The following is a 53,142-nucleotide window of genomic DNA, read 5'->3' as shown; positions in this document are numbered from 1 at the left end:
TTTCTTTTCAGAAATGTCCGACGCAAGTACCCACACAAATTACTTGATACCAATTTTTTAAAGAGCTTGCAGTTCTTAACGTCCTGCAAAGAAGCGAGAATTATACAGCCACTCGCCGGGCTGTCAACAACAATTATTACAGAATTATGAAACTAGAATAAAACTGAAATCTTGCAGAAAAAATGGTGGGCCGTCTGCGACTCGAACGCAGGACCATCGGATTAAAAGTCCGGTGCTCTACCAACTGAGCTAACGGCCCAAACCAAGCGCGACATAATACTATAGTTGATAAAAATGACAACCCCAGTTGCCAATATTTTTCTATTTTACTGACATAGAATAGCGGTGGAAGTCATACAGGAAACAGGTAATTGCTGATTCTTACCAAGAAACAATAACTTATTGATAACGTGTTGGGTCTGCTAGTCCGGCATCAATAAAACCTTGTCGTCTGAAGCGACAGGAATCACATTGTCCACACGCTCTGCCTTGCGCATCAGCTTGGTAGCAGGAAACTGTTTCGCTGTAATCAATCCCCAGCTCCGTACCACGCTTAACGATTTCTGACTTTGAAAGATGCATCAATGGTGCTTTTATATATATAGCGGAACCTTCAACTGCAGATTTGGTTGCCAGGTTAGCCAGCTTTTCAAATGCATCAATAAATTCAGGGCGACAATCAGGATAGCCTGAGTAATCCACAGCGTTAACCCCGACAAAAATGGCTTCGGCATTAAGTACTTCTGCCCAGCCTAATGCAATCGACAGAAAAACTGTATTTCGTGCCGGGACGTAAGTAATCGGAATACCCTGTTGTTCTGTCTCTGGCACATCAATGTCATCTGTTAATGCTGACCCACCGATGGCACGAAGATCAATCTGTATTACTTTATGGCTGGCTACACCTGATTTTTTAGCCAGATTTTCCGCTGCAAAAAGTTCGGTTTTGTGTCGCTGACCATAATCAAAGCTGATAGTGAAGCATTCATAACCTTCAGCTTTGGCAATTGCCAAGGCTGTAACGGAATCTAATCCGCCGGAAAGTAATATGACAGCACGTTTAGTCATCGGCCTTGAGCATCGTTCCAAAGATATTTATGCAATTGAATTTGCATTCTTACCGGCAGATTATCAGCAATAATCCATTCCGCTAAATCGGTAGGGTTTAAATCACCATGCACCGGGGAAAATAAAATCTCACAACGATCTATCAGCTCCAGTGAGAATAACTGCTCACGAGCCCAATCATAATCTTCACGATTACAGATAACGAATTTGATTTGATCCTGAGGGTTTAACAGATCAATATTGCTGTAACGATTTTTGGAGACTTCGCCTGATGTGGGGGTTTTTAAATCCATAACCCGTACAACCCGCGGATCGATATTACTGATATCCATCGCACCACTGGTTTCCAATGACACTTCGACATCCAACTCACACAAGGCAGTTAATAATTCCCGACAGGTATTCTGAGCCAGCGGTTCGCCGCCGGTAACAGTGACATAGCGGGGATTGTAACTTTTTACTTCAGCAACAATGTCACTGATCTCCATTTTTTGCCCGCCATGAAAGGCATAAGCGGTATCACAATAACCACAACGTAACGGGCAGCCGGTCAACCTGACAAAAACGGTGGGCAGGCCCACTGTTCGGGTTTCACCTTGTAATGAATAGAAAATCTCGGTGATACGACATTGATCCATCTACGTAATCTACAAAAAATGTTTTATTGTGCATTTTGCTGGATACGATCCAGACGCACTTTCGCCAGTCGGGATGCTGATGTATCCGGATATTGCTCAATCACCTGATTCAATGATGCTTGCGCCTTACTGGTATCGCCAGTTTCATATTCACTGAAACCGCGTTTTAACAAAGCATCTGCCACTTTATTACTGTCGGGATAGCTGGAGATGACTTTATCAAAAGCCACGATTGCTTTATCAAATTCACGCAAAACGTAATGTGCTTCGCCTTGCCAATAATAGACATTAGGCAGATATGAACTATTTGGATAATTTTGGGGGAATGCTCCCAACGCTGACAAAGCTTCCTGATAACGGCCGCCACGCAGATCCTGTAATGCTGACTGATATGCAGCTTCGCCACTTTCTACTGCGACGGGCACAGGTGCGCTCTCTCCAGCATCTGTCTGATCAGTGGGTGTATTCTGCAAACCACCATCGGCTAACTCTTCATCAATTGAATTGTTATCCATAGAAGGTGAATCGATAACTGATGGAGCTTGAGAAACTGAAGCTTGCTGCTGGATTTCTGTTATCCGTTGATCAAGATCCAAATATTGTTCACGCTGGCGTTTTTGAATCTGTTCTATTTGGTGATTAAGCTCTTCATTAGCACCATTTAAACGTTGAATCTCACGCTGCAATTGATCAACCTGAGTGAGCAAGGAGGTTAATCCCTGCCCCTGAATAATACGTTCCAACCTATCCACGCGAGCCTGTAAAGCTTCTTCTTCAGCCCAAGAAACAGCGGGCGCCAATATAGCGCCCACCATTAATACGATTGCAAGTTGTTTTTGCTTTTTAAACGGCATATCAACGACCAATGTAAATTATTTCAACTCGACGGTTTTGTGACCATGCAGATTCATCACTACCATCAACGGCAGGACGTTCTTCACCAAAGCTTGTCACACGAAATTGTTGGGCACTAGCGCCCTGCAACATCAGTAACTGACGAATAGATAAAGCACGTCGTTCACCTAATGCGAGATTATATTCACGCGAGCCCCGCTCATCAGTATGACCTTCAAGACGGACAGTCAGATTAGGATTTTTACCCAAATAAGCTGCGTGAGCCTCGACGATAGGTTGATCTTGTGGTCTTACGCTGGCGCTATCGTAATCAAAGTAGATTACCCGATTGGAGAGAGGGTTGGATGGGTCATTCAACTCACTTCCTGCATAACCATCTTCGCCAACAATAACACTTGCTTCTGCTCCCAGATCGCTTCCATCAGCTCCTTGACCAGTAACACCTGAAGTTGATGCGCCATTACGCTCCTCAACCAACACATCATCGGTTCCATCTTTTGTGGCATTACCGCTACAGGCATTGAGTAAAAACAATGCAATAAGTAGAGCCGAGAACTTATAACGATTCATAACAAACACTCCTGACATAAATTATTTTTTCAGCGGAGACCATGCTGGTTCACGCACAACAGTTCCGGATTCGCTCAAACGTTGATGGATCCGGCCATCAACAGAGACAGCAGCTAAAACACCGCTACCTTTTTGCTCAGTAGCATACAGGATCATTTGGCCATTCGGCGCGAAACTCGGCGATTCAGCTCTTCCTGAATCCGTCAAAACTTGCATTGCGCCGGTTTTCAAATCCTGTACAGCAATATAAAAACCACCATTGGCACCATGTACCATGGCCAGTTTGCTTCCATCTGGTGATAAATCAGGTGAAGCATTGTAATTTCCTTCAAAACTTATCCGTTCAGCTCTACCGCCATTTGCTGAAACTTTGTAAATTTGTGGTCGACCACCACGGTCAGAAGTAAAGTAAATCTCATTGCCATCGCGTGACCAAACTGCTTCAGTATCAATTGCCTGAGCATTATTGGTGACCCGTATTAAATCACCATTGGCTAATTCCATGACATAAATTTCCGGGTTACCATTTCTCGACAGAGTCAGGGCTAGCTTTTTGCCATCAGGCGACCAAGCCGGTGCGCTATTTATGCCTTCAAAGGAGGCAACTGACTTGCGTTGTCCGCTTTGCAACTGCTGAACAAAAACCTCTGTTTTGCCATTCTCAAATGATACATAGGCTAATTGATTGCCATCAGGTCCCCAGGACGGCGACATAATCGGTTGAGTAGATTGTAATACAGTCCGTGGATTTGCTCCATCAGCATCCGATATCTGTAAAGCGAAACGTTTTTTACCATCACCAGCCGTTATTTGTGTGACAAACGCCAGACGCGTTGAAAAAATACCTTTTTCGCCGGTTAATGTTTCATAGATAACATCTGCAATCTGATGGCCTAATGCACGCAATCCAGATGCAGGCACCTGGTAACGTTTTCCGGCCAATTGCTGACCACGGTAAACATCAAACAATTGGAATTGAACTTGGTAGTTCTCGCCATCCTGACTGCTGATTTTGCCGATAACAAGCCCTTCGGAACGTAATAAACGCCAATCTGCAAAATTGACCTGTGATTGTTCAGTGGGTCGAGAAACCAAATCCTGGTTATCTAATGGTGCGAAACGACCAGTACTCTCGAGATCATTACGAATAATGCTGGTTATATCCTCAGGCGCTTTAATTCCTTCGGCGCCAAACGGCACAATAGCGATTGGGAGTGCGCTATCTGAACCTCCGGTGATTTCGACTTTTAACACGGCAGATGCCTGAATTGGCATAAAAAACATCGCCATTAAGGCAAGCGAACGAATTAATTTCGGGGCCATATTAACTTCTCTCATTCAGGTTTAAAGTATATTTCAATGCCTTCACTGATAATCTTTTGTGCTGCATCAGGATCTGAAGGCATTGGCATTGGAGCGGCCTTATAAACAGCATTTTCTGCAGAACGATCAAATATTTCACTTCCACTGCTTTTTATCACTCTTACACTGCGGATATCACCACCCGGAATAAGTTTCACTTCCAGCGTAACAAGTAACCCAGCTTCTGCATTAGCTGGTTTAGTCCAGTAACGGGTAATTCTTTGTTGAATCTGCAATCCGTAGGTATCCAGAACCCCAGCAATCCGTTTCTGCTTGCGCTGTTCTGCCTCAGCATCTAATTGTCTTTGTAATGCTTGTTCTGCTTCTGCTCGTGATTTTTCTGCGGCCAGGCGTTCTGCCTCAGCTTTTCGCTTGGCCTCAGCTTCAGCAGCTTTTCGTTTAGCTTCAGCTTCAGCTGCCTTACGTTTAGCCTCTTCTTCTGCTTTACGCTTGGCTTCCTCTTCTGCTTTACGTTTGGCTTCCTCTTCCGCTTTACGTTTGGCCTCTTCCTCAGCCTTGCGTCTGGCTTCTTCTTCCGCTTTGCGTTTAGCCACAGCTTCTTCTCGGGCCTTTTCTGCTGCTAAGCGTTCTGCATCAGCTCGTTGTTTAGCTTCTTCAGCCGCTTTTCGCTCAGCTTCTGCCTTTTGTTTAGCTTGTTCTGCTTGTTGACGTTCCAACTCTGCCTGTTTACGTGCTTCTTCCTGTTCTATACGTTGCTGCTCAAGCTCTTTCAAGCGTTGTTGTTCAAGTTCAGCTTCCTGTTTTAGTTTTTCGGCATCAAGCTTGGCACGTTCCTGCATATCCAGAAATTCTTGCTCTTTACGAGCCAGCTCATCTTGCGTTTTTTCAAGTTGTTCATCCAGTTTTTGCTGACGCTCTTCTTCTGCTGCACGTTTTTTTTCTTCCGCTTCCTGCAAACGCGCCATTTCTTCAAGAACTAAATCTTCGTCAACTACGGTAGCTTGTACGATCTCGACTTCTGGTTGGCCAAACTGGCGAATATCAGTAGGCATATCAAAGCTGAATATCAGCAGTAAAAATAACAATATATGCAATATTGTTGAAGTGCCGCCGGCAAGAAGAGTTTGCACAATTGGATGCTTCATCTTAATTACTGTGTTTCCGTTTCCGGTCTTTGAGTAATCAAACCGACATTCGGTACGCCTGCTTTTTGTAATAAAGCCATAGCCCCTACCACTTGTCCATAACTTGCTGAACTATCGCCTTTGACCATCACTGGCGTTTGAGGGTTTCGGCGTAATACAGCCGACACTCTGGCAACCAGTTCCTGTGCACCGATACTTTGATCCTGATTATCACCTACTGATGCATAGTAAGCACCTTCAGCATCAACCGAAATCACCAAAGGTTCAAGATTTTCCGGCGCTTCAACCGGATTGGCATCGGCCTTGGGTAAATCGACTTGAACGCCCTGGGTTAGCATGGGCGCGGTAATCATGAAAATGATCAGCAATACCAGCATCACGTCGATGTACGGTACGACATTAATTTCTGCCATAGGCTTGCGACGTTGGCGTTGTTGTTTATAAAGCGCCATAGTTGGCTCCGTTATTAACCTTGTTGCCGTTGCAAAATTGAAGAGAATTCTTCAACGAAATTGTCATAACGACTAATCAATCTCTCAACTTCATGTGAATAACGGTTATATGCTACAACCGCTGGTATCGCTGCAAACAAGCCCATTGCTGTCGCGATCAAAGCCTCAGCAATACCTGGGGCAACCATAGCCAGTGTCGCCTGTTGCACTTCGCCTAAAGCTCGAAATGAATTCATGATACCCCAGACCGTTCCAAACAAACCAATGTATGGACTGGTAGAACCTGCTGTCGCCAGAAAGGGTAACGAAACTTCCAATTCATCCATTTCACGGGACAAGGAAATACGCATTACTCGCTGAGTCCCTTCCAACACATAGGTTGAGTCAGTAGAGGATTTTTTTAAACGGACAAATTCCTTGAAACCCGCCTCGAAAATTCCCTCCATACCCCGACCGGAGTGCGGTCTGGCAGTAATATCCTCATAGAGTCTGTTTAATTCATTTCCCGACCAGAATTTATCTTCAAATAAATCAGCATCTCGCCGGGCATCGGCTAACTCGCTGCGTTTTTTGAAAATAATGGTCCAGGAATAAACTGATATCAGCAGCAAAATAAGCATAACGATCTGCACCAGTAAACTGGCTTCAGATATCAGGGACATCAAGGATAGATCAGCATTCACATTGCATCTCCGTCAAAATAAAAGAAGGTATCGGGCACGGTTTAAATCGCAAAGCATCCAGGCAGGCCACTCGGACCGACGCACCGCACAACAGTTCACCGTCACGCAGTACTGATTGCTCAAACTGCATGCTTGCACCGCTCGTTTGTGTCATTTCAGATCGAATCAATAAGGCATCATTAAAACGTGCCGGGCGACGAAAATTGATTTGCATCGAATGGACTGCAAACAGACAATTATGTTCGTCTTTTAAAACATTTTGTTCAAAACCGAGCTGGCGTAGCCACTCTGTTCGCGCCCGCTCCATAAACTTCAGATAATTTGCGTGATATACCACGCCACCACTATCCGTATCTTCGTAATACACTCTCACCGGCCAATCAAAAGACTGCATTAATCACCTGTCAGATCTAAATCCGGTGTCAGACCCAAATGCAAAAAAGCCCGTTTGGTAGCGATTCTGCCACGAGGTGTCCGCATGATAAATCCTTCCTGAATCAAAAAGGGTTCAATAACATCTTCAATCGTGCCACGCTCTTCTCCAATAGCCGCGGCAATATTGTCCAATCCTACCGGGCCACCGGAAAATTTTTCAATGATGGCCAGCAATAGTTTGCGGTCCAACATATCAAAACCAAATTTATCGACATCCAGCAAATCCAGTGCCTGTCTGGCAATTTCTGCTGTGACAATACCATCAAACCGCACTTCTGCGTAGTCACGAACCCGTCGTAATAAACGGTTGGCTATTCGCGGCGTGCCTCTGGAACGGTGAGCAATTTCACCTGCACCATTAACGTCCAGCGTTAAACCTAGAATACGTGCGCTACGCTGCACAATCGTACTTAAATCAGCGACATTATAAAATTCCAATCGCTGCACAATGCCAAATCGGTCTCGCAAAGGCGAGGTCAGTGAACCAGCGCGGGTTGTTGCTCCGACCAGGGTAAATGGCTCAAGATCCAGCTTAATTGAACGAGCTGCCGGTCCCTCACCGATCATGATATCGATCTGGTAATCTTCCATCGCCGGATACAACACTTCTTCAACCACCGGGCTTAATCGATGAATTTCATCGACAAACAATACATCATTCGGCTCTAGATTGGTCAGCAACGCTGCCAAATCACCAGGACGCTCTAAAACCGGCCCCGAAGTTTGTCTTAAATTAACGCCCATTTCATTGGCGATAATATGTGCCAATGTGGTTTTACCCAGCCCCGGAGGACCAAATATCAGTGTATGGTCCAACGCTTCTTTGCGTTGCCGGGCCGCTGAGACAAATAATTCCATCTGCTCGCGCACCACCGGTTGACCAATATAGTCCTCGAGTCTAATGGGCCGGATAGCCCGATCCACCCGGTCATCATCATTCAGCGTTTGCGGAGTAATAAAACGTTCATCCATAGTTAATTACGCTGTAACGCCTGTCTGATGATTTGCTCAGTAGTCATATCCTGGGCATCAAAACTACGGATCATTCTGTCTGCTTCGGCGGCTTTATACCCTAAAGCAATCAAAGCTTCCAGTGCTTCTTTTCGTGCCCCGCTGCTACTCGGCATATTCGTCGTAATTTGTTCATCAAGCCCCATTGCAGAACCGACTTCCTTAAGTCTGTCGCGCATCTCTATAATAAGACGATCTGCTGTCTTTTTACCGACACCAGGCAAACGCGTCAAACTTGCGGCATCACCTTCCTGCACACTTCGAGCAAAGCTATCGACGTCGCTACCCGATAAAATCGTCAGTGCCAGTTTCGCTCCCACTCCATTTACCTTAAGTAAACTGCGAAATAATAATCGTTCGCGAGTAGTAGCAAAACCATACAACAACTGGGCGTCTTCGCGCACGACTAAATGGGTATATAAACTCACTTTTTCATTAAGTGACGGCAAATTTACAAAAGTAGACATGGGAGCGGAGACTTCATAGCCCACCCCATTTACATCCAGCACCAATTCCGGCGGCTGTTTTTCGATAATAATTCCGGTAAGACGACCAATCATCGGCTATAGCGTCCTCCTCGACGACGACTGATCCGCATTCCTGCGGGAAGTTTATTGCTGAGACTATCCAGTGCTGCATGATTTGCATGGGTTACCGCACAGGCCAAGGCATCTGCGGCATCTTCCATTGGCGCTTCTTTTAATTGCAACATGACCGACATCATATACTGGACCTGTTCTTTTTTGGCATGTCCATTACCAACGACAGCTTTTTTTATTTGTGTGGCGGAATATTCATGGACTTTTAAATGTTGATTGACTGCGGCACAAATGGCAGCCCCTCGAGCCTGACCAAGCTTCAAAGCTGAATCAGCATTTTTATGCAGAAACACCTGTTCGATAGACATAATTTCAGGTTCATACCGCAGAATCAGATCGGTTAATCCATCAAAAATCTGTTTCAGACGATCAGCAAACTCGCCATCCCCCACCAGCAATCTGCCATTAATGACGTGCTTAATCTGTTTACCGTCAAGCTCTATGATGCCAAAACCGGTTTTACGGGAGCCGGGATCAACACCGAGAATGCGTGACATAGGGGGATGGCCGCTAGTTCTCCAGCTGCGCCATCACCTCATCAGAGAAGTCTGCATTTGAATAGACCTGTTGCACATCATCAAGCTCTTCAAACGCTTCTATCATGGCGATGGCTTTTTGTGCGTCATCCAACTCCAGACTGACGGTATTGTCAGGGTGCATGGTGACTTCGGCTGATTGCGCCTCAAATCCAGCGGCATCCAAGGCATCTTTAACAGCAGCATACTCATCCGGCGTGGTAAACACATCGATGGAACCGTCATCATTGGTGACAATATCTTCAGCACCCGCTTCGAGCGCGACTTCCATGACCGCGTCTTCATCCAGACCTGGCGCTAGACTGATAATGCCTTTTTGATTAAACATGAAAGCCACACAGCCATCGGTGCCCATATTGCCACCGCGTTTACTGAAAACATGGCGTACCTCAGCAACCGTGCGGTTACGATTGTCCGTCATGCAATCCACCATAATAGCGATGCCGTTTGGCCCGTAGCCTTCGTAACGTACCTCTTCGTATGCAGCACCCTCGAGCTCACCTGCACCACGCTTAGACGCTCGTTCAATAACATCTTTGGTCATATTACTGCCCAAAGCTTTATCAATGGCAGCACGTAATCGAGGATTAGTGGCAGGGTCACTGCCGCCCATTCTTGCAGCTACAGTAATTTCACGAATCAGTCGGGTGAACAATTTGCCGCGTTTGGCATCTTGCGCACCTTTTCTATGCTGAATATTCGCCCACTTACTATGACCTGCCATTTGGTACTAACCTCTTTATTATTACGTTTAATACAAGTTTTCTATGCAATTAAACCAAAGTATTCCAGTCGCGATAATATTCGCTACGACCATAAACCTGATCAAAGTACATACTTTGTAACTGTTCGGTGATCGGGCCGCGTTTACCTTCACCGATTGGACGGTTATCCAATTCACGAATCGGCGTGACCTCAGCTGCGGTGCCGGTGAAAAATGCTTCATCGCAGATATACACTTCATCACGGGTAATACGTTTTTCAACTACTTTTAGCCCGATATCGTTAGCCAGGCGCATAACCGTATCGCGGGTAATGCCTTCCAGAGCCGAGGTCAGCTCGGGGGTATAAAGTACACCATCGCGCACCATAAAGAAGTTTTCACCACTACCTTCAGTAACAAAACCGTTAGCATCTAACAACAATGCTTCGTCATAACCATCGTTCACAGCTTCTTGCAAAGCCATCATTGAATTCATGTAGTTGCCATTGGCTTTGGCTTTACACATGGTGATATTCACATGGTGACGGGTAAACGATGAGGTTTTAATGCGAATACCGCGGGTCATGTTTTCTTCACCCAGATAGGAACCCCAGCTCCAGGCAGCCACCATCACATGTGTTTTTAAATTGTCAGCGCGGATACCCATGCCTTCAGAACCATAAAAACACATCGGACGAATATAGGCAGAATCCAGTTTGTTATCTCGAACCACAGCACGTTGTGCTTCGTTTAAAGTCGCTTTATCAAACGGGATGTTCATACCGAGAATCTTGGCGCTACGGAAGAGCCGGTCTGTATGCTCCTGCAGGCGAAAAATAGCAGCGCCAGCATCTGTTTGATAGGCACGGACCCCTTCAAACACCCCCATACCGTAGTGCAGTGTATGCGTCAGCACATGGACTTTAGCTTCGCGCCAAGGCACAAATTCGCCATCCAACCAGATAACGCCATCACGATCTGCCATTGTTACTGCTGCCATAATTACCTACTTTTGAGACTTAATATTGATATCAAACTGGTTTTAACGTAACCAGCGTTGCCAAATTGCGTTCACTTGTTGCTGAAAATCGGCCACTTTGGCCTCCGGCACCACTGCCGGTTGTTCCTGAAGAACACAATGATTTGCTTCACTACGATAATAGCGATAAGCATCTGCGAGCATGTTCCCTTCTTGTTCACTGAGCTTGCCTGTCGCGACTAAAGCATCCAAAATTCGGATATTATCGGTGTAAACCATCAGATCTGGCAAGCTTGCTGACCAGGCAAGTACTGCATATTGCACCATAAATTCAATATCAGTGATACCACCTACGCCCTGCTTAAGATCAAAATTTCCTGCAGACGACTTATCCAGTTGCTGACGCATTTTATGGCGCATTTCACTGACTTCTTTTGCCAGCTCGGATTCAGTACGTGATTTGGACAAAACTTGCTGGCGAATGTTACTGAATTGTTCAGCTAATTTTTTATCTCCTGCGACACACCTGGCTCTGACCAGAGCCTGATGTTCCCACGTCCAGGCTTCATTCTGTTGATAATCATCAAAGCCTGAAATTGGACTCACCAGCAACCCTGAATTACCCCTTGGCCTCAGTCGCATATCTACTTCATAAAGCACTCCACCCGCAGTCACGGTATTTAATAAGTGGATCATCCGCTGAGCCAAACGTGTATAAAACACCATCAAATCGACAGGTTTATCACCATCAGTCATTCCCTCCCGCGCATCATCAAATACAAAAACTAAATCCAGATCTGAGCCATACCCCAACTCCAGTCCACCTAATTTTCCATAGGCAATGACACTAAAGCCGCACTCCGTCATATCATCTTTATCCGCAGCGGGCGGTAATCCGTGACGCGAGATCAGATATTGCCAAGCCAATTGCAACACACGTTCCAACAAAATTTCTGCCAATTCGCTGAGTTGATCACCGATCCGCATCAACGGTAATACTTCGGTGACATCTGCTGCAGCAACATGCAAAGTGGCAATTTGCCGAAACTCCCGCAATAAATTCATTTGCTGTTCAAGATCGGTGTCTTCAGCAGCTGAGAGGAACTGGTTTAATAAGGCTTGTTGCTGTTCTCGGCCAGGCACTTCGTAAAGTGATCGCGGATCCAGCAATTCATCCAGTAATACTGGATAACGTGCTAACTGATGGCTAATTAAAGGACTCGCCGCACAGAGTTTGACCAGTTGAGATAAGGCCAAGGTGTTTTCAACCAATAGCGACATATAGGCTGAACGCCGCATAATAGATTCCAATAGCGGAATCATCCGGTTCAGACAGGTATCAGGTTCGTCAGTACCAGCAGCAGCCTGAACCAATAACGGCAATAATTTTTTGAGACGTCCAAGACCGGTATGACCAAGGTTTTTAACGACATGCAGGTTCAACAATTTTTCAATCGTCTGCTGGGATTGCTCTGGTTCGTGATATCCCCATGTTTCAAGATAAGACGTTATTTCTGCTTCGCTGGAAGTTAACAATGCAATACTGTCGGTACTCTCATCATCGGCCTGTGGTGCAGTCAGTAATTGTTGGAAATGTTCATGCACCTGCTGCCGATGTTCACTGAGAGTTTCAACAAAAGCAGTCCAGCTCTCAAATCCCATACTCCTTGCTAAACGAATTCGGGCCTCATTATTACTGGGTAATAAATGTGTTTGTTGATCTGCCCAGGCCTGAATACGATGTTCTGTTCGACGCAGAAACACATACGCATTTTTTAAGGCTGTTACAGCGTAATCTGACAATAATTTTCGCTCAGCCAATAAATCCAGAATCGTCAGAATGGGTCTTTGCTGCAAAGGTTTGTCACGCCCGCCATAAATTAACTGAAACACCTGACCAATAAACTCAATTTCGCGGATCCCTCCTGCTCCAAGCTTGATATTGTCTTCCATGCCTTTTAAATGAAGCTGTCCGGCAATCATGGATTTCATTTCACGCAGTGAATCAAACATGCCGTAATCAAGGTAACGTCGATAGACAAACGGTCGTAGTAGCTCGCTGATAGCTTTCTTATCCTGTTCACTGCCCGTAACAGGTCTTGCCTTGATCATTGCATAGCGTTCCCATTCCCGGCCCTGAGTCTGGTAGTAATCCTCCATGGCATCAAAACTGGCGACTAATGATCCACTTTCACCAAACGGGCGCAAACGCATATCTACCCGAAACACAAATCCATCAACGGTCACATTATCGAGAGCCTGAATCAGTTTGCGACCCAAGCGAGTAAAAAACTCTTCATTGGTGAGGCTTTTCCGTGCGCCTTGTGTTTCGCCATCATCAGGATAGGTAAAAATCAAATCTATGTCAGAAGACAGGTTCAATTCCCCGGCACCCATTTTGCCCATCCCCAGCACGATTAAATGCTGTGGCTGATCCAACTCATCCATCGGGGTGCCAAGCAGTTCGGTTTGCCATTGATAAAGCTTGTTTAATGCCTGCTCAACGCAACAATCCGCCAATGCCGTTAACTCACGCACCGTCTCTGCCAGATCGGCCCATCCACTTAAATCCCGCCAGATAATACGCACCATTTCTCGGTGTCGAAAGAACCGCAATTGTTGTTGCAAAGTGGCTTCATCATTTACCTGTGCCAGCCGGGTTTGCAGGCGTTGCTGATAGCCATCTTCTGCATAGACAGTTTCCAAATCACCACTTTCGACCAACTCACGCAAACGCTGTGGTTGCCTGTCGCCCTGATTCAACACATACTCACTGGCCGTTAATACTTCAGAGGCAGAATCAAGCAGATTTTGCTTATCCTGCAGAATCGATTGCCATCGTTCTGTATGTTGTGTTGTGGTCATTTTTGCCTCATTGGATATTTCAAAATGCACAGTCATTGAAAATGTGTCTAAACTAACAGAACATATGACTTATCGCGATGTAATAACCACGAAATTTTCACATCGGCAAATGTATTTTCTCAGACTAAATAACCTTCGTCTCGTCAAAGGAGACAACGATGGACAGCAATGAATATAACGCCCCGCATTTCACCCCAAAAAGCGTTTCTGATCGGGTGGCGCTGGCAATTGTAAAATTTATGCGTTTTTTTGCTGACGTCTTTTTTTCCGGACGTTACGGACATCGTGCTGTCGTACTGGAAACGGTTGCAGCCGTACCTGGCATGGTTGGCGGAGCTCTTCAGCATCTTCGTTCACTGCGCCGGATGCAGGATGATGATGGTTGGATTAGCACTTTGCTGGAAGAAGCTGATAATGAACGTATGCATCTGCTCACCTTTGTGCATATTGCCAAACCAAGCTGGTTCGAACGTGTGTTGATTATTATTGCTCAGGGTGTGTTTTATAACTTGTTCTTTATTTTATATATTTTCTCATCTCGAGTAGCGCATCGAATTGTTGGTTATCTTGAGGAAGAAGCTGTGTACAGCTATACCGAGTATTTAGCAGGTATCGATTCAGGCAAATACGAAAACGTAGCCGCACCGCAAATTGCCATTGATTACTGGAACCTGCCACAGGATGCGCTGCTGCGCGATGTAGTGTTAGTTGTAAGAGATGATGAGGCCAAGCATCGTGATGTAAATCATGATTTTGCCAATCAATTGCAAAACGCCTAATATGCCGCTGAATGAAGTAACAAATCGGGTTAGCTTCTAACCGCGCTGACAGACAAGGACGACTATGGCGACTTTATTATTTCGACTCAACAATGTACCTGAAGACGAAGCGGAAGACGTTCGGCAATTGCTGGACGATAAAGGCTTTGCCTTTTACGAAACTCAGGCTGGATTTTTTGGCCTTGGTGTGGCGGCCATCTGGTTGATAAATGATGAACAACTGCCTATTGCCAAAGCCACGCTCGATGAATATCAGGCCAAACGCGCTATAGATCAGCGTCAGCAATATGAAAATCTGCGTGCCAATGGCGAAATACCGGGATTTTTCCAATCCATTTTTCAGCATCCATTTCGCTTTGTAGGCGTGTTGCTGTTGATTGCCTTTGTATTAAGTCTGATGTTGATTCCTTTCTGGAAAACATTACACCCTTAAAAGCTCTTTTCAATTTAATTAGCCCAAAAAAAAGCCCCACCTCTTTCGAGGCAGGGCTTTTTTGTGTGCTGATAGCTATGCTGTAACGAATTACATCATGCCGCCCATGCCGCCCATATCAGGCATTGCAGGAGCTTCTTCTTTCGGAATTTCAGCAATCATGGCTTCAGTGGTCAACATCAGACCCGCAACCGAACCAGCATTTTGCAATGCCGTACGCGTTACTTTAGTTGGATCCAGAATACCCATTTCAATCATATCGCCATATTCGCCAGTTGCTGCGTTGTAACCGTAGTTACCTTTACCTGCTGCGACTTCATTTAAGACAACAGAGGCTTCATCGCCAGAGTTGGTGACGATTTGACGTAAAGGTTCCTGCATTGCACGACGTGCGATAGCAATACCAGCATCCTGATCCAGGTTGTCACCTTTCAGTTCGCCCAGGCTTACTTCGGCACGAACCAGAGCAACACCACCACCAGCAACTACGCCTTCTTCAACGGCAGCGCGAGTCGCATGTAATGCGTCTTCAACACGGGCTTTTTTCTCTTTCATTTCAATTTCAGAGCCAGCACCAACACGAATTACCGCAACACCACCAGCTAACTTAGCCACGCGTTCTTGCAGTTTTTCTTTGTCGTAGTCTGAAGATGAATCAGCGATTTGTGCACGAATCTGTTCAACACGTGCAGTGATTTCATCCGCACGGCCTGCACCATCAATAATAGTGGTGTTTTCTTTGCTGACAGAGATTTTCTTCGCTTGCCCCAGATCATCCAGAGTAACTTTTTCCAGATTCAGACCAACTTCTTCAGAAATCACGGTACCGCCAGTTAACACAGCGATATCTTCCAACATCGCTTTACGACGATCACCAAAACCTGGCGCTTTAACCGCACAGACTTTAACGATACCACGCATGTTGTTAACAACCAGAGTGGCCAACGCTTCGCCTTCAACATCTTCTGAAACGATCAGCAGTGGACGGCTTGATTTGGCAACCGCTTCCAGTGTTGGCAGCAGTTCACGGATATTAGAGATTTTTTTGTCGTACAGTAGAACGTATGGGTCATCCAGGTTGGCTGACATAGTTTGCTGTTCGTTAACAAAGTATGGAGACAGGTAACCACGGTCAAACTGCATACCTTCAACAACGTCGAGTTCATTTTCAAAACCACGACCGTCTTCAACCGTGATAACGCCTTCTTTACCCACTTTTTTCATTGCTTCAGCAATGATGTCGCCGACTGATTTGTCAGAGTTGGCAGAGATAGTACCGACTTGAGCAATGGCTTTGTCATCATCACAAGGTGAAGACATTTTTTTCAGCTCTTCAACAGCAGCAGTAACGGCTTTATCGATACCGCGTTTCAGATCCATTGGGTTCATGCCCGCTGTTACTGATTTCATGCCTTCACGTAAGATTGCCTGAGCAAGTACGGTGGCAGTTGTGGTGCCGTCACCAGCAGCGTCAGAAGTTTGCGAAGCAACTTCTTTCACCATTTGTGCGCCCATGTTTTCAAATTTGTTTTCTAGTTCGATTTCTTTAGCAACTGAAACACCATCTTTAGTGATAGTTGGTGCACCGTAGCTTTTATCCAAAATAACATTGCGACCTTTAGGTCCTAATGTCACTTTTACCGCATTGGCCAGCGTATTAACGCCTTTGACCATTAGCTGGCGCGCATCAGCGCCAAATTTGACTTCTTTAGCAGCCATTTTAATTCCTCTTTATAGCTATGTTTAACGTAACCAGATGTGAAATCGTCGGGAAGCTTACGCTTCGATCACAGCAACGATATCGTCTTCACGCATTACCAGCAGTTCTTCGCCTTCCACTTTGACTTCGGTGCCGGCATATTTACCAAACAGCACTTTGTCACCGACTTTAACAGCCAGAGGACGGACTTCACCAGAATCGGTAGGTTTGCCGTTACCCGCTGCGATAATTTCGCCACGAGATGGTTTTTCTGCTGCATTGTCAGGAATGACAATTCCACCAGCAGAGGTAGTTTCTTCTTCCATGCGACGAACAATCACACGATCATGAAGGGGACGAAGGTTCATTAGTTTTATCCTCCAAAAGTAACAAAAAATGACCAAGAAAATTCCAGGAACCCCTTTAATGGGGCTGGCTGAATAAACTTCAAGTGCCTGAGTTAAAAAATTTCTGAAAAAACTGTCAGATGCAGTAAATTGCTTGATTTATCAGCATTAACGAATATTGCGCTGATCGTCATCCTTGATGACCTCACCCTCAATAATATCCTCACTTTGCGAATAACGTTTCTGCGCAGACCACTGCTGACGAAATATCACATTGCTGTTACGAATTAATTTCAGCAATAGAGCTCGTCGCAAGGCCGGAACCAATAATAAAAAGCCCACCGCATCGGTTACAAAACCAGGAATCAGTAACAGAAAACCGCTTATAAATAAGGTCATTCCCTCCAGCATCTCCAGAGCCGGAGTGTCACCACGACGAATTGATTCCTGAGCTCGCTGCATGGTGGAAAGCCCTTGCAACTTAACCAACCAGGCACCTAAAACTGCAGTCGCAATCACAAACAGAATGGTCCAGCCAGCGCCAATCACCTCACCAACTTCAATTAATACGTAAATTTCTGCGATTGGAACCAGCAGAAATAATAAAAATAGCCACTTGAACATATTTATTCCTTAACGGATAGCACTCACTAGGAAGGTTGGGGCTTATCCGGGCTTTTCAAGCAAATCTGTCGATTATTGATGTGGTTTTTTAACAACATTTCTGGCGATTTGTTGCGTTGTCACACAACTGTCACAGTTTTTTCATCACGCTGAAATATTTGGGTTTTAAGGTGTGCAGGTCTCGGAGATACAGACCGAACGTGTTTTATCAACTAAGAGGATAGTCCCTTGAAATTAAAAACGTCTGCAATATTAATCGCCGGCGCACTGTTCGGTGCCGCCACACTGCCTGCACAGGCTAACAATGATGCCATGATGGATCTTTTACAGGTTTTGCGTGATAAAGGCACAATCAGCAACGATGATTACAAATTGCTGACCAATGCAGCAGCAGCTGATAAAGAAATGGCAGAAGCTGATAAAGAAGAGCTGAAAAAAGAAGTTGAAACAGCAACAGCCAATATGCCGGTTATTGAAACTGATGGCAAACTGGTGGTTTCAGATCGTGACGGTAACTGGTCATTCCAGCCTATCGGTCGTGTGATGTGGGATGCCATTTCTGTCGATAACGATGGCTTATATGATGGTACAGCTATTAGCGACAATGAAGGTCGTGGAACAGAATTACGTCGTGCACGTTTAGGCTTTGAGGGTGATATTTACGACTGGAGCTACAAATTTGAAGCTGACTTTGCCGGTGGTGATGCCTCGATCAAAGATGCATACGTAGGTTACGGTAACAGCCTGACTGACAGCACAAAATGGGGTGTAAAGCTGGGTCAATCTCATATTGCTTTTGGTTACAACACCAAAGCCAGCTCAAAATATATGAGCTTTATTGATCGCCCATTTTACGCCGATTCAAGTATTTCTCCCGCTCGTGAAAGTGGTGCAGTCTTTCAAATAAATGATAAAGACTATCGCTGGTTATTAGCGACTTCTTTCACCAGTGGTGAAATTGAAGATGGTGAAACTGACATTGATGATGCAGACTCATGGGCTGTACGTGGTTCTTTTGTCCCTTTCATGCAAGATGAAAAGCATATGTTGCAAGTTGGTGCTGGTTATCTTACACGCGGTAACGGTGATGATACATTCCGTTATCGTCAACGTGCCGTCAGTCACATTACATCAGAGCGTCCAATCGATACTTCTGTAGCGGGTTATGATGGTTCTTCAGCCTTTACCGCTGACGTGTTAGGTATCTATGGTCCTTTCCATGCCTTGGCTGAATATGTCGATTACACTGCAGAAAGTTCAGTCAATTCTGACCAAGATTTTACTGGTTATTCTGTTGAAGCAGGTTACTTCTTAACCGGTGAATCTTACAAATGGAAAAAAGGCTACAATTCAGGCGTATCACCGAAATCAGCATATGGTGCTTGGCAGCTAGTTGCCCGTTTCGAGAACATCGAAACAGAAGGCCTGGTCGGTGGTAGCATGCAGACTGAAGACGAAGCAGATAAATACACCTTGGGTATTAACTACATCCCACGTAAAAATATTCGCCTTATGTTGAACTACGACAAAATTACTGACCTGACAGTCAACGGTGCAAGCTCAGATGCAGAACCTTCTGCTCTGAAATTCCGTGCTCAAGCCTTCTGGTAGGCGCGGAATCTAGAGAGTTATCTCCTCTGCAAACTTGCCCCACTCTTTTGGGTGGGGCTTTTTTGTATCTGGCTTACTAAGAGTTGAATTCCAATGACAAAAGAAGAATTACTGCAATTTACCTCACTGGAAGATATTCTTGCCACGGCGGCACTTACTCCTATATTTCAACCGATTGTCTCATTAAAAAACAATCAGATTTATGGTTATGAGGCTCTGATCCGTGGTCCTTCTGATAGTGTTTTACACTCTCCAATTAATCTGTTTGATGCAGCCAGTCGACACGGCCGTTTGGCTGAACTGGATTTATTGTGTCGTGAAGTTGCCATTGCCCGATTTGGTGAATTGGATCTGAAAGCCAAGCTGTTTATTAATACCATCCCAGCAGCGCTGTTACAGCCCGACTATCCACACGGTTTAACGACCAAGTTCCTGAAAAAAGCCGGCATCCCTGCGGAGCAGGTAGTCATTGAGTTAACTGAGCAATATCCAATAGATGATTATGTGCTGATGCGCGAAGCTACTGAACATTATCGTGAAATGGGCTTCTCGATTGCCATTGACGATTTAGGGGCGGGTTATTCCGGTTTACGTACATGGTCAGAGTTAAAGCCGGATTATGTCAAACTGGATCGTCACTTCATGCAGAATATCCATGAAGATCAGCAGAAAAAACAGTTTGTGCAATCAATGATCGATATTGCACAAAGCAGTAACTGTAGGGTGATTGGAGAAGGTGTAGAAGTCCGGGAAGAGTATTTAGTTGCACAGTCCATGGATATGCATTTTGCTCAGGGCTATTATTTCGGCCGCCCAACGCCGAATCCCAAGCGAGAATTACCGCCTGAATTATTTGCCAAACGCCAACCCAGAGAAAAAATTCATTCGGGGGTGCCCCGTTCAGATTCACTGGTGGGAAGCCTGCTGACACAATTAACCCCGGTGCGTACTTATCATGATGTAAATCAGGTAGGCGAACGCTTCCAGAATGCCGTAAAACTGGCCGCATTGCCGGTATTACATGAAAACGACACCATTGCTGGCATGGTATGGCGCGATGAATTTATGACCCTGTATGCAAGTCGTTATGGCCGGGACTTACATGGTCGCAAACCGATTCATCTATTTATGGATAATCGCCCTATCATTGCTGAGACGACTTTGCAGCTAAAGTCGCTCAGCCAGCAAATTACGAGTCAGGAACCTTCTCATCAGCACAGCGTTTTTATCATTTCGGAACAAGGATTCTACCGTGGTGTAGGTAGTTTGATGGATTTATTGCGGCAGATTACTGACTTGCAATTAACCATCGCCCGTCATGCCAATCCACTGAGCGGCCTGCCCGGTAATGTACCATTAAATGAGCACATTCAACAGTCTATCCGGGAAAAACGTCATGCCACGGTATGTTATTTCGATTTGGATAATTTCAAGCCCTATAATGATACCTATGGCTATAACAAAGGCGATAAGGTCATTACCAAAACGGCAAAAATACTCAGTCAGTTTATTGACCATGAAAATGATTTTTTAGGTCATGTAGGTGGCGATGATTTCATCGTCATATTTGATAGTCATGACTGGCGCAATCGCTGTGAAATGATGCTGGAGGCGTTCGCGTTACTCTATAGTGAACTTTATAGTGATACCCATCTGCAACAAGGAGGCATTCAGGCCTACGATCGCCATGGTCAGCAAGTCTTTTATCCTTTGTTAAGCTTATCCATCGGTGCGGTCACCATCAGTGATTTTGACTATCTGATTGATGAAACAGATCTTGCAGAGCATGCTACCAAGGCTAAATCGAAAGCGAAGAAAATGCCGGGCAACAGTCTTTATCAGTTGAATCTATCAGATTGCCAGCCATTGGCGGAGGCAGGTTAAGTCAAATAAGATGATGAAAAACGGCCTAATATTTAGCGGCCATTCACTACCGATTTGTTTAATTGTTGCAGTACATAATTAACACGCTGCTTGATCTTTTCCCGGGTAATCCGGAATTCCTTCAGTAGTTCGGCTTCACTGCCCCGATATTTTGCCGGATCGGTTAGCGGTAAATGCAACCGCAAAGTATGGGGGCTGACAACAGGACATTGTTCATCAGCATTTTCACATAAGGTGACCAGTAAGTCTGCCCATTCCAGCATTTCGCCATTTACCCGTATTGATTCCTGCTGTGAAATATCAATACCTACTTCAGACATCACCTGTATTGCCTGAGGATTCTGGCCATGAGACTCAATACCGGCTGAACGAACTTCAATTTCATCCCCGGCCAGAAATCTGGCCCAGCCTTCGGCCATTTGAGAGCGACAGGAATTTCCCGTGCACAAAAACATTATTCTGAACTTTTCCATAACCCACCTCATTTATATCACCGCCCAACTTAACAAGCTTTTATGACAAACCCATTAATTCACATCAAACTTAATAATGATTCTTATCTGCTCTTGAAATCAGCCATATGGCTTCTGCTAGAATGACGCTTTAACTCAACTCGGATCTGCATGTGAAAAAAATTATTATCAGCCTGTTGTTCGTTGTCGCTCCGATACTTTTGCCTGGGATAAGCGCCGCTCAAACAACTCGCTACGTTTCAGATGAGCTTGAGATCACCATGCGCAATGGCCAGGGATTGGATTTCGGTATTCGCAAAATGCTTAAGTCAGGCACCGAACTTGCTGTACTGGAAAATGATCCCTCCGGTTATTCGAAGGTGCGCACCAATGATGGGGTTGAAGGCTGGGTTTTATCGCGTTATCTGGTCAACAATCCGAGTGCCCGTGACCAGCTGGCGGCCAAAGAACAGCGCATTGCCAATCTGGAACTGGAAATTACCGGTTATAAAGAAGAAATTGAACAGTTGAGCTCACAGACCAGTGAAGCTGATAACCAGAACATGTCACTTAAAGAAACAGCTCAACGACTCAGTAAAGAACTGGATGATTTACGCCGTACGGCCTCAAATGCTGTAGCGCTGGAAAACGAAAATCGTCAATTAAAAGAGCGGCTGCAGCAAATCGATCATGAAATTCAATCCATTGTCATCGAAAACAACACGCTGAAAGACAATGATGCAAAGAACTGGTTTTTGATTGGTGCTGCTGTGTTGTTTGGCGGGATGATTATCGGACTGATTTTACCAAGTCTGCGAATGCGTAAAAAAAGCTCATGGGGTAATTTCTAGACTACCAACAGAAAAGCGCCGCAAAATATTGCGGCGCTTTGGGGTTATTCTGACTTAATGACTACTTCACGCTTTTTATGTCCCTCACGTAAATGTTGCAGATTCTCTCCCGCCAGTGTCCCACTATCAATCTGATAAGCTTTGCCAAACCCTTTCACATATCGCCCGCCACGGGGTTTAAGTTTGAATAGACGGAAATCACTCAGCTGACTTAAGTTCGTTATACGCTGGCCATGACGCTCGGTTAACAACGCAATTCCCACATGCCAGGCATCAGAGTCAACTTGAATCCATTCCGCCTCCACCTGATAAGTCACACGCAAACGGGCGAACAGTTCAATCGCCGAATCTTCATCTTCAATGATTAACACTGACGCTTGTGGATGAATTCGCAGATTGACGCCATGGACAGCAATATCACTGACCAGTATATAAAGACAGTCTCTGCCAAGTGCAAAAGCAGCATATGATGCATAGGGGTGATTATTTTCATCCAGAGTCGACAGCATTAACGTTTTACGGCTGTTGACCATCATCATGATTTCATCACTGATCTGTTGTTCCAAACCTTTATTTTTCATTTGTGTGCCCCCAGGGCCTGTTGATCTTTCATAGCCGCCTCTGCTGTGACTGAAAATGCACCAATCAAGACGCGAGGAGTGAAGTTTAGTGACTCTAAATAAACGACGAGCAAGAAAGAGTGGTGCATTTTCAGCCTCAACCCGAAGGGTTGGGTGCTATTTTCCCCCTACTTCGTTGGAAATGACTTATCTAGAATGACTACATCGCATCATTACCGCCTTGTCGGACAAAAAATAGCCTCCAGCAGTGGTGGCTAAGAAAGATTAACAGGCCCTTGATATTGCTGCATTAACTGAAAAAACTTTTCACGTTGTGATGCGATCAATTCGCCCTGTTCATCACGACCGAGAAAGACTTTGAAGATGACTTCATCGTTTGCATCCTCAAACACAAAGGCATAACTTTCACGACCTCGATGGGGTTTGGCCTGAAAGCTGATTCGCTCAATTTTCTGCAGATTAAGATGGCCATGAAAACCGTTACCGTCAGCTTTAAGGTTATAGAAACCTTCTGCCACGGTTGCTTTTGGAAAGGCGCCGGTAAATTCGAATACACTGCCACCATGAATAATGATGGTTGTCATCGAGCCCCAATCACTGATCTGTTCCAATAACTGTTGCGCATTTTGTCCCGGCATTATTGAGGCTGGTGTTGCTGCTTGTTCCTGTTGCATAAATCTACTCCGCATTAGAACTGATAGCGTACTGCCAATCTTACATCACGTCCCGGCATATAAAGCTCCTGAAACGCCACACGATAATATTGATCAAACAGATTATTCACACTGATATCCAGCTTGAGATCAGATATGGCAGCTGGCTGCCAGGTGGCATAAATATCGGTCAGGGTATAGTGGTCATAATCTCGACTATCTTCTGAAGGAGTTCGATTCTGAGTCTCGATATGGCTGACCTTCAGCCCCGTTTTAACGCTGCGATTGATAAAGCGCTGACTCAGATCCAATACCCATTTATCTGCTGGAATACCGCTAAGTTTCTCACCAGTCTGTTTATCTTCACCACGGGTCTGGCCGTATGACAATGCAGCATTAAAATCATTTAGACCATAGTTAAATTTTAGCTCAAAACCTTTTAATCGAGCTTCATCAACATTGTTATAAGTTGTGTTCCCGGCATCAACACTGAAAAAAGGTGGAAAAGGTAATGATGAAAAAACAGGGCTATCAACTGTTTGCTCAATAAAATTATCAATATTGTTATAAAACAATGCCGCATTGATGCCAAAGTGATCTTGTGGAGTAAAGAGATTCTGCGTATTAAAGTCAGCGATGAATTCGATATTTTGAGATTCTTCTGGTTTCAGATCAGCATTTGGAATAAAGGTATTACAAGAAGTTGAAGTAATGCAAAAATGTGTTCCGGTGGTATAAAGCTCCTCAGCGGTTGGCGCCCTGAAAGCTTCATCGTAACGAAGTGTCAGATTCAGCTGATCTGTAGTTTGCCATACCAAAGCTACTGAAGGTGAAAGTGCATTATCACTACGATCATTATTTAAATTTTTAGCCTTAGTGCTGAAATCATCATAACGTCCGCCCATTTCCAACCGCCATGCCTCAGCAAAAGGAATGTGCACTTCAGTAAACGCGCCCCATACTTCTGTTGTGGCATCAGGTGGAGTGGGACGATCCAGTCCGCCACGGTTACTGCTTAATTTATCCTGATAGCCATCAACACCATAAATAAAACTGATATTACTCAGCTCTGTTCGGTTATTCAGATTTAACCCCAGTGTTTCAATCTCAGTATTATCAGCACGGCGATCCGATAAGCGGTATTCCTGCATATCAGTATTGTTCCAGTACAGCATCAATTGGGCATTAAGCCAGTCACTATCGGGATTGAGACGATAATCTACCGAGGCATGATCAGTTTGGTTTTCACGATGAATCATAAAATTTGATGAACTCAAATCGGCAGCACCATTAGAAGGAACCTCTCCGTTTACCTCTGAACTACGCAGGTTAAATGTTGCTGTTTGTGCATCATCAATAAACCAGTCGACTTTGGCCATTACGCCTTTATCTCGAGAGGCAGATCCTTCCAGATTTTCGCCATTGCCCAGCTCTATTTCATTGCCATCACGGTAAAATCCGGACAACAGCCAGTCGACACTATCCATCCGTCCTGCCAACGCCGTGGTGGTCAACCATTTATCACTGTTGCTGTGATAACCCTGTTTGATAAATCCGCCAAAGTCACTTACTCCCAGTAAATCAGCTGCATGAATGGTGTTTTGTGAAATTACGCCGCCCAAAGCACCTGAACCCCATAATGCACTGCTTGGACCTTTAACTACTTCAACGCTTTTAATTAATTCCGGATCCAGAAAATAGGTTGGTCGGTGACCTGACATAAAGTTTTGTCTGACCCCATCCACCAGCTGTAATACCTGGTTATCTCCTAACCCACGGATATTCACATTCTGAACATCTTCCCTAGGTCCACCGCTCAGTGTGACATTCGGCAGATGTGCAACTGTTTGTGGCACAGACGTCGCCTGCCGTTCATCTAATTCGGTTTTATCAATAACAATGATATTTCGACTCTGCGTGCCTGACGGCTCTGCATTACGTGTTGCAGTGATCTTGATTTCTTCCATTTCCAGAGGCGTTTGGGCAACCGAGATCAATGGAGTAAGTAAAAGTAAGGACTGTATCAGGATGGATAAGATTTTACGTTCAGCGTTCATCATTTCCTCAGCAGAAACTACGCGCTTTAACAGAGCGCCTGATTAAAAGTGTGCTTATGCAACGTTAAAACAAGTGGCATATGGCCGAGAAAATTATCACAACAAATACTTTCTGTAAATAGTAATGATTATTATTTAGATTTAACTTAACAATTTAATGATTTCTGGTTAAACTTCTGCAATGACAATGATGGTTTCCCCCATCATCAGCAGATATAAAGAATTGAATACACCTTTGGAGACTTGTATGAATCAATCTGAATTTTCACGTCGCTCCATTAGAAAGCTATTTTACGGCGTTTTAGTGTTATTCAGTACTCAAATAGCCATCGCTGAGCCGATTCATGCTGAGAGAATCATCAGTGTCGATAGTAATGCCACAGAAATTTTGCTGGCCCTTGGGGTTGGGTCAAAAATTATTGCTACCGATATCACCAGTGAGCCATTACTTAAGGGAGAAAATATTCAAATACTAGGATATCACCGCACGTTATCGGCCGAAGCGCTCTTATCCCTACAGCCGGATCTGATTGTTGGCAGCGACCATACAGGACCTGCCGCCACAGTAAATGCGATTCAGCAGGCACAAATCAACTTTATCCAGCTCGATAGTCCGGAGAGCGTGGCAGAATTGAGTCGTAATATTCATCGATTAGCAAAATCACTTAATCGCGAGGCAACCGGACAGGCACTCATTGACGATATTCAACAACTGGAAAACGCTATTGTCAGCAAACAGAACGGTTCAGCATTAAACATGGTTTTTTTACTGGATCTGAATGATCGTGGTCTATCACAGGCTGGTCGGGACACCGTTGGTAACGCACTGATTACATTGCTTCATGGTGAGAATGTCAGCAATTTTAATGGTTTTCAGACTGTGTCGCTGGAGTCTATTCTGGCCATAAACCCTGATGTCATCATCGTTGGTAAACGCATCAATGGTGCTCCGGAAAAGGAACAATTGCTGGCCCGTTATACTTTGTTGAAAAATACTGCAGCCGGACAAGCCCAACGCATAGTAAGTGTAGATGCCAGTAAATTGATTGCAGGCTTGAGTATCACCGCCGTAAATCAAGCCAACCAACTGGCAGAAATAATTTTTCCTTCTGCAAGATGAGCTATGCCAAATATTTACCAGCCCGACCGCAGGGTTGGCGACGTGGTGTCTGGCCAATGTTTTGCTTGTTACTGCTGGCAAGTATTTTGTTATCAATCATCCTGGGTCCAATGACCTTGCCTGCAAAACAAAGCTTATTGAGCATAATAGATCAGTTTCTCGGCAGTGAACTGAGTCAATTAAATGCCTTTCAAACGGCCATTATCTGGGAGTTACGCTGGCCAAGAACACTACTCGCTCTATTTATTGGTGCTTTATTAGCCCTCTGCGGTGCCGTCACCCAGGGACTATTCCGTAATCCGTTAGCTGACCCCGGCATTATTGGTGTCTCTTCCGGGGCAGGACTTGGCGCGGCCATTGCCATCGTGTTGTTACCGGCTTCGCTCAGCTATCTGACGACTCCGGTCGCTGCATTTCTTGGCGGTTTGATAACCACCTTACTGGTTTATCGGCTGGCACAATCACAGAATGGTGGTACCTCGGTATTGATTCTATTGCTAGCTGGCGTTGCCATAGCGGCTTTTAGCGGGGCGATTATTGGTTTTATGACTTATATTGCCAATGATATGGCTTTACGCGAGCTGACCTTGTGGGGTATGGGTACGCTTAACGGCGCAAACAGTACATCTATCTGGTTATCCGCAATGACCTGTCTCTGCCTATTGGTGTTTTACCAAATCCAGGCACCGGCATTAAATGCCTTTCTGCTAGGTGAAGCCGAAGCCCGCCATCTGGGCATCCATGTTGAGAAATTAAAGCTGCAATTGATCGTGGTCACAGCCATCGGCGTAGGTATTGCTGTCTCAGCCACCGGCATTATCGGTTTTATCAGTCTGGTGGTACCACATCTGGTTCGCATGACCATGGGCCCGGATCATCGATTATTACTGCCATTATCCGCACTGACCGGAGCAGTATTGTTACTGATGGCAGATATTGGTGCCAGAGTATTGCTGGCTCCTGCCGAATTACCGGTAGGCTTGGTGACCGCATTAATCGGTGCGCCTTTCTTTGCTTTTTTGCTAATCCAGCAACGTAAACGACTCAGTACGTTATAACCCGCCTATGCTCACTATCGAAAATCTGCTTATTCAACAGGAACACCGCCAAATTCTGAATTTGCCAATAGCCAGTTTGGTTTCTGGCGAGTTCATTGCGGTGTTAGGTCCTAATGGAGCTGGTAAATCCAGTTTAATCAAAGCCATCTGTGGTGAATGGCCCGCCAGTCAAGGCCAGATATATCTGCATGGCAACTCTTTAGAACACTGGAACAGAGAATTACTGGCCAAACACCTGGGTGTATTGCCTCAAGCCAGCCAGTTATCTTTTCCATTTAAAGCGCAGGAGGTCGTTGCGATAGGTTCCACTCCCCTTAGCCTGAGTCTCCGTGAGATTAATTATGCAGTTCAAAAGTGGATGCAGGCAACGGATACCTGGCAATTTGCTGACAGGCTTTATACAAGCTTATCAGGCGGGGAACGACAACGGGTACAATTGGCCAGAGTATTATTACAACTGTCGCAGGCAGAACGGGCTCCATTGTTATTACTGGATGAACCAACATCAGCGCAGGATCTTGGACAGCAACATCAGTTATTGAATTTGGTAAAATCGCTTTGTCAGGAAAATGGTTTTGCGGTGATCAGTATTTTGCATGATGTGAACCAAGCAAGTCGTTATGCTGACAAAGTGTGGCTTTTAAAACAGGGGGAACTCGTCGCCCAGGGCTCACCACTGCAGGTGCTTCAACCTGAAACAGTAATGAAAATATGGGGTTATCAACCGGAGCTGTTTTTTAACAGCCAGGGCCAGCAGATACTGGTCTGAGGAGGGTAAAGTCACCGTTAAATTGCTGCCTATAGACCCTAACTGAATTGACTAACATCCATGAGCACAGAAACCAGCTATCAGCTTAAAGGCATACTCAAACAGGCGTTGAGTTATAAAAAGCATCTGATTAAAGCCAACCTGATCGCGCTGTTTGCCACTCTCTGTGCAGTTCCTGTGCCCTTATTGTTACCGATCATGGTGGATGAAGTCTTACTGGACCAACCCGGTACCGCCGTGGCGTTTATCTCTTCGTTTACGCCCGAGCACTTGCACGGTCCAATTCTCTTTATCAGCGCCATGTTAATTCTTACGCTGGTATTACGTTTGGCCTCATTGGTTTTAAATGTATTGCAGTCACGCTATTTCACCATCATTGCCAAACGCATTACCTTTCGAATTCGCCGTCAACTGATCAAACGGCTGGGAAAAATCGCCATCAGTGAATATGAAACCCGTGGCAGTGGTGGCATATCCTCGCATTTTGTCACCGATATTGAGGTGATTGATAATTTTATTGGCAATACCATAAGCCGGTTTATCGTTGCAGTGCTGAGTATTATCGGCACCGCCGTGATCCTGCTGTTTCTGCACTGGCAACTGGCTTTATTGATTCTGTTTATGAATCCCCTGGTGATTTATTTCACCATGCGTGTGGGGAAACACGTCAAAAATCTGAAAAAAAATGAAAATACGGCGGTTGAGGTTTTTCAGCAGAGCCTGACTGAAACGCTAGATGCCATTCAGCAGATCCGTGCCGCCAACCGAGAAAAACATTATTTTCTGCGAGTTATCGATCGGGCTCGCGGAGTCCGCACCCATGCCACTGACTATGCTTGGAAAAGCGATGCCGCCAATCGTATTTCTTTTGTCATATTCCTGTTTGGGTTTGATATATTTCGCGCGGTAAGCATGTGGATGGTGGTGTTTTCCGATTTGAGTATCGGTCAGATGTTTGCCGTGTTTGGCTATCTGTGGTTCATGATGGGACCGGTACAGGAAGTGTTGAATATCCAATATGCCTTTTATGCTGCGGGTGCCGCGGTTTCTCGTCTAAACAAATTGTTTTCGTTAAAACAGGAAGTTGTTTATCCGGCCAAAACCAATCCGTTTATCGAAGGCCAGGCCAGCAGTATCCGCATTGAAAATCTGCATTTCAGTTATGACGAAAATAATCCGGTACTCAGCGGTGTTTCGCTGGAAATCAAAGCCGGTGAAAAAGTGGCTCTGGTGGGCGCCAGTGGTGCCGGTAAATCCACGCTGGTCAATGTGTTATTAGGCTTGTATCCGGCCGATAAAGGCATGGTGTATTTCAATGATGTGCCGGTCAGCGAGATAGGGCTGGAAGGGGTCCGCGAGCATGTCGCAACCGTATTACAACATCCTGCATTGTTTAATGACTCGGTGCGGGAAAACATTACACTGGGACGTGATTATCCCGATGCAGCAATCTGGCAGGCGATAAAAACCGCGCAGATTGAGGATGTCATTCAGGCCATGCCAAAAGGACTGGATACACTGGTTGGCCGTTCCGGCGTTAAGCTCTCCGGCGGCCAACGCCAACGCCTTGCCGTCGCCAGAATGGCATTAATGAATCCCAGTGTGGTGGTGCTCGATGAGGCTACTTCAGCGCTGGACAGCAATACCGAGCATCATCTGCATATCGCCTTGGCGGATTATCTGAAAAACCGCACCACCATCATCATTGCTCATCGCTTAAGTGCTGTTCGGCAAGCCGATCGTATTGTGGTGTTTGATGGTGGTGAAATCATTGCCGATGGCGATCACGACAGCCTGATTCAGGAACACGGCATTTATCAGAAACTCTATGCCCAGCAGATTTGATTTCAAAACCACAAAATAACCACAGAGGCACAGAGGGCACAGAGAAAGCTTTCGGGAGTATGTGGTTATTTTATCCGCAGATTACGCAGATTTTCGCCGATTCTTAATATGTATCAGCAAGCTATTAGCTTGCTGATACATAAATATTATTTCTAACCGGCCCTTTAAGGATTTGCTTGTCAGTTGTCTAATCTCTGAAAGACATAATAAACATTAAGAAAAACGGCTAATTAATCTGCGTAATCTGCGGATATATTTTTTAAACCTCTGTGCCCTCTGTGTCTCTGTGGTTAATATCTTAAATCCTCAGCGGCGTTTCAACTGCTCCACATCACGTACCGCGCCTTTGGCAGCAGAGGTCGTCAAAGCGGCATAGGCCTGCAATGCAAGGCTGACTTTACGTTCACGGTTAACCGGTTTCCATGCCATCTCACCACGTTGTTCCATCGCGATACGTCTTTCCGCCAGCTGGGCATCGGTTAAGTCAACATTGATGCTGCGATTAGGGATATCAATGTGAATCATATCGCCCTCTTCGACCAGACCAATATTGCCACCTTCTGCCGCTTCTGGGGAAGCATGGCCAATAGATAAACCGGAGGTACCACCGGAGAATCGGCCATCGGTCAGCAATGCACAGAGTTTGCCAAGTCCTTTGGATTTGAGATAGCTGGTCGGGTAAAGCATTTCCTGCATACCCGGTCCGCCTTTCGGCCCTTCATAGCGAATCAGCACAACATCACCAGCCTGAACCTGTTCAGTCAGAATGGCGGTCACTGCATGATCCTGCGATTCAAAAATACGCGCCGGACCAGAGAATTTCAGTATCGACTCATCCACACCAGCAGTTTTGACGATACATCCCTCTTCGGCCAGATTGCCAAACAACACTGCTAAGCCACCGTCTTTGCTGTAGGCATGCTCAACATCGCGTATACAGCCCTCTTCACGATCCAGATCCAGAGAAGGCCAGCGGCAGTCCTGACTAAATGCGGTCTGCGTTGGTATTCCGGCAGGACCGGCCAGATAACGTAATTGCGCAGGCTGGTGATCACTGCGTGCTACATCCCACAAAGCCAGCCCTTCGGCCATCGTTTTGCTGTGCACTGTTGGTACTTCGGTATGTAACAATCCACCAGCAGCCAGTTCAGACAAAATGCCAATAACACCACCGGCACGATGCACGTCTTCCATATGATATTTATTGGTAGCCGGGGCTACCTTGCAAAGATTCGGGATCTTGCGGGACATCCGATCGATATCCGCCATGGTGAAATCCACTTCACCCTCATGCGCAGCAGCCAGTAAATGTAGAACGGTGTTGGTTGATCCGCCCATCGCGATATCTAAAGCAATCGCATTTTCGAATGCCGCTTTGCTGGCAATCGCCCGGGGTAAGACATCTTCTTCATCATTTTCGTAATAACGTTTTGCCAGATCGACGATACGACGACCTGCTTCCAGAAACAGTTCGCGGCGATCCGCATGTGTCGCCAGTAAGGAACCGTTTCCCGGCAATGACAAACCAAGCGCTTCTGTCAAACAGTTCATTGAGTTGGCTGTAAACATACCCGAGCACGAACCACAGGTTGGACATGCACTGCGTTCTACCTGAGCAACATCTTCATCACTGACATTGTCATCTGCCGCCTGCACCATGGCATCGACCAGATCAAGCTTGACATCCTGCCCGGCCAATTTGGTTTTACCGGCTTCCATCGGGCCACCGGAAACAAACACTACCGGAATGTTCAAGCGTAATGCTGCCATCAGCATGCCGGGAGTAATCTTGTCGCAGTTGGAGATACACACCAGCGCATCAGCACAATGCGCGTTAACCATATATTCAACAGAGTCGGCGATTATTTCACGCGAGGGCAGACTGTAAAGCATGCCACTATGCCCCATGGCGATACCGTCATCGACCGCAATGGTGTTGAATTCTTTCGCAACACCGCCGACCCGTTCGATTTCACGCGCGACTAACTGCCCCAGATCTTTCAGATGCACATGACCCGGAACAAACTGTGTGAATGAGTTCGCAATCGCTATAATAGGCTTGCTGAAATCATCATCCTTCATGCCCGTAGCTCGCCATAAAGCACGGGCGCCCGCCATATTACGGCCAGCAGTAGAAGTTTTTGAACGATATTCAGGCATTAATACTCTCCAACTGAAATTGAGACTGACGGACGCTCTGCCACAGCGGAACTACATCAGTTTAACCACGAGATTTTACACGCAACTTGGCAAGCGTGGTGAGACTACGATAAAAAGACACTATGAATTCATCATCACAACAACCTGCTGACGCCCATTTCGCGACCACAACCTCGTGGTTCAGAGCGGCTGCGCCCTATATTCATGCCCACAGTGGCGCGACTTTTGTTATCGCTTTTGATGGCGAAACGGTCGCAGCCGATAATTTTGATCATCTGATTCATGATCTGGCCATTCTCAATAGTCTGGATATCCGACTGGTTTTGGTATTCGGTGCCCGGCCACAAATTGAAGCGAAATGTGAAAAGCTTGGTGTAGCAGTGAAATATCATCAAGGCTTAAGAATTACTGATGATGCCAGCTTGCAAATTGCCCGGGCCGTAGTGGGTGACTTGCGTATTGCCATTGAATCAAAACTTTCTTTTGGTCTGCCACATACCCCAATGGCTGATTCACGGATTCGCTGTGTCAGTGGAAATCTGGTTACCGCGAGACCTGCTGGCATTATTGATGGGATTGATCTGGGACATACCGGTGAAGTCAGAAGAATTGATGCCGAAGGTATTCAACAGCAATTGACCAGTGGCAATCTGGTATTGCTACCGCCTTTGGGATATTCATTAACCGGTGAGATCTTTAACTTATCAGCGGAATCAATCGCAACCGCAGTGGCTACCCGGTTACAGGCTGACAAACTTATTTTTATTGGTCAGAGTAATGAAAATTTACCGCGCGAAATAACCATCCAACAAGCCAGGGATTATGAGCATCCTTCGCTTAATGCTGCCGTTACCGCCTGTAAAGCTGGTGTTAGCAGGGTCCATTTACTGGATCGTTCTGTTGATGGGGCTTTGTTGCAGGAATTGTTCAGCCGGGACGGGGTCGGCACATTGATCAGTGCGACGTCTTTTGAAACGACCCGTCAGGCAAATATTGATGACGTTGGCGGTATTCTGGAACTTATGCAACCGCTTGAACAAAGCGGTGTATTAGTCAAACGCTCACGGGAATTGCTGGAACGGGAAATTGACCATTTCACCGTGATGGAGCGCGACGGCACTGTCGTTGCCTGTGCGGCGTTATACCCCTACCCGGAAAACAATGCGGCTGAACTGGCCTGTATGGCAATATCATCTGATTACCGCCATCAGGGTCGCGGCAAACAGTTATTAAATATTCTGGAAAAACAAGCCAAAGCCGCCGGTTGGGACACGTTGTATGTACTCACCACACAAACAGCACACTGGTTTATCGAGCATGGCTTTCAGCCGTCTGCAATCAGTGATTTACCGATGCAAAAACAGGCTCTGTATAACTATCAGCGGAATTCCAGTGTCTTTCGTAAACAACTGGTTTAGCCAGATGATCAATCGCGGTTGCCGGCGCGTTTGCGATACTCTGGAAATAACAGCGGCGCGAATTCATGCAGGGCTTTTTCATATACTCGGCGTTTAAAAAACACAATTTCCTCAACCGGAGTCCAGTAATCTACCCAGCGCCAGTCATCAAACTCTGGTTTTTCATGCAGATCCAGCCGCACATCGGTTTCATCACCGGTAAAGCGCATCAGAAACCAGCGTTGCTTCTGTCCGATACATAAAGGCTTGTTACCGTAGCGCAGATAACGCTTCGGTAGCCGATAACGCAGCCAGCCCCGCGTGGTTGCAATCAACTCAACATGCTCACGGCCCAGACCAATCTCTTCCGTAAGTTCACGGAAAGCAGCCTGTTCCGGTGTCTCGTTGATTTTTATGCCGCCCTGGGGAAACTGCCATGAGTCATGCTGAGCACGTTGCGCCCACAACACCTGGTTGAGATCATTGCAGAGGATTATCCCCACATTGGCTCTGAAGCCATCTTTGTCTATCACGGTTCAATCTCTCACCGGGGCAACGGTAAGCAATGGCCGCCGGCACAATAATTTATTTAATAGGTTTAGATTAGTGAATGAGACATGAGGATGCAACGCATTTTGTCTTACAATAGGCGCTCATTTTATCGGGACATGACCAGTTACAATGGCTTTAGCAATATTTGATTTAGACAATACCTTACTCGGCGGTGACAGTGATTATTTGTGGGGGCGCTATTTGGCGGAAAATGCCATAGTGGATCCGCAGAGTTATCACGACACCAATCTGGCCTTTTATAACGACTATCAGTCGGGGCAACTCGATATAAATGCTTTCCTGCAATTTGTGTTTGAGCCTCTGGCTAAAAACAGCATGAAAGATCTGTTGGCATGGCGTGCAGATTATCTGCAACAGAAAATCCTGCCGATTATTCTGCCAAAAGGCCTTGAGTTGATTGAACAACACCGCCAGCAAGGCGATACGTTGTTAATCATCACCGCAACCAATAGTTTTTTAACGACACCTATTGCAGAACTATTGAAAATCGACAATCTGATTGCGACTGATCCTGAAATGCTGGATGGACGCTATACCGGAAAAGTTTTCGGCGTACCGTCATTCCAGCACGGTAAGGTAGAACGTCTGCAACATTGGTTGGATGAACATCAGCAGGATCTTGCAGGAAGTTATTTTTATAGCGATTCGCATAATGATCTGCCGTTGCTGGAGCAGGTCGATACACCAATCGCCGTGGATCCTGACGACAAACTGGCCGAAGTTGCGCGACAACGTGACTGGAAAATCCTCAGTCTGCGTGAATAATTGCTACAATTCGGGGTTTTAATCACTTAAATTCAGGCCGTCAATTATGGAATGGGAAGTTGTTATCGGGTTAGAGATCCACGCCCAGCTTGCAACCAAATCAAAAATTTTCTCCGGAGCAGCGACTGCTTACGGCGCGGCGCCAAACACTCAGGCGTGTGCCGTTGATCTGGGTTTACCGGGTGTATTGCCGGTGTTAAACAAAGAAGCAGTGCGCATGGCCGTTAAATTCGGCCTTGCCGTTGATGCTGAAATTGCTGACCGCTCAGTTTTTGCCCGCAAAAACTATTTTTATCCTGATTTACCTAAAGGCTACCAAATCAGCCAGTTTGAATTGCCAATCGTTGGCAAAGGTCAAATCAGCATTGAAATGGAAGACGGCAGCGAGAAAATTGTCGGCATTACCCGCGCCCACCTTGAAGAAGATGCCGGTAAGTCCCTGCACGAGGATTTTCATGGTCAGACCGGTATCGATTTGAATCGTGCTGGTACACCATTACTGGAAATTGTTTCCGAGCCGGATATGCGCAGCGCTAAAGAAGCTGTGGCCTATATGAGAAAAATTCATTCTCTGGTGCGTTATCTGGAAATCTGTGACGGCAATATGCAGGAAGGTTCTTTCCGTTGTGATGCCAACGTATCCATTCGCCCCAAAGGTCAGGAAAAATTCGGCACCCGCGCTGAACTGAAAAACATTAATTCATTCCGCAATGTTGAGCGCGCTATCAATATCGAAATTGAGCGGCAGATTGATGTGATCGAATCTGGTGGTACAGTCGTTCAGGAAACCCGTCTGTATGACGCCGATAAAAATGAAACCCGCTCCATGCGCAGCAAAGAAGAAGCTAACGACTACCGTTACTTCCCAGATCCGGACTTATTACCTGTGGTACTTGATGAAGGACTGCTGGAACAGGTCCGTGCTACGTTGCCCGAATTGCCAAATGAAAAACGTGATCGTCTGATCAGTGAAATGGGCTTATCCAAATATGACGCCAGCGTGCTGACCAGCAGTCGTGAACTGGCCGATTATTTTGAAGCGGTGCTGGCGGCGACAGGAAATAAAGATCCTAAACAATGCGCCAACTGGGTAACCGGTACTCTGTCCGGCGCGCTGAATAAAGCTGGTCTGGAAGTCACCGAATCTCCAGTATCTGCTGAACAGCTTGGCAGCGTTTTATTACGTATTCAGGACAACACCATCTCTGGCAAAATTGCCAAACAAGTATTTGAAGCCATCTGGAATGGGGAAGGCGCTGACGCCGATGCGGTCATCGAATCCAAAGGTCTGAAGCAGGTCACCGATATTGGTGCCATCGAAGCGATGATTGATGAAGTGATTGCTGCTAATCCGGAACAGTTACAGCAATATCGTGACGGTAAAGAGCAGTTATTCGGCTTTTTTGTAGGACAGGTGATGAAAGCCTCAAAAGGCAAAGCCAATCCCGCTCAGGTCAACGAGATCCTCAAACAAAAATTGGCTGGTTAAGCTTTTTACAATGAACTCGAAAGCCCTGACGCAGGATAGGTGCTCAGGGCTTTTTTATGTGCCAGATTTGTGCAAATCAGTTCACATTTTGGATTAAGCTACTCCCAGTATTCGACAATCTGATGTAGTATCGGCTGATGTTTTTTGAACACGCATAACAAGGATGCTAATGATTCATTTAAAATTCAGGATGTTGGGCCTACTAAAATGAAGTTTGTACAGGAACATTTACCTACCAAAACCGGTTTGAACAAACTCTCCTCAACATCGGCGTTGAGTGATGCAAACTGGGTCCTGGTCTTCGGCTCGGTTAACCGTTTTAGCGAACGTAACTTCGCCAGTCAATTACAGAAACGCTATCCCAAAGCGCAGATTATCGGCTGCACCACCTCCGGTGAAATTACCGGTGACGGCGTGTTCGATGATAGCGTGCACATCACAGCCATGCAATGGCAGAAAAGCGAGCTACGCTTTATCTGTAAACCGGTGAACAGCATGGAGCAATCACATGCATTAGGTGCGCAGATAGCCAACGAATTAGTCGCGCCAGATTTGAAAGGCGTGTTTGTCCTCAGTGACGGTCTGAACGTAAACGGCTCGGAACTGGTGGAAGGTCTGCAGGAAGTACTCCCTAATACCCCGATTACCGGCGGACTGGCTGGCGACGATGCCAAATTTACCAAGACCCTTTTACTGAATAATGATCAAATCAAGGATCGCATTGTGATTGCCGTCGGCATATACGGTAAAGATGCCATTGTAACCAGTGGAGCACTGGGAGGCTGGAAACCTTATGGGCCACCTCGACGCATTACCAAAGCCATCAAAAATGTGGTTTATGAAATGGACAATAAACCCGCCTTGCCACTTTACAAAATGTATATCGGCTACTACGCCAGCGAATTGCCCTCTTCGGGTCTGAATTTTCCGTTTGCCATCATGGATGATAAAAACGTCAATGTGATTCGAACATTGCTGTCGATTAACGAAAAAGAGAACAGCATGACTTTTGCCGGCAACATTGCTGAAGGCTCAACCGTCCGTTTTCTCAAATCTGATCACGATCAACTGGTTGCTGGTGCCAGTGAGGCCGCGAGACAGATTTTATTGAAGAAAGTGGATATTAACGATAAGGCATTAGCCATCTGTGTCAGTTGTGTTGGACGCAAATTGGTGATGGAAGATCAGGTTTCAGATGAAGTCTATGCGGTGCAGCGTCTGCTGGGGATGCAAACTGGCATTACCGGTTTTTACTCTAATGGCGAAATCTGCTCCGGAGAAGATGATAGTCACAGCCTGTTGCATAACCAGACTATGACTATCGCCTATTTAAGCGAACATAACTCCTGAGACTAAACTGGCATTGGCATAACGCCTATGCCAGTTCTCTTGCAGCGGCGAGCAGGGCCAGCCGGGCAATCACACCGTAAGCATAAAAGCGATTAGGTTCTGCATCAGGTTTGTCAAATTTATCCGGTGTAATACAGGATTGGGCAAACGCCAACGGTTCGAAATGCATACCTGGAGCATTGAGGTTCTCATCCACGCCTCGCCCGGTGTGCACACGATAAAATCCGCCGATAACAAAGTGATCCATCATATAAATTACCGGCTCAGCAACCGCTTCATCCTCTCCCAGCGTTTCGAAAGTATAGACTCCTTCCTGAATCAACACGTTATCCACCACCAGCCCCTCTTTGGCTGAGGACATCTTGGTACGCTGTTTACGGTTCAGGTTCAATAATTCGTCTGCACTTTTCACCATCATAATGCCCATTCCATAGGTACCTGAATCGGCCTTAAGAACCACAAACGGCTCTCTGTCTATGCCGTATTGATCGTATTTGTTCTGTATAGCGGTTAGCAGTGTATTGACGTTACGTGCCAGACATTCCATGCCATTACGTTCCATGAAATTGACTTCACCACATTGCAGACTCAGTGGTGAAACCAGCCATGGATCAATGCCAATCTGTTCAGCAAATGCATGGGCCACCATCGCATAGTGGGTAAAATGATCTGACTTTTTACGGGTTGACCAGCCGGCTTTCAATGGTGGTGCCAGCTCCTGTTCCAGATTTTCCAGAATCGCTGGTTGCCCGCCTGACATATCATTATTCATTAACACCAGACAGGGAGAGAAATCGCCAATGGCAACTCGATTACCCTGACGCTCTAATGGTGAAATTTCACAGATTTTGCCCGAAGGAAGCTCAACCGTTATCGGTTCCTTAATATCATCGCGCAAACTGGCAATACGTGCTTCCAGACCGGCTTTTTCGAAAATATCCCTTAAGGTTTCTACACTTTCAAGATAAAAAAGATTTCGTGTGTGGTTTTCCGCAATAATCAATACCCGCCGGGCTTTGGGACAAAGTCTTTCAACAGCTGCCTGTGCAGCCTGCACACATAGCGGCATAAAAGAAGGATTCAGGTTATTAAAGCCTGCAGGAAATAAATTGGTATCAACGGGCGCCAGTTTAAAACCGGAGTTTCGCAAATCTACCGAAGCATAAAAAGGCGCCGGCGTTTTTAGCCATTGCTCTCGCAACCAGCACTCGACATCGGCCTGCCGCTCCAGTAAATGCGCTTCCAGTTCCAGTAAAGGCCCGTTCAGGGCAGTAGTAAGGTGCGGTACGGCTGATGTCATGATGAACTCTCTGAATCAATAAAAATGAGGATGACGGGGTTAGAGTCTGTTTATCTCTCATCGCCGACAGTGGTGTCAATGAAAGATTAACAGAGCCTAGTTACTGTGATATGGGACACAGATCGGATATTTCAAGTCATACATACTCTGCCATGCGTTTATAAATGAGGGAATAACAGACCTTAACATCGAAAGTAGTCACTAGCCTGACGATCAAAAATGGGTTATCTTCAAGGCTGATTTTAATCGAATGTTTCAGGCTGTAGGTACAAATGACCGTGAGTGAGACTTTATCAGAATTTTCAGGCCTTAAGGTGATGGTCATCGATGACAGCAAAACGATTCGCCGCAGTGCCGAATCCCTGCTGCAGAAAGCAGGTTGTGAGGTTCTTACCGCGGACAATGGTTTTGAGGCGTTGCCTATAATCAGTGGGCAGCATCCCGATATCATCTTTATCGATATCATGATGCCGCGTCTGGATGGCTATCAAACCTGTGCCTTAGTGAAAAACAATCCTAAATACCGCGATATTCCGGTGGTAATGCTATCCAGCAAGGATGGATTGTTTGACCGCGCAAAGGGGCGGGTTGTTGGCGCAGAACAGTATCTGACAAAACCTTTTACCCGCGATGATTTACTGGATGCGATACGGACGCATTTGTTCGACAAAAACAAGGACGCTTAGGTTTATATGGCTTTAATCTTAATAGCCGATGACTCGCCAACTGAAGTGTATGTGTTACAGAAAATGTTGGAAAAAAATGGTCATGAAGTGATTGTGGCCACAGATGGTGAGCAGGCAGTTGCAATGGCGCAATCTCAAATGCCTCAATTAATTTTGATGGATGTGGTTATGCCCGGTTTAAATGGTTTCCAGGCGACTCGCAGATTAACGAAAGACGCCGCCACATCGCATATTCCAATTGTTATTGTGTCCTCCAAACATCAGGAAACTGATCGTATGTGGGGCATGCGACAAGGCGCCCGGGGCTATCTTGGAAAACCCGTCGCCGAGAATGACCTGATAGTACAGATTAACGAATTAGTGGAAATCTCAGCATGACCACGATGGACAACCCGGCAGATATCATTGCCACCCTTAAGGATATTGAGCGACGCAGTCAACAGCGTATGGCGGGCTTATCGCAGCAGGATAATATGGAGGGCGCCTGGACAGCTATCGGCTTCCGTCTGGAAAATTTACATCTGCTTATTCCCCTCAGCCAGTCCCGAGAAGTTTTCCCGCTACCACTACAGATTACCCCTGTTCCTAAATCACAGCCCTGGGTCGTTGGCATAACCAGCCTGCGTGGCGATCTTTTACCGCTAATCGATTTGAACCTGTTTTTGCATGGTAGCTCTAGCCCACCGGATAAACGCAAACGCGTTATTGTTTTGAACCATCCTGAGTTTTTCACTGGATTGATAGTGGATGAGGTTTTCGGTCTAAAACATTTCCAACGCCAACCTGAACCGGCAGATGCAAGACAGCACTTACATCTTAAACCGTATCTGCAGGGTCGACTTTACCAGCAAGAAACCTATTGGCACGTATTCAGCCTGCTTAAACTGGCTGAAGACCCAAAATTTTTGAATGCAGCCGCTTAACGATTTTATTTCAGGACATGCCCTATGAATGCCACCAGTAAACTGTTTTTTTCTTCGCTGCTTAGCGGCAAAAATCTGTTTTACCTTATCTTGATAATTCTTTTCAGTGGCTTGACGCTCGCCGGTATCTGGTTATTGGTGTCCGGACAATATGTTCTGGTTTATCCCGATCCACTGGTAACAGCTGCAGTCAGTGGTCTTAGCGTCATTTTGGCGGTGATATTCGCGTTGATGGTGGCGTATCAACCATTGCGTAAAATCAAACAATCCATGGATGAAATGGAGTTACAGAACCGCCATAACCAGGATGCGATTTTGCGCCTGCTGGATGAAATGGGCGATCTGGCCGATGGTGATCTGACCGTCACCGCGACCGTCACGGAAGACATTACCGGTGCGATAGCCGATTCCGTGAACTACACTATCGATGCATTACGCAGCCTGGTAGCCCAAATCAACTCAACTACCTTACAGGTTGCTTCTGCAGCACAGGAAACCCAGGCTACGGCCTTACATCTTACCGATGCCAGTGAACATCAGGCGCAACAGATTTCCGAAGTCAGCTCGGCCATTACCCAAATGGCAGCTTCTATCGAACTGGTGTCTGAAAACGCCACACAGTCTTCTGAAGTTGCGAAACAATCGGTAAGTCTTGCCGTACAAGGTAATGGTGCGGTGAAAAAGGCTATTCATGGAATGGACACCATTCGCGAACAGATTCAGGAAACATCCAAGCGGATGAAACGTCTGGGAGAAAGTTCGCAGCAAATCGGTGAAATCGTTGAACTAATCAATGACATCGCAGAACAAACCAATATTCTGTCCTTGAATGCGGCGATTCAAGCCGCTATGGCCGGTGAAGCCGGTCGTGGTTTTGCGGTAGTTGCCGATGAGGTTCAGCGACTGGCGGAACGTTCAGGCAGTGCCACTCGCCAGATTGATGCGCTGGTACGTACCATTCAAAGTGACACCAGTGAAGCCATCAGTTCCATGGAACAAAGTACCGCTGAAGTGGTTTCCGGAGCACGCCTGTCGCAGGATGCCGGTGCCTCGCTGGAACAAATTGAAACCGTTTCTCAGCAATTAGCCGAACTGATTAACAATATTTCCAGCAATGCAAAACAACAGGCTACAGCAGCGATTGGGACTTCAGAAAATATGAGTGTGATTCAGGAAATCACCATGCAGACGTCAACCGGTACCAATGAGAGTGCGGCGGCGATCGGCAGACTGCTTGAACTGACAAATGAACTGCGTAAGTCAGTCTCTGGTTTCAAATTACCCTGATGCAGCCTGAGCTGGTGGAGAAGCGACTATGACCCAATCCAGAGGCAACTACAATGCTCTGACATGGCTGCAGGATGAATTGCAGAAGTCTCTCGCTGCGTCATTACAATCGGTTCAGACCTATATTGATGATCCGCAACAGTCAGAATCGCTGAGCCGTTGTGTAGAGCATCTTTATCAGGTGAACGGTACGCTGGAAATGCTCAATCTGGACGGCGCACAGATGCTTGCGGCTGAAATGCAGTCCATTGCGGGTTATATGCGTTCATTCCCGGATGATAAACAAAATTCAGCATTGGAAACGTTAACCCGTGGCTTGATTCTGTTGCCGACGTATTTACAGAAAGTGAATGAGAAGTTTCCAGACAATGCTTTGTGTCTGCTGGACTCAATAAATGAATTAAGACTATTGAGAGATAAACCCGCTATTGCTGAAACCGATGTGTTTGCCCCGGATTTATCCATCAGCCTTCCGGACAGTATTGCCCCTAACCCGGCTCACACCGCTCCCCCACTAGAGCTGGAAAGACATAAAATAGCGCACGTATTTCAACACTTGCTGTTGACCTGGATGCGCGAACAGGACGATAAAAGTCTGCGTAAGATGCGGGGCATTCTGCGACATTTACGGCTGCAATGTTTGCAGGAAAAAACCGCGCTGTTCTGGTGGGTCGCTGAGGCTCTGCTCGAAGGTCTTGCACACCGAGGCATCCGCGATGATTCCAGCGCCAAACAACTTATTGGCAAAATGGCTTCGCCAATTCGACTGGTCTGTGAAGGTGATGAGAATTCATTACTGGCCGGTTATCCTGAAACCCTGCTGAAACAGTTACTGTTACTGGTTGCCCGCTCAAGCAGCTATGGCCCTTTAGTTACCGGAGTAAAAGCGCATTTTGGGCTGACCTTCTACGATCAGGCTTCACAATTAATTGGTCACAGTGACGCAGCATTACAGGAAGCGCAAAATGCTCTGCTCGAGCAACTTGAAGAACTGAAAGAGCGTATCAGTCAGTTTGATACGGCCGAAGACCAGGCCGATGAGGCTGTAAACGATATTAGTCTGCAACTACTGAGCATGGCGGATACGCTGACACTTTTACAACATCAGACGCAAAGTGATTTTTTACATAAACAACATACAGCACTGCAGAAATGCCTGGCGACTGATAAGTCCTATCACGATCAACTGACCAGTCTGGCTGATGACTTATTGCAAATCGAAGCCTTACTCAGAAAAACCGATGCCACAGACGCGATTCATCGTCAGTTACAAAAAACCGTATTAACCGAGTGCCTTAATGAGTTGGCCAGTGTTAAAGAACTGTTGATTCTTCAATCAAATCATCAGGCGGACAATGATGAAACAACTCAGCAAAACCTGGCAAATAGCCTAAACATGCTGGCCGGCAGTCTCGATGTCCTGGATATCGGTAAAGCATCACAGCTGTTTTCATCATTGGCAACTAAGTTCAATGATGATGCTTTATCGATTAATACTCCCAAAGCTCAACAGGATATGGCCGAAATATTAGCGTCGGCAGAAATCTATCTGGAAAATCTGCACCGAACCGGTCAGGCCGATGAAAATATTCTGCAAACAGCTCTTAGGACGTTGCAAAATTTTGGGCAAAGCATTGAACAAACTGATGAATTGCAGCTATCCGAGATTAATTTTTCTGCCGATAAGTCCAGTGAGGATGATGCTAGTGCTGAAAATGAGAAGTTAAGCTCGGTTGATTTGTATATCAAAGCGCTCGAAGATAACACAGCAGATATTGACGCCTCTCAGCTCAGCATCGCTCCACCGGATCAGGAATCTTTTGCAGCGCAAGACATCAGCTACTCAGAAGAACAAGTTGAAGCGTTAGAGCTGCCTGAGATTAATTTTTCTGCTGAAAATTCCAGTGAAGCCCCCGCTGAAAAAGCTGAACCTCTGAAATTGAGTTCTGTCGATTTATATATCAAAGCGCTTGACGACAGGGAAACTGATACTGAAACTTTGCAGTTCGAAGATTTCAAGCCGTCTGTTGTAGACCTCAGCGAGGATGTCCCTTCAGATGAACCATTGGAGTTAGAGGATTATCAGTTAACGGACATCCACTTTGATCAGGAAGAATCCGAGGCCGCCAAATCAATTGCTTTTGAAGAACCAACATCTTTTTCTGCTGAAGCTGCCGACTCCTCCGAAAGTAGCAATAACTATATCTCCGGGAATTGGCAATTTGAAGAGCATATTAATCCTGAAATCGCTGAAGTTTTTGTTGAAGAGGCCAATGAAGTTTTAGACGATTTGCAGCAACTACTGCCTATTTGGAGTGAAACTCCGGAAAATGGCGATCTGCCAACCATCCGCCGTCATTTTCATACCCTAAAAGGCAGCGGGCGGATGGCTGGTGCAACTACCATTGCCGATATGGCACAAGCAGTAGAACATTTATTAAATCAGATTTTAGAAGATGCTTTACCTGTTTCGGATGAAATCATGGCGTTAGTCATGGAAGCCGTTCCGGAAGTTAACGAGTGTTTACATTTATTCACCCAGGCACAATCTGATTTCACTGAATCTGCAGCAGCATTAACCATACTGGCCAAACAACTCACTGAACAGGAAAGTGTGTTGGATAGTGCAGATGAAGAGGACGAAGACAAAGCTTTACGAGACATTTTCTATCAGGAAGCAGAACAGCACCTGCAAAACCTATTTGCTGAAACAGCTGTTTTACAAGTCGGCAAAGTCATTAATAAATCCATGCTCAGTGCAGCGCATTCTCTCAAAGGCTGTGCCAACATTGCCGGTGTCAAACCCGTCGCCATCATTGCCACCCAGCTCGACCAGACTTTCCGTAATCTTTACCACCAGCAACAAACGTTCACTGAAGAATCAATCAGCGAATTGAATGACATCGTCATGGAATTGAGTCAGTTGTTGCAGGCTGTGAAAACAGGGGAAGATGAGCCGGATATTCGCTTGCTGGATCGGCGAATTTTTGAACTTTGTCCGCAAAAGTCAGAACAAAGTCACACTGCGCGACTGGACCCGGAACAGTTGGTCAGCTTCCTTGAAGAGACTGATGCCCTCCTTAATGAGTACAGCCAGCAACTTGCTGCATGGCAGCAAACGGATAGCGAGCCTCCCCTAGCGTTACAACAGACGTTAAATACGCTCGCAGAAAATGCCGAAAATAGCGTACTGCCTCAACTGGCAGCCCTTTATCAGTTAATGCAACGCCTTATCTCGCATCCTCAAAGCCGAAGCGAGAATTTAAAAGCCCTGCTTGATGAAGCGTTGGAAATTGTTAATGATCAGATTGAGGCGCTGATACAGCATAAGACACCAGCCGATTTCACCCTCTTCCGTGAACAGATTCGTGCCACTTTGACAGCTTTTGACAGTGTTTCCACGGTTGAGGTCGATCCGGAAATTCTGGAAGCGTTTACCGAAGAAGCTGCTGAATTATTAGTATCAACTGATCGTGCTATTAAACAATGGCAATCTGAGCCGGAAAATCCAGCAGGCCCTATGCAGTTGCAACGTGATTTGCACACCCTAAAAGGTGGTGCAAGACTGACTGCAACCATGGCTATGGCGGATTTAACTCATCAGATTGAAACATTGGTGCTGTCCGTTACCGACCAGCAGGAAACGCCGGACGATGGTTTTTTCAGTTTGCTGCAACGCTGCCAGGATCGGCTGACCGAAATGCAGGAACAGCTGGCGAACCGGTCTGACATTCCCGCAGCCAATGATTTACTGCAGGAAATTCAACAGTATTCGGGATATGTACCGGCAGATATTGATAATAGGGATACGTTGCCGCAATCAGCTTCGACTGTTGAGCAACTTCCCGCCGAAACCAGCAGCTTTAATAAGGCTCCAGCTGATACCGCTAAATCCAGCAGCTCACAAAGCTCTGAAAAAATCAGGGTACGAGCTGACCTGTTGGATTATTTGAGCAATTTTGCCGGTGAAGTCAGCATCACCCGCGATCAGGTAACCCAGCAGCATGGTGTCATGCATCAGCAGCTTGAGGAAATGGAAGAAACCGTTTCCCGCTTACAAGAGCAGTTACGCAAACTGGAAATAGAAACCGAAACCCAGATCCTGTATCGCTATGAAGACACTGTTCAGGATACCAACACTGAATTTGATCCATTGGAACTGGATCGGTTTTCGACTATCCAGCAGTTATCGCGCAGCCTGACCGAAACCGTTAACGACTTGAATAATATCAGTCGTTCAATGGGTAACCTGATGCGTGAAACCGATATTTTGCTACTGCAGCAATCCCGGCTGAATACTGATTTACAGCAGGGTTTGATGCATACCCGCCTGCTGCCATTTAATTCGATAGTGCCGCGTCTGGAACGGATAGTCCGTCAAACCAATAGTGAATTAAATAAACAGTCCCAATTACTGGTCAGTGGCGCAGATTTGGAACTGGACCGTACTATCCTGGATCGGCTGGTGGCACCGATAGAACATATTCTTCGAAATGCTATCGCTCATGGGCTGGAAACTGCCGACGAACGTTCACAACAAGGAAAACAGCAATCGGGTCGGTTACAGATCGACATGCAACGTGAAGGCTCGGAGGTCGTCATCACCATAGCTGATGATGGTCAGGGGCTGAATATTGAAAAAATCAAACAGCGCGCTATCGCACAAAACCTGATTGATCCAAATAACATTCCTAATGAACAGACACTGATCCAGTTGATTCTGACATCGGGGTTCAGTACTGCCGACACTATCTCTCAATTAGCCGGTCGTGGCGTCGGTATGGATGTTGTCAGTAACGAAATCCGGGCACTGAAAGGTCGTTTATCAATCAGTTCACAACCTGGTAAAGGCACTCAGTTTCACCTGCGGCTGCCATTAACTTTGTCGGTTATGCAGGCATTGTTGATTTCGGTTAATCAACAGCAGTTTGCTGTGCCGCTATCAGCTGTCAACGCCGGTGAGCGTATCAGCATACAGCGTATTGGCGAATTGATGGCTCAGCAGAAGCCTACCTATACTTTCCATGGCGAAAATTATGACTTTATTCCACTCGGAAACCTGCTTGGTCAGCCTTTAAACCTGCTGGAAAATCTGTCGCACCAAATGCCGTTACTGTTATTCCGTAGCGGTGATATCAAAATTGCCCTGGCCATTGACAGTATTGATAGCAATCGGGAAATCGTTATCAAATCAGTCGGACAGCAGCTCGGACAAATCAGTGCGATCAACGGCGCAACTATCCTGGGGGACGGTCGGGTTATTTTTATCCTGGACATTCCAACACTAATCGAGGATTACCAGGCCCCCTCAGGTACAACTAACCTGCAGCAGGCCAGTGAGAGCTTTAAGCAAATCGAAGAAAATCGTAATCCACTGGCAATGATTGTGGATGATTCAATTACCATGCGTAAAGCAACGGAAGGCCTGTTAACCCGTCTTGGCTTTGACGTGGTGACAGCGAAAGACGGTGTTGATGCACTGGCCCGATTATACGAACAAACACCCGATATCGTGTTGCTCGATGTGGAAATGCCTCGAATGGATGGCTTTGAATTCGCCTCGATTATTCGTAACGATTCGCAATTCAAACACTTGCCAATCATTATGATCACTTCTCGTACCGGGGATAAACACCGTCAACGCGCGATGAGCATTGGAGTGAATGCCTACCTTGGTAAGCCCTATCAGGATGATGAGTTGATTATTTCGATGAAACAACAACTCGCCTATAAATATCCTAACGAAAAGCGTTGAGAAAAACTCACAAAAGGCAATTATGCAGAAAGAAAAAGATTTTATTCATTGCATGTTGATTCCATTACGGCAGCATTATTTATTGTTACCGAACCCAACGATTGCCGAAGTTATTCCGCTGCCGCGTCTGACTGATAGTGATATCAACTCATCCTGGTGTATCGGCCAGTTTTTCTGGCGTGATCTGCCATTAGAAGTGATTGATTTGGAAACGCTGATTGGAAGTGGCCAACAAAACAACCGCCAAATCAATAAACTATGTGTGATCAACGGCATCAACAGCGACGCTAAAATCAAACATTATGCAGTTGCCTGCTGTGGCGCGCCTCAACTTATCACCATTAATGAAACTGCTCTGCAACCCACGCATGATATTGTCGATTCGGACTGGCTTCACTGCCAGATTAAGATCGGATCCAATGTCGCTTTTATTCCAAAACTAGACAATATTGAAACTCATCTGCAAAACAGCTTGTCGGGTAATACAATCTCTGACAATTTGCTTTAAGATACCGGCATGAAAAATCAAATTCGCATTGCAATATTGCTGATGCTTGCCGTTTTTTTGCCTATTCAGGCAGTGACTGCAGCATCTGACATCAATCAACAGCGCAAGCTTTATCAGCAAGCCAAAAAAGCGCTGCAAACACATCAGCTGACTCAGTTTCGTCAACTCCAGGATCAACTGGAAGGTTATCCGTTGCAGGAATATCTGGACTATTTATATCTGCAACATCGGATAAACGATACCGAAGCAGCAAACATCAAACGCTTTCTGCAAACTCGTGAAGACAGCTTTTTCAAGGCGCGCCTGCGCGGCGCCTGGCTGGACAAACTGGCAGACAATCAACAATGGCATCAGTATCTGGAGTTTTATCAAGCGCCTCAGTCGGCAGCACGTGAATGTCATTATGCCCGGGCATTAATTGCTACCAATCAACAACAGGCCGCTGCTGAAGCATTCGAAAAACTCTGGTTGGTTGCCGCCTCGCAGGACAAGGCATGTGATGCCGTTTTTCATCATGCAGAACAGCGTGGTTGGTTAACGGATGAATTACGCTGGCAACGGCTGCTACTGGCATTACGCAACCAGCAATTTGCTCTGGCTAACTATCTTGCCAAAACGGTAAAACAGAGTGCAACCGCCCAGGCCTGGACAAAACGCTGGGAAGATATTCATACAAACCCTGTCAGCTTGCTGTCTCAGTTACCGGCCCAGGCACCTGCTCAGGGAGTCTCTCTGGCACAGGATGTTGATATGGCCAGGGAAATTATTGTTTATGGCCTGAAACGTTTAGCCAGAAATGATCCCGCTAAAGCCCACTATCACTGGACACGTCTGGAAAACAGTTATCAGTTTTCTACTGATGAACGCCATGATGTTCAGGGCAGCATTGGACTTTGGGCCGCGTTGGATCGTGACGATAAAGCACTTTATTATTATGGTGATACCCCAAATCATCCATGGCGTGTCCGTGCAGCCTTATGGCAACAAAACTGGCCTGAAGTACAAAAAGCTATCGCCAGCCTGGATGAACAAACACGTCAGGAAACACGCTGGCAATATTGGCTTGCCAGAAGTCTGGCAGAACAGGGCCAACGTACTGAAGCCGAAGCAATATGGCGCACCTTGGTGGATGAGCGTGATTTTTATGCCTTTCTGGCAGCAGATAAAGTTGATGCTGACTATGCGATGAATCACCATCCTATTGTCGCTGAGCCCCAATACAGCGAGTCCATTATCTCCATGGACAGCGTACAACGCATGCGTGAGTTCTATCTGCAGGATGAGTTACTTGATGCCCGACGTGAAGCCTATTTTCTGCAACAAACATTGACTCCACGGGAACTGCAGATTGTTGCCACGGAAACTCATAAGTGGGGCTGGCACAATCAAACCATTGCCTTGTTAGGTACTGCACGCTACTGGGATGCATTGGATTTACGTTTCCCGGTGCTTTACGACACTGAAATGCGTCAGGCCAGTGCTGATGTAGGGGTAGATGCATCGTGGTTACTTGCCATTGCCCGGCAGGAAAGTGCTTTTAATTCCAGCGCGCGCTCACATGCTGGCGCAATGGGGTTGATGCAGGTCATGCCCGCTACTGGTAAACAGGTTGGACGCTGGCTGAATAAGCCTTTAAAGCAGGATTCTGAGCTTTATCATCCGCCGCGTAATATCGAGATAGGAAGCTTTTATATCCGCCGGATGCAGGATCAATTTCAAAACAATCCAATACTGGCCACCGCAGCTTATAATGCCGGACCTCATCGTGTTTTACGCTGGCTACCGGAACAAACCATGCCTGCCGATATCTGGGTAGAGAACATTCCATTTACCGAAACCCGTCGCTATGTTCGCTCGGTGTTCAGTTATGCTGCTACCTATGACTTTCAAAGAAAACAGGCTATCAAGCGAATGTCGGAACGCATGCCAGCAGTACGCCCCAAAAACCCTTAATATAGCGTCATGCGAATATATAAAGTAGGTGGCTGTGTTCGGGATCGCTTACTGGGACGGCCGGTAAAAGATAAAGACTGGGTTGTTGTGGGCAGTACTGTAGAGGAAATGCTGGCTCAGGGATTTCGCCCCGTGGGCAAAGACTTCCCCGTCTTTCTGCATCCCCAAACCCACGAAGAATACGCGCTTGCCCGTACGGAACGGAAAACGGCGCCGGGCTATCATGGTTTCGAAATTCACGCTTCACCAGAGGTTACTTTAGAAGAAGATCTGGCACGACGGGATCTGACTATCAACGCAATGGCTGAAGATGACGATGGCAATGTCATCGATCCATTTGATGGACAAACCGATCTGCATAACAAGACTTTACGCCATGTATCAAATGCCTTTGTTGAAGATCCGGTCAGGGTATTACGCATGGCAAGGTTTGCTGCCCGCTTCGGTTTTCATGTAGCCGATGAGACCAAACAATTAATTCATCAGATGATAGCCAATGGTGAACTGGAACATCTGGTCGCTGAGCGCGTATGGCAGGAGTTGGAAAAAGCGCTATTAAGCAGCCAACCCTCTTTATTTTTTTTCAGCTTAAAAGAAGTCGGCGCATTAAAAACACTGTTTCCAGAAATTGATCGGCTGTTTGGTGTTCCACAGATTTCTCAATGGCATCCCGAAGTGGATACCGGTGTGCATGTGATGCTGGTGCTGGATCAAGCCGCCAGACTAACTGATGATCTGGCCGTGCGTTTTGCCGTGTTATGTCATGATCTGGGCAAAGGAACGACCCCTGCAGACATTTTGCCAAGTCATAAAGGGCACGAACAACGCAGTATCGCATTAACCCATACGTTATGTGAACGTTTACGCGTACCACGTGAGATCAGCAGTCTGGCACTAAAAGTCGCTGAATTTCACACACATTGCCATTTACTTTTTGAATTATCAGCGCGTGAAGTATTAAACGTAATGGAAGGGCTTGATGCGTTTCGCAAACCGCAACGATTTTCACAATATCTCTTGGCTTGTGAGGCCGACTTTCGAGGACGTCCTGGTTATGAAAACACTGATTTTCCCGAAAAAGTCGCTTTTCAGGCCTGTTTTGATGCTGCATCAGAGGTAAGCGCAGCACCTTTTGTTAATGAGGGATTGCAGGGTCCAGCTATTGCCTCGGCCATGGCAGAACAGCGATGCAGAATAATCGAACAGGTACTTAAACCATTTTGTAAAAACACCGATGGAAAAGTTAGCTGATCATTACAGCGCCCAATGCATAACGTATACTATTTTCATTTTTTATCAGACAGGATCTTTTCATGAGCAGTCAAATCTCCGCCAACTGGACCAGTGTTAACGCCGCCAGTAAGCCACTGGTTGATAAATTAATCGACAATGCTCAAGCCCTGCAATTGGAAATCAGTCATTTATCCAATGGTACACGCGTCGTTGATGCAGGTATCAATGCCACCGGTGGTCTGGAAGCGGGTCGACTGATTGGTGAAATCTGCATGGGTGGACTGGGTACCGCAACTCTCGGCAGTACCAGCGGTTTTAGCGATTGGCCATGGTCAGTGAATGTTCATGCAAAAACGCCGGTATTAAGTTGTCTTGGCAGTCAATATGCGGGTTGGAGTCTTTCTCATAAAAGTGAGGATGTGAAATTTTTCGCCCTGGGCTCCGGGCCAGGTCGTGCACTTGCTGCCCGTGAAGAGTTATTCAAGGAATTTGGCTATCAGGATAAAGCAGATTCAACGGTTATCGTGCTGGAAGTAGATAGCATGCCACCCGTCGAAATCGCCGATAAAGTTGCTGATAACTGTGGTATCAAACCTGAAAATCTAACGTTAATTCTGACCCCAACCACCAGTCTGGCAGGGGTAATGCAAATTGCCATTCGTGTACTGGAAGTGGCCATGCATAAAGCTCATACCCTGCACTTTCCGATGGATAAAATTGTGGATGGTTTTGGAACCACGCCTGTCGCACCACCCGGTGGTGATTTTATGACCGGCATGGGCCGTACCAACGACGCTATTCTGTATGGCGGTACCGTGCATCTTTTTGTGGACAGCACCAATGATGAAGCACAAGATCTTGCCAAGAAAATGCCCAGCAATACATCGTCTGATTACGGCCGTCCGTTCGGTCAGATTTTCAAATCGTACGAATATGACTTTTTCAAAATTGATCCGATGCTTTTCAGTCCGGCAAAAGTCATTATCACCAGCACCCAAACCGGGAAAAGCTTCACTGCTGGTGAATTGAATGCTGACTTATTGAAGCAATCCTTCGGACTTTAATGATTGACTATGCCTAGCGCCCGCGTTGCTGTTTTTAATGATACTCACGGGTGGCATAGTGCTCAGCTGACTGA

The 53,142-nt window shown here is 46.1% G+C and carries 48 protein-coding genes and 1 tRNA gene (1 of these 49 cut by a window edge); 23 read left to right on the top strand and 26 right to left on the bottom strand.

Annotation, left to right across the window (positions count from 1 at the left end; genetic code table 11):
• Positions 1 to 183: 183 nt before the first annotated feature.
• From B3S93_RS14795 to glnE, 16 genes are all read right to left on the bottom strand, one after another.
• Positions 184 to 259: transfer RNA gene (locus B3S93_RS14795), tRNA-Lys, on the bottom strand.
• Positions 260 to 399: 140 nt separating this feature from the next.
• Positions 400 to 1,068 (bottom strand): 7-cyano-7-deazaguanine synthase QueC, encoded by a 669-nt coding sequence (gene queC / locus B3S93_RS14790; protein ID WP_292358144.1) that lies wholly within the window; start codon positions 1,066 to 1,068, stop codon positions 400 to 402.
• Positions 1,065 to 1,706: a 7-carboxy-7-deazaguanine synthase QueE gene (gene queE / locus B3S93_RS14785; RefSeq protein ID WP_292402983.1), complete on the bottom strand. Its 642-nt coding sequence runs from the start codon at positions 1,704 to 1,706 to the stop codon at positions 1,065 to 1,067. The genes queC and queE overlap by 4 nt, the downstream gene beginning before the upstream one ends.
• 23 nt (positions 1,707 to 1,729) lie before the next feature.
• Positions 1,730 to 2,560, bottom strand: coding sequence for a tol-pal system protein YbgF (gene ybgF / locus B3S93_RS14780; protein ID WP_292402981.1), 831 nt, complete (start codon positions 2,558 to 2,560; stop codon positions 1,730 to 1,732).
• A gap of 1 nt (position 2,561) precedes the next feature.
• Complete coding sequence (gene pal, locus B3S93_RS14775) at positions 2,562 to 3,131, bottom strand: peptidoglycan-associated lipoprotein Pal (protein WP_292358150.1); 570 nt, start codon at positions 3,129 to 3,131, stop codon at positions 2,562 to 2,564.
• Positions 3,132 to 3,152: 21 nt separating this feature from the next.
• A complete protein-coding gene (tolB, locus tag B3S93_RS14770) occupies positions 3,153 to 4,454 on the bottom strand; it encodes a Tol-Pal system beta propeller repeat protein TolB (RefSeq protein ID WP_292358152.1) in 1,302 nt (433 codons plus the stop codon).
• Between the two features lie 11 nt (positions 4,455 to 4,465).
• Complete coding sequence (gene tolA / locus B3S93_RS14765; RefSeq protein ID WP_292402978.1) at positions 4,466 to 5,599, bottom strand: cell envelope integrity protein TolA; 1,134 nt, start codon at positions 5,597 to 5,599, stop codon at positions 4,466 to 4,468.
• 5 nt (positions 5,600 to 5,604) lie between these two features.
• Positions 5,605 to 6,051 (bottom strand): protein TolR, encoded by a 447-nt coding sequence (gene tolR, locus B3S93_RS14760; protein WP_292358155.1) that lies wholly within the window; start codon positions 6,049 to 6,051, stop codon positions 5,605 to 5,607.
• Positions 6,052 to 6,065: 14 nt separating this feature from the next.
• A complete protein-coding gene (gene tolQ, locus B3S93_RS14755; RefSeq protein WP_084227489.1) occupies positions 6,066 to 6,713 on the bottom strand; it encodes a protein TolQ in 648 nt (215 codons plus the stop codon).
• A gap of 10 nt (positions 6,714 to 6,723) precedes the next feature.
• A complete protein-coding gene (gene ybgC, locus B3S93_RS14750) occupies positions 6,724 to 7,128 on the bottom strand; it encodes a tol-pal system-associated acyl-CoA thioesterase (protein ID WP_292358158.1) in 405 nt (134 codons plus the stop codon).
• Entirely contained in the window at positions 7,128 to 8,141 is a 1,014-nt protein-coding gene (gene ruvB, locus B3S93_RS14745; protein WP_292358159.1) for a Holliday junction branch migration DNA helicase RuvB, read from the bottom strand. Before ruvB ends, ybgC begins: the two co-directional genes overlap by 1 nt.
• A 2-nt stretch (positions 8,142 to 8,143) precedes the next feature.
• Positions 8,144 to 8,740, bottom strand: coding sequence for a Holliday junction branch migration protein RuvA (gene ruvA / locus B3S93_RS14740; RefSeq protein WP_014705249.1), 597 nt, complete (start codon positions 8,738 to 8,740; stop codon positions 8,144 to 8,146).
• Positions 8,737 to 9,276 (bottom strand): crossover junction endodeoxyribonuclease RuvC, encoded by a 540-nt coding sequence (ruvC, locus tag B3S93_RS14735; protein ID WP_292402975.1) that lies wholly within the window; start codon positions 9,274 to 9,276, stop codon positions 8,737 to 8,739. The genes ruvA and ruvC overlap by 4 nt, the downstream gene beginning before the upstream one ends.
• 13 nt (positions 9,277 to 9,289) lie before the next feature.
• Positions 9,290 to 10,039 (bottom strand): YebC/PmpR family DNA-binding transcriptional regulator, encoded by a 750-nt coding sequence (locus B3S93_RS14730; RefSeq protein WP_292358161.1) that lies wholly within the window; start codon positions 10,037 to 10,039, stop codon positions 9,290 to 9,292.
• Positions 10,040 to 10,088: 49 nt separating this feature from the next.
• Complete coding sequence (locus tag B3S93_RS14725; RefSeq protein ID WP_292402972.1) at positions 10,089 to 11,018, bottom strand: branched-chain amino acid transaminase; 930 nt, start codon at positions 11,016 to 11,018, stop codon at positions 10,089 to 10,091.
• A gap of 42 nt (positions 11,019 to 11,060) precedes the next feature.
• A complete protein-coding gene (gene glnE / locus B3S93_RS14720) occupies positions 11,061 to 13,898 on the bottom strand; it encodes a bifunctional [glutamate--ammonia ligase]-adenylyl-L-tyrosine phosphorylase/[glutamate--ammonia-ligase] adenylyltransferase (RefSeq protein WP_292402969.1) in 2,838 nt (945 codons plus the stop codon).
• Positions 13,899 to 14,020: 122 nt separating this feature from the next.
• On the opposite strand from glnE, the gene B3S93_RS14715 reads away from it, so the two are divergent.
• Entirely contained in the window at positions 14,021 to 14,641 is a 621-nt protein-coding gene (locus tag B3S93_RS14715) for an alternative oxidase (protein ID WP_292402966.1), read from the top strand.
• 64 nt (positions 14,642 to 14,705) lie between these two features.
• A complete protein-coding gene (locus B3S93_RS14710) occupies positions 14,706 to 15,074 on the top strand; it encodes a DUF6164 family protein (RefSeq protein WP_292402964.1) in 369 nt (122 codons plus the stop codon).
• A 90-nt stretch (positions 15,075 to 15,164) separates the two neighbouring features.
• On the opposite strand, the gene groL is transcribed toward B3S93_RS14710, so the two are convergent.
• The 3 genes from groL to B3S93_RS14695 all read right to left on the bottom strand — a co-directional run bounded on the left by groL (position 15,165) and on the right by B3S93_RS14695 (position 17,744).
• Positions 15,165 to 16,793 carry a chaperonin GroEL gene (gene groL, locus B3S93_RS14705; RefSeq protein ID WP_292402962.1) on the bottom strand — a complete coding sequence of 543 codons (1,629 nt, stop codon included), beginning with the start codon at positions 16,791 to 16,793 and terminating at the stop codon, positions 15,165 to 15,167.
• Between the two features lie 57 nt (positions 16,794 to 16,850).
• The gene (gene groES, locus B3S93_RS14700) at positions 16,851 to 17,141 is read right to left on the bottom strand and encodes a co-chaperone GroES (protein ID WP_014705256.1); all 291 of its coding nucleotides are present in this window, start codon (positions 17,139 to 17,141) and stop codon (positions 16,851 to 16,853) included.
• A 147-nt stretch (positions 17,142 to 17,288) separates the two neighbouring features.
• A complete protein-coding gene (locus tag B3S93_RS14695; RefSeq protein WP_292358171.1) occupies positions 17,289 to 17,744 on the bottom strand; it encodes an FxsA family protein in 456 nt (151 codons plus the stop codon).
• 228 nt (positions 17,745 to 17,972) lie between these two features.
• On the opposite strand from B3S93_RS14695, the gene B3S93_RS14690 reads away from it, so the two are divergent.
• Both B3S93_RS14690 and B3S93_RS14685 read left to right on the top strand, forming a co-directional pair.
• The gene (locus B3S93_RS14690) at positions 17,973 to 19,355 is read left to right on the top strand and encodes an OprO/OprP family phosphate-selective porin (protein ID WP_292358173.1); all 1,383 of its coding nucleotides are present in this window, start codon (positions 17,973 to 17,975) and stop codon (positions 19,353 to 19,355) included.
• A gap of 93 nt (positions 19,356 to 19,448) precedes the next feature.
• On the top strand, positions 19,449 to 21,239 hold the full coding sequence (locus B3S93_RS14685) for a GGDEF domain-containing protein (RefSeq protein WP_292358174.1): 1,791 nt from the start codon (positions 19,449 to 19,451) through the stop codon (positions 21,237 to 21,239).
• Positions 21,240 to 21,271: 32 nt separating this feature from the next.
• Here B3S93_RS14685 and B3S93_RS14680 read toward each other — a convergent pair whose 3' ends face one another.
• The gene (locus tag B3S93_RS14680; RefSeq protein ID WP_292402959.1) at positions 21,272 to 21,712 is read right to left on the bottom strand and encodes an arsenate reductase ArsC; all 441 of its coding nucleotides are present in this window, start codon (positions 21,710 to 21,712) and stop codon (positions 21,272 to 21,274) included.
• Between the two features lie 152 nt (positions 21,713 to 21,864).
• Here B3S93_RS14680 and B3S93_RS14675 point away from each other — a divergent pair, with 152 nt between their 5' ends.
• A complete protein-coding gene (locus tag B3S93_RS14675; RefSeq protein WP_292358176.1) occupies positions 21,865 to 22,542 on the top strand; it encodes a TIGR04211 family SH3 domain-containing protein in 678 nt (225 codons plus the stop codon).
• A gap of 44 nt (positions 22,543 to 22,586) precedes the next feature.
• On the opposite strand, the gene B3S93_RS14670 is transcribed toward B3S93_RS14675, so the two are convergent.
• The 3 genes from B3S93_RS14670 to B3S93_RS14660 all read right to left on the bottom strand — a co-directional run bounded on the left by B3S93_RS14670 (position 22,587) and on the right by B3S93_RS14660 (position 25,836).
• Positions 22,587 to 23,123, bottom strand: a complete 537-nt coding sequence (locus B3S93_RS14670; RefSeq protein WP_292358178.1) for a HugZ family protein — start codon at positions 23,121 to 23,123, stop codon at positions 22,587 to 22,589.
• Positions 23,124 to 23,377: 254 nt separating this feature from the next.
• A complete protein-coding gene (gene hutX / locus B3S93_RS14665) occupies positions 23,378 to 23,797 on the bottom strand; it encodes a heme utilization cystosolic carrier protein HutX (RefSeq protein WP_292402956.1) in 420 nt (139 codons plus the stop codon).
• A gap of 14 nt (positions 23,798 to 23,811) precedes the next feature.
• Positions 23,812 to 25,836 (bottom strand): TonB-dependent hemoglobin/transferrin/lactoferrin family receptor, encoded by a 2,025-nt coding sequence (locus B3S93_RS14660; protein ID WP_292402953.1) that lies wholly within the window; start codon positions 25,834 to 25,836, stop codon positions 23,812 to 23,814.
• Positions 25,837 to 26,080: 244 nt separating this feature from the next.
• On the opposite strand from B3S93_RS14660, the gene B3S93_RS14655 reads away from it, so the two are divergent.
• The 4 genes from B3S93_RS14655 to B3S93_RS14640 are packed head-to-tail and all read left to right on the top strand — an operon-like array spanning position 26,081 to position 30,625.
• Complete coding sequence (locus B3S93_RS14655; RefSeq protein ID WP_292402950.1) at positions 26,081 to 26,953, top strand: heme/hemin ABC transporter substrate-binding protein; 873 nt, start codon at positions 26,081 to 26,083, stop codon at positions 26,951 to 26,953.
• 56 nt (positions 26,954 to 27,009) lie between these two features.
• Positions 27,010 to 28,011, top strand: coding sequence for a FecCD family ABC transporter permease (locus B3S93_RS14650; RefSeq protein ID WP_292402947.1), 1,002 nt, complete (start codon positions 27,010 to 27,012; stop codon positions 28,009 to 28,011).
• A gap of 7 nt (positions 28,012 to 28,018) precedes the next feature.
• Positions 28,019 to 28,780 carry a heme ABC transporter ATP-binding protein gene (locus B3S93_RS14645; protein ID WP_292358187.1) on the top strand — a complete coding sequence of 254 codons (762 nt, stop codon included), beginning with the start codon at positions 28,019 to 28,021 and terminating at the stop codon, positions 28,778 to 28,780.
• A gap of 60 nt (positions 28,781 to 28,840) precedes the next feature.
• Positions 28,841 to 30,625, top strand: coding sequence for an ABC transporter ATP-binding protein (locus B3S93_RS14640; RefSeq protein ID WP_292402944.1), 1,785 nt, complete (start codon positions 28,841 to 28,843; stop codon positions 30,623 to 30,625).
• Positions 30,626 to 30,931: 306 nt separating this feature from the next.
• On the opposite strand, the gene ilvD is transcribed toward B3S93_RS14640, so the two are convergent.
• Entirely contained in the window at positions 30,932 to 32,785 is a 1,854-nt protein-coding gene (gene ilvD / locus B3S93_RS14635; RefSeq protein ID WP_292402941.1) for a dihydroxy-acid dehydratase, read from the bottom strand.
• A 122-nt stretch (positions 32,786 to 32,907) separates the two neighbouring features.
• On the opposite strand from ilvD, the gene argA reads away from it, so the two are divergent.
• On the top strand, positions 32,908 to 34,203 hold the full coding sequence (argA, locus tag B3S93_RS14630) for an amino-acid N-acetyltransferase (protein ID WP_292358193.1): 1,296 nt from the start codon (positions 32,908 to 32,910) through the stop codon (positions 34,201 to 34,203).
• 8 nt (positions 34,204 to 34,211) lie between these two features.
• Here argA and B3S93_RS14625 read toward each other — a convergent pair whose 3' ends face one another.
• Positions 34,212 to 34,715: an RNA pyrophosphohydrolase gene (locus tag B3S93_RS14625; protein ID WP_292358195.1), complete on the bottom strand. Its 504-nt coding sequence runs from the start codon at positions 34,713 to 34,715 to the stop codon at positions 34,212 to 34,214.
• 148 nt (positions 34,716 to 34,863) lie between these two features.
• Here B3S93_RS14625 and B3S93_RS14620 point away from each other — a divergent pair, with 148 nt between their 5' ends.
• The 3 genes from B3S93_RS14620 (at position 34,864) to B3S93_RS14610 (ending at position 38,359) form a co-directional block, all read left to right on the top strand.
• Positions 34,864 to 35,520, top strand: a complete 657-nt coding sequence (locus tag B3S93_RS14620) for an HAD family hydrolase (protein WP_292358197.1) — start codon at positions 34,864 to 34,866, stop codon at positions 35,518 to 35,520.
• 46 nt (positions 35,521 to 35,566) lie between these two features.
• Positions 35,567 to 37,009, top strand: a complete 1,443-nt coding sequence (gene gatB, locus B3S93_RS14615) for an Asp-tRNA(Asn)/Glu-tRNA(Gln) amidotransferase subunit GatB (protein WP_292402938.1) — start codon at positions 35,567 to 35,569, stop codon at positions 37,007 to 37,009.
• A gap of 207 nt (positions 37,010 to 37,216) precedes the next feature.
• Positions 37,217 to 38,359, top strand: a complete 1,143-nt coding sequence (locus B3S93_RS14610; protein WP_292402935.1) for an FIST signal transduction protein — start codon at positions 37,217 to 37,219, stop codon at positions 38,357 to 38,359.
• A gap of 25 nt (positions 38,360 to 38,384) precedes the next feature.
• Here the strand turns inward: B3S93_RS14610 and gshA are convergent, their stop codons facing one another.
• A complete protein-coding gene (gshA, locus tag B3S93_RS14605) occupies positions 38,385 to 39,659 on the bottom strand; it encodes a glutamate--cysteine ligase (protein WP_292358202.1) in 1,275 nt (424 codons plus the stop codon).
• 278 nt (positions 39,660 to 39,937) lie between these two features.
• Between gshA and pilG the strand changes: the two genes are divergently transcribed.
• The 10 genes from pilG to B3S93_RS14555 all read left to right on the top strand — a co-directional run.
• On the top strand, positions 39,938 to 40,345 hold the full coding sequence (gene pilG / locus B3S93_RS14600) for a twitching motility response regulator PilG (RefSeq protein WP_292358204.1): 408 nt from the start codon (positions 39,938 to 39,940) through the stop codon (positions 40,343 to 40,345).
• A gap of 6 nt (positions 40,346 to 40,351) precedes the next feature.
• Positions 40,352 to 40,723: a twitching motility response regulator PilH gene (gene pilH, locus B3S93_RS14595; RefSeq protein ID WP_292358206.1), complete on the top strand. Its 372-nt coding sequence runs from the start codon at positions 40,352 to 40,354 to the stop codon at positions 40,721 to 40,723.
• Complete coding sequence (locus tag B3S93_RS14590) at positions 40,720 to 41,268, top strand: chemotaxis protein CheW (protein WP_292358208.1); 549 nt, start codon at positions 40,720 to 40,722, stop codon at positions 41,266 to 41,268. The genes pilH and B3S93_RS14590 overlap by 4 nt, the downstream gene beginning before the upstream one ends.
• Positions 41,269 to 41,292: 24 nt before the next feature.
• Positions 41,293 to 42,555: a methyl-accepting chemotaxis protein gene (locus tag B3S93_RS14585; RefSeq protein ID WP_292358210.1), complete on the top strand. Its 1,263-nt coding sequence runs from the start codon at positions 41,293 to 41,295 to the stop codon at positions 42,553 to 42,555.
• A 28-nt stretch (positions 42,556 to 42,583) separates the two neighbouring features.
• Positions 42,584 to 48,310, top strand: coding sequence for an Hpt domain-containing protein (locus B3S93_RS14580; RefSeq protein WP_292402928.1), 5,727 nt, complete (start codon positions 42,584 to 42,586; stop codon positions 48,308 to 48,310).
• A 22-nt stretch (positions 48,311 to 48,332) separates the two neighbouring features.
• A complete protein-coding gene (locus B3S93_RS14575; RefSeq protein ID WP_292358214.1) occupies positions 48,333 to 48,818 on the top strand; it encodes a chemotaxis protein CheW in 486 nt (161 codons plus the stop codon).
• Between the two features lie 9 nt (positions 48,819 to 48,827).
• Positions 48,828 to 50,771 carry a transglycosylase SLT domain-containing protein gene (locus B3S93_RS14570; RefSeq protein ID WP_292402926.1) on the top strand — a complete coding sequence of 648 codons (1,944 nt, stop codon included), beginning with the start codon at positions 48,828 to 48,830 and terminating at the stop codon, positions 50,769 to 50,771.
• Between the two features lie 9 nt (positions 50,772 to 50,780).
• Positions 50,781 to 52,022, top strand: a complete 1,242-nt coding sequence (locus B3S93_RS14565; RefSeq protein WP_292402924.1) for a multifunctional CCA addition/repair protein — start codon at positions 50,781 to 50,783, stop codon at positions 52,020 to 52,022.
• Positions 52,023 to 52,084: 62 nt separating this feature from the next.
• The gene (gene mch / locus B3S93_RS14560; RefSeq protein ID WP_292358220.1) at positions 52,085 to 53,068 is read left to right on the top strand and encodes a methenyltetrahydromethanopterin cyclohydrolase; all 984 of its coding nucleotides are present in this window, start codon (positions 52,085 to 52,087) and stop codon (positions 53,066 to 53,068) included.
• Positions 53,069 to 53,077: 9 nt separating this feature from the next.
• On the top strand, positions 53,078 to 53,142 hold the start of the coding sequence (locus B3S93_RS14555; protein ID WP_292402921.1) for a RimK family alpha-L-glutamate ligase. The gene runs 862 nt beyond the window's last position; the window shows 65 of its 927 coding nt (coding positions 1-65); its start codon is at positions 53,078 to 53,080; its stop codon lies beyond the right edge, outside the window.

It is taken from the genome of Methylophaga sp. UBA3613, from assembly GCF_002375415.1.
In the GTDB taxonomy this organism is placed as follows: domain Bacteria; phylum Pseudomonadota; class Gammaproteobacteria; order Nitrosococcales; family Methylophagaceae; genus Methylophaga.
Note: the sequence above shows the minus strand (reverse complement) of the source record. Positions and strands in the feature narration are given on the sequence as shown.

Bases quoted from the DNA above. Each gene is read 5' to 3' on its own strand.
- queC (WP_292358144.1), bottom strand. From the start codon at position 1,068: ATGACTAAACGTGCTGTCATATTACTTTCCGGCGGATTAGATTCCGTT.
- queE (WP_292402983.1), bottom strand. From the start codon at position 1,706: ATGGATCAATGTCGTATCACCGAGATTTTCTATTCATTACAAGGTGAA.
- ybgF (WP_292402981.1), bottom strand. From the start codon at position 2,560: ATGCCGTTTAAAAAGCAAAAACAACTTGCAATCGTATTAATGGTGGGC.
- pal (WP_292358150.1), bottom strand. From the start codon at position 3,131: ATGAATCGTTATAAGTTCTCGGCTCTACTTATTGCATTGTTTTTACTC.
- tolB (WP_292358152.1), bottom strand. From the start codon at position 4,454: ATGGCCCCGAAATTAATTCGTTCGCTTGCCTTAATGGCGATGTTTTTT.
- tolA (WP_292402978.1), bottom strand. From the start codon at position 5,599: ATGAAGCATCCAATTGTGCAAACTCTTCTTGCCGGCGGCACTTCAACA.
- tolR (WP_292358155.1), bottom strand. From the start codon at position 6,051: ATGGCGCTTTATAAACAACAACGCCAACGTCGCAAGCCTATGGCAGAA.
- tolQ (WP_084227489.1), bottom strand. From the start codon at position 6,713: ATGTCCCTGATATCTGAAGCCAGTTTACTGGTGCAGATCGTTATGCTT.
- ybgC (WP_292358158.1), bottom strand. From the start codon at position 7,128: ATGCAGTCTTTTGATTGGCCGGTGAGAGTGTATTACGAAGATACGGAT.
- ruvB (WP_292358159.1), bottom strand. From the start codon at position 8,141: ATGGATGAACGTTTTATTACTCCGCAAACGCTGAATGATGATGACCGG.
- ruvA (WP_014705249.1), bottom strand. From the start codon at position 8,740: ATGATTGGTCGTCTTACCGGAATTATTATCGAAAAACAGCCGCCGGAA.
- ruvC (WP_292402975.1), bottom strand. From the start codon at position 9,276: ATGTCACGCATTCTCGGTGTTGATCCCGGCTCCCGTAAAACCGGTTTT.
- B3S93_RS14730 (WP_292358161.1), bottom strand. From the start codon at position 10,039: ATGGCAGGTCATAGTAAGTGGGCGAATATTCAGCATAGAAAAGGTGCG.
- B3S93_RS14725 (WP_292402972.1), bottom strand. From the start codon at position 11,018: ATGGCAGCAGTAACAATGGCAGATCGTGATGGCGTTATCTGGTTGGAT.
- glnE (WP_292402969.1), bottom strand. From the start codon at position 13,898: ATGACTGTGCATTTTGAAATATCCAATGAGGCAAAAATGACCACAACA.
- B3S93_RS14715 (WP_292402966.1), top strand. From the start codon at position 14,021: ATGGACAGCAATGAATATAACGCCCCGCATTTCACCCCAAAAAGCGTT.
- B3S93_RS14710 (WP_292402964.1), top strand. From the start codon at position 14,706: ATGGCGACTTTATTATTTCGACTCAACAATGTACCTGAAGACGAAGCG.
- groL (WP_292402962.1), bottom strand. From the start codon at position 16,793: ATGGCTGCTAAAGAAGTCAAATTTGGCGCTGATGCGCGCCAGCTAATG.
- groES (WP_014705256.1), bottom strand. From the start codon at position 17,141: ATGAACCTTCGTCCCCTTCATGATCGTGTGATTGTTCGTCGCATGGAA.
- B3S93_RS14695 (WP_292358171.1), bottom strand. From the start codon at position 17,744: ATGTTCAAGTGGCTATTTTTATTATTTCTGCTGGTTCCAATCGCAGAA.
- B3S93_RS14685 (WP_292358174.1), top strand. From the start codon at position 19,449: ATGACAAAAGAAGAATTACTGCAATTTACCTCACTGGAAGATATTCTT.
- B3S93_RS14680 (WP_292402959.1), bottom strand. From the start codon at position 21,712: ATGGAAAAGTTCAGAATAATGTTTTTGTGCACGGGAAATTCCTGTCGC.
- B3S93_RS14670 (WP_292358178.1), bottom strand. From the start codon at position 23,123: ATGAAAAATAAAGGTTTGGAACAACAGATCAGTGATGAAATCATGATG.
- hutX (WP_292402956.1), bottom strand. From the start codon at position 23,797: ATGCAACAGGAACAAGCAGCAACACCAGCCTCAATAATGCCGGGACAA.
- B3S93_RS14660 (WP_292402953.1), bottom strand. From the start codon at position 25,836: ATGATGAACGCTGAACGTAAAATCTTATCCATCCTGATACAGTCCTTA.
- B3S93_RS14655 (WP_292402950.1), top strand. From the start codon at position 26,081: ATGAATCAATCTGAATTTTCACGTCGCTCCATTAGAAAGCTATTTTAC.
- B3S93_RS14650 (WP_292402947.1), top strand. From the start codon at position 27,010: ATGTTTTGCTTGTTACTGCTGGCAAGTATTTTGTTATCAATCATCCTG.
- B3S93_RS14645 (WP_292358187.1), top strand. From the start codon at position 28,019: ATGCTCACTATCGAAAATCTGCTTATTCAACAGGAACACCGCCAAATT.
- B3S93_RS14640 (WP_292402944.1), top strand. From the start codon at position 28,841: ATGAGCACAGAAACCAGCTATCAGCTTAAAGGCATACTCAAACAGGCG.
- ilvD (WP_292402941.1), bottom strand. From the start codon at position 32,785: ATGCCTGAATATCGTTCAAAAACTTCTACTGCTGGCCGTAATATGGCG.
- argA (WP_292358193.1), top strand. From the start codon at position 32,908: ATGAATTCATCATCACAACAACCTGCTGACGCCCATTTCGCGACCACA.
- B3S93_RS14620 (WP_292358197.1), top strand. From the start codon at position 34,864: ATGGCTTTAGCAATATTTGATTTAGACAATACCTTACTCGGCGGTGAC.
- gatB (WP_292402938.1), top strand. From the start codon at position 35,567: ATGGAATGGGAAGTTGTTATCGGGTTAGAGATCCACGCCCAGCTTGCA.
- B3S93_RS14610 (WP_292402935.1), top strand. From the start codon at position 37,217: ATGAAGTTTGTACAGGAACATTTACCTACCAAAACCGGTTTGAACAAA.
- gshA (WP_292358202.1), bottom strand. From the start codon at position 39,659: ATGACATCAGCCGTACCGCACCTTACTACTGCCCTGAACGGGCCTTTA.
- pilH (WP_292358206.1), top strand. From the start codon at position 40,352: ATGGCTTTAATCTTAATAGCCGATGACTCGCCAACTGAAGTGTATGTG.
- B3S93_RS14590 (WP_292358208.1), top strand. From the start codon at position 40,720: ATGACCACGATGGACAACCCGGCAGATATCATTGCCACCCTTAAGGAT.
- B3S93_RS14585 (WP_292358210.1), top strand. From the start codon at position 41,293: ATGAATGCCACCAGTAAACTGTTTTTTTCTTCGCTGCTTAGCGGCAAA.
- B3S93_RS14580 (WP_292402928.1), top strand. From the start codon at position 42,584: ATGACCCAATCCAGAGGCAACTACAATGCTCTGACATGGCTGCAGGAT.
- B3S93_RS14575 (WP_292358214.1), top strand. From the start codon at position 48,333: ATGCAGAAAGAAAAAGATTTTATTCATTGCATGTTGATTCCATTACGG.
- B3S93_RS14570 (WP_292402926.1), top strand. From the start codon at position 48,828: ATGAAAAATCAAATTCGCATTGCAATATTGCTGATGCTTGCCGTTTTT.
- B3S93_RS14565 (WP_292402924.1), top strand. From the start codon at position 50,781: ATGCGAATATATAAAGTAGGTGGCTGTGTTCGGGATCGCTTACTGGGA.
- mch (WP_292358220.1), top strand. From the start codon at position 52,085: ATGAGCAGTCAAATCTCCGCCAACTGGACCAGTGTTAACGCCGCCAGT.